This is a genomic window from Sciscionella marina DSM 45152 (assembly GCF_000379465.1).
GTDB classification, from domain to species: Bacteria; Actinomycetota; Actinomycetes; order Mycobacteriales; family Pseudonocardiaceae; genus Sciscionella; species Sciscionella marina.
In genome coordinates this window covers 1-55,781 of record NZ_KB905396.1, presented here as the reverse complement: position 1 = coordinate 55,781, position 55,781 = coordinate 1, and the positions used below count along the sequence as shown (strand labels likewise).

57 protein-coding genes (1 of these 57 running past the window's edge) are annotated in these 55,781 nt (G+C 68.5%); 29 read left to right on the top strand and 28 right to left on the bottom strand.

The window, feature by feature from the left end; all coding sequences use genetic code 11:
• Window positions 1-710: the 3' portion of a prolipoprotein diacylglyceryl transferase gene (gene lgt, locus A37U_RS0122475; protein ID WP_020498931.1), read on the top strand. 184 nt of this gene lie to the left of the window's left edge; only the last 710 of its 894 coding nucleotides appear in the window; the start codon falls outside the window, past its left edge; the stop codon is at window positions 708-710.
• Here the strand turns inward: lgt and A37U_RS0122470 are convergent.
• Entirely contained in the window at window positions 679-2,097 is a 1,419-nt protein-coding gene (locus A37U_RS0122470; RefSeq protein ID WP_020498930.1) for a GntT/GntP/DsdX family permease, read from the bottom strand. The two genes, lgt and A37U_RS0122470, sit on opposite strands and share 32 nt — an antisense overlap.
• The gene (locus tag A37U_RS0122465) at window positions 2,094-2,579 is read right to left on the bottom strand and encodes a gluconokinase (protein ID WP_020498929.1); all 486 of its coding nucleotides are present in this window, start codon (window positions 2,577-2,579) and stop codon (window positions 2,094-2,096) included. The genes A37U_RS0122470 and A37U_RS0122465 overlap by 4 nt, the downstream gene beginning before the upstream one ends.
• 92 nt (window positions 2,580-2,671) lie before the next feature.
• Between A37U_RS0122465 and A37U_RS0122460 the strand changes: the two genes are divergently transcribed.
• The 3 genes from A37U_RS0122460 to A37U_RS0122450 all read left to right on the top strand — a co-directional run bounded on the left by A37U_RS0122460 (window position 2,672) and on the right by A37U_RS0122450 (window position 4,781).
• Window positions 2,672-3,361 carry a FadR/GntR family transcriptional regulator gene (locus A37U_RS0122460; protein ID WP_020498928.1) on the top strand — a complete coding sequence of 230 codons (690 nt, stop codon included), beginning with the start codon at window positions 2,672-2,674 and terminating at the stop codon, window positions 3,359-3,361.
• Window positions 3,362-3,431: 70 nt separating this feature from the next.
• Window positions 3,432-3,671, top strand: a complete 240-nt coding sequence (locus A37U_RS0122455) for a hypothetical protein (RefSeq protein WP_020498927.1) — start codon at window positions 3,432-3,434, stop codon at window positions 3,669-3,671.
• Between the two features lie 150 nt (window positions 3,672-3,821).
• Window positions 3,822-4,781 carry a pirin family protein gene (locus tag A37U_RS0122450; protein ID WP_020498926.1) on the top strand — a complete coding sequence of 320 codons (960 nt, stop codon included), beginning with the start codon at window positions 3,822-3,824 and terminating at the stop codon, window positions 4,779-4,781.
• A gap of 14 nt (window positions 4,782-4,795) precedes the next feature.
• Here A37U_RS0122450 and A37U_RS0122445 read toward each other — a convergent pair whose 3' ends face one another.
• Window positions 4,796-5,626, bottom strand: coding sequence for a class I SAM-dependent methyltransferase (locus A37U_RS0122445; protein WP_020498925.1), 831 nt, complete (start codon window positions 5,624-5,626; stop codon window positions 4,796-4,798).
• A 65-nt stretch (window positions 5,627-5,691) separates the two neighbouring features.
• On the opposite strand from A37U_RS0122445, the gene A37U_RS0122440 reads away from it, so the two are divergent.
• Window positions 5,692-6,258 carry a helix-turn-helix domain-containing protein gene (locus A37U_RS0122440; RefSeq protein ID WP_020498924.1) on the top strand — a complete coding sequence of 189 codons (567 nt, stop codon included), beginning with the start codon at window positions 5,692-5,694 and terminating at the stop codon, window positions 6,256-6,258.
• Here the strand turns inward: A37U_RS0122440 and A37U_RS0122435 are convergent, their stop codons facing one another.
• The 5 genes from A37U_RS0122435 to A37U_RS0122415 all read right to left on the bottom strand — a co-directional run bounded on the left by A37U_RS0122435 (window position 6,259) and on the right by A37U_RS0122415 (window position 14,274).
• On the bottom strand, window positions 6,259-7,398 hold the full coding sequence (locus A37U_RS0122435; protein WP_020498923.1) for a GAF domain-containing sensor histidine kinase: 1,140 nt from the start codon (window positions 7,396-7,398) through the stop codon (window positions 6,259-6,261).
• Window positions 7,399-7,492: 94 nt separating this feature from the next.
• Window positions 7,493-10,690, bottom strand: a complete 3,198-nt coding sequence (gene cydC / locus A37U_RS44710) for a thiol reductant ABC exporter subunit CydC (RefSeq protein WP_020498922.1) — start codon at window positions 10,688-10,690, stop codon at window positions 7,493-7,495.
• A complete protein-coding gene (cydB, locus tag A37U_RS0122425; RefSeq protein ID WP_020498921.1) occupies window positions 10,687-11,697 on the bottom strand; it encodes a cytochrome d ubiquinol oxidase subunit II in 1,011 nt (336 codons plus the stop codon). The genes cydC and cydB overlap by 4 nt, the downstream gene beginning before the upstream one ends.
• A 9-nt stretch (window positions 11,698-11,706) precedes the next feature.
• Window positions 11,707-13,218, bottom strand: a complete 1,512-nt coding sequence (locus A37U_RS0122420) for a cytochrome ubiquinol oxidase subunit I (protein WP_020498920.1) — start codon at window positions 13,216-13,218, stop codon at window positions 11,707-11,709.
• A gap of 186 nt (window positions 13,219-13,404) precedes the next feature.
• Window positions 13,405-14,274, bottom strand: a complete 870-nt coding sequence (locus tag A37U_RS0122415; RefSeq protein WP_020498919.1) for a hypothetical protein — start codon at window positions 14,272-14,274, stop codon at window positions 13,405-13,407.
• A 127-nt stretch (window positions 14,275-14,401) separates the two neighbouring features.
• Between A37U_RS0122415 and A37U_RS0122410 the strand changes: the two genes are divergently transcribed.
• Entirely contained in the window at window positions 14,402-15,190 is a 789-nt protein-coding gene (locus A37U_RS0122410) for a DUF2470 domain-containing protein (protein WP_020498918.1), read from the top strand.
• A gap of 76 nt (window positions 15,191-15,266) precedes the next feature.
• Here A37U_RS0122410 and A37U_RS0122405 read toward each other — a convergent pair whose 3' ends face one another.
• Complete coding sequence (locus A37U_RS0122405; RefSeq protein WP_020498917.1) at window positions 15,267-15,845, bottom strand: TIGR03086 family metal-binding protein; 579 nt, start codon at window positions 15,843-15,845, stop codon at window positions 15,267-15,269.
• A gap of 71 nt (window positions 15,846-15,916) precedes the next feature.
• Between A37U_RS0122405 and A37U_RS0122400 the strand changes: the two genes are divergently transcribed.
• Complete coding sequence (locus tag A37U_RS0122400) at window positions 15,917-16,486, top strand: Uma2 family endonuclease (protein WP_026197498.1); 570 nt, start codon at window positions 15,917-15,919, stop codon at window positions 16,484-16,486.
• Here the strand turns inward: A37U_RS0122400 and truA are convergent.
• The 8 genes from truA to infA form a co-directional block, all read right to left on the bottom strand.
• Window positions 16,475-17,284 (bottom strand): tRNA pseudouridine(38-40) synthase TruA, encoded by an 810-nt coding sequence (truA, locus tag A37U_RS0122395; protein ID WP_083933743.1) that lies wholly within the window; start codon window positions 17,282-17,284, stop codon window positions 16,475-16,477. The two genes, A37U_RS0122400 and truA, sit on opposite strands and share 12 nt — an antisense overlap.
• Window positions 17,285-17,415: 131 nt before the next feature.
• On the bottom strand, window positions 17,416-18,012 hold the full coding sequence (gene rplQ, locus A37U_RS0122390) for a 50S ribosomal protein L17 (RefSeq protein ID WP_020498914.1): 597 nt from the start codon (window positions 18,010-18,012) through the stop codon (window positions 17,416-17,418).
• Window positions 18,013-18,105: 93 nt separating this feature from the next.
• A complete protein-coding gene (locus A37U_RS0122385) occupies window positions 18,106-19,278 on the bottom strand; it encodes a DNA-directed RNA polymerase subunit alpha (protein WP_020498913.1) in 1,173 nt (390 codons plus the stop codon).
• Between the two features lie 118 nt (window positions 19,279-19,396).
• A complete protein-coding gene (gene rpsD, locus A37U_RS0122380; protein ID WP_020498912.1) occupies window positions 19,397-20,002 on the bottom strand; it encodes a 30S ribosomal protein S4 in 606 nt (201 codons plus the stop codon).
• A gap of 24 nt (window positions 20,003-20,026) precedes the next feature.
• Window positions 20,027-20,431 (bottom strand): 30S ribosomal protein S11, encoded by a 405-nt coding sequence (gene rpsK / locus A37U_RS0122375; protein ID WP_020498911.1) that lies wholly within the window; start codon window positions 20,429-20,431, stop codon window positions 20,027-20,029.
• A complete protein-coding gene (gene rpsM / locus A37U_RS0122370) occupies window positions 20,431-20,808 on the bottom strand; it encodes a 30S ribosomal protein S13 (protein WP_020498910.1) in 378 nt (125 codons plus the stop codon). Before rpsM ends, rpsK begins: the two co-directional genes overlap by 1 nt.
• 160 nt (window positions 20,809-20,968) lie before the next feature.
• Window positions 20,969-21,082 (bottom strand): 50S ribosomal protein L36, encoded by a 114-nt coding sequence (rpmJ, locus tag A37U_RS0122365; protein WP_020498909.1) that lies wholly within the window; start codon window positions 21,080-21,082, stop codon window positions 20,969-20,971.
• A gap of 45 nt (window positions 21,083-21,127) precedes the next feature.
• On the bottom strand, window positions 21,128-21,346 hold the full coding sequence (gene infA, locus A37U_RS0122360) for a translation initiation factor IF-1 (protein WP_020498908.1): 219 nt from the start codon (window positions 21,344-21,346) through the stop codon (window positions 21,128-21,130).
• A 301-nt stretch (window positions 21,347-21,647) separates the two neighbouring features.
• Here infA and A37U_RS0122355 point away from each other — a divergent pair, with 301 nt between their 5' ends.
• Window positions 21,648-21,965, top strand: a complete 318-nt coding sequence (locus tag A37U_RS0122355) for an ArsR/SmtB family transcription factor (RefSeq protein WP_020498907.1) — start codon at window positions 21,648-21,650, stop codon at window positions 21,963-21,965.
• A 43-nt stretch (window positions 21,966-22,008) separates the two neighbouring features.
• Here A37U_RS0122355 and map read toward each other — a convergent pair whose 3' ends face one another.
• From map to secY, 3 genes are read right to left on the bottom strand one after another with little or no spacing between them, the layout of a single operon-like run.
• Complete coding sequence (gene map, locus A37U_RS0122350; RefSeq protein ID WP_020498906.1) at window positions 22,009-22,803, bottom strand: type I methionyl aminopeptidase; 795 nt, start codon at window positions 22,801-22,803, stop codon at window positions 22,009-22,011.
• Window positions 22,804-22,806: 3 nt separating this feature from the next.
• Window positions 22,807-23,355: an adenylate kinase gene (locus A37U_RS0122345; RefSeq protein ID WP_020498905.1), complete on the bottom strand. Its 549-nt coding sequence runs from the start codon at window positions 23,353-23,355 to the stop codon at window positions 22,807-22,809.
• 46 nt (window positions 23,356-23,401) lie between these two features.
• Window positions 23,402-24,706, bottom strand: coding sequence for a preprotein translocase subunit SecY (gene secY, locus A37U_RS0122340; protein WP_020498904.1), 1,305 nt, complete (start codon window positions 24,704-24,706; stop codon window positions 23,402-23,404).
• 186 nt (window positions 24,707-24,892) lie between these two features.
• Between secY and A37U_RS53810 the strand changes: the two genes are divergently transcribed.
• The 3 genes from A37U_RS53810 to A37U_RS0122325 are packed head-to-tail and all read left to right on the top strand — an operon-like array spanning window position 24,893 to window position 25,861.
• A complete protein-coding gene (locus A37U_RS53810; protein ID WP_020498903.1) occupies window positions 24,893-25,213 on the top strand; it encodes an ArsR/SmtB family transcription factor in 321 nt (106 codons plus the stop codon).
• Window positions 25,210-25,632: an SRPBCC family protein gene (locus A37U_RS53805; RefSeq protein WP_020498902.1), complete on the top strand. Its 423-nt coding sequence runs from the start codon at window positions 25,210-25,212 to the stop codon at window positions 25,630-25,632. The genes A37U_RS53810 and A37U_RS53805 overlap by 4 nt, the downstream gene beginning before the upstream one ends.
• 49 nt (window positions 25,633-25,681) lie before the next feature.
• A complete protein-coding gene (locus tag A37U_RS0122325; protein ID WP_020498901.1) occupies window positions 25,682-25,861 on the top strand; it encodes a hypothetical protein in 180 nt (59 codons plus the stop codon).
• Between the two features lie 199 nt (window positions 25,862-26,060).
• On the opposite strand, the gene A37U_RS53015 is transcribed toward A37U_RS0122325, so the two are convergent.
• The 4 genes from A37U_RS53015 to eccE all read right to left on the bottom strand — a co-directional run bounded on the left by A37U_RS53015 (window position 26,061) and on the right by eccE (window position 28,394).
• The gene (locus A37U_RS53015; protein ID WP_020498900.1) at window positions 26,061-26,198 is read right to left on the bottom strand and encodes a hypothetical protein; all 138 of its coding nucleotides are present in this window, start codon (window positions 26,196-26,198) and stop codon (window positions 26,061-26,063) included.
• A 75-nt stretch (window positions 26,199-26,273) separates the two neighbouring features.
• The gene (locus A37U_RS53010; RefSeq protein WP_020498899.1) at window positions 26,274-26,498 is read right to left on the bottom strand and encodes a hypothetical protein; all 225 of its coding nucleotides are present in this window, start codon (window positions 26,496-26,498) and stop codon (window positions 26,274-26,276) included.
• 4 nt (window positions 26,499-26,502) lie between these two features.
• A complete protein-coding gene (locus A37U_RS0122310; RefSeq protein ID WP_020498898.1) occupies window positions 26,503-27,231 on the bottom strand; it encodes a hypothetical protein in 729 nt (242 codons plus the stop codon).
• Window positions 27,228-28,394, bottom strand: coding sequence for a type VII secretion protein EccE (gene eccE, locus A37U_RS0122305; RefSeq protein WP_020498897.1), 1,167 nt, complete (start codon window positions 28,392-28,394; stop codon window positions 27,228-27,230). The genes A37U_RS0122310 and eccE overlap by 4 nt, the downstream gene beginning before the upstream one ends.
• 372 nt (window positions 28,395-28,766) lie before the next feature.
• Between eccE and eccB the strand changes: the two genes are divergently transcribed.
• From eccB to A37U_RS0122290, 3 genes are all read left to right on the top strand, one after another.
• Complete coding sequence (gene eccB / locus A37U_RS0122300) at window positions 28,767-30,413, top strand: type VII secretion protein EccB (protein ID WP_026197497.1); 1,647 nt, start codon at window positions 28,767-28,769, stop codon at window positions 30,411-30,413.
• A 76-nt stretch (window positions 30,414-30,489) separates the two neighbouring features.
• Complete coding sequence (locus A37U_RS48465; protein WP_020498895.1) at window positions 30,490-30,813, top strand: hypothetical protein; 324 nt, start codon at window positions 30,490-30,492, stop codon at window positions 30,811-30,813.
• 70 nt (window positions 30,814-30,883) lie between these two features.
• Complete coding sequence (locus A37U_RS0122290) at window positions 30,884-32,008, top strand: WXG100 family type VII secretion target (RefSeq protein WP_026197496.1); 1,125 nt, start codon at window positions 30,884-30,886, stop codon at window positions 32,006-32,008.
• Between the two features lie 193 nt (window positions 32,009-32,201).
• Here the strand turns inward: A37U_RS0122290 and mycP are convergent, their stop codons facing one another.
• Both mycP and eccD read right to left on the bottom strand, forming a co-directional pair.
• On the bottom strand, window positions 32,202-33,815 hold the full coding sequence (mycP, locus tag A37U_RS44695; RefSeq protein WP_157182976.1) for a type VII secretion-associated serine protease mycosin: 1,614 nt from the start codon (window positions 33,813-33,815) through the stop codon (window positions 32,202-32,204).
• 31 nt (window positions 33,816-33,846) lie between these two features.
• Window positions 33,847-35,244, bottom strand: coding sequence for a type VII secretion integral membrane protein EccD (gene eccD / locus A37U_RS0122280; RefSeq protein ID WP_020498893.1), 1,398 nt, complete (start codon window positions 35,242-35,244; stop codon window positions 33,847-33,849).
• A 399-nt stretch (window positions 35,245-35,643) separates the two neighbouring features.
• On the opposite strand from eccD, the gene A37U_RS0122275 reads away from it, so the two are divergent.
• The 11 genes from A37U_RS0122275 to A37U_RS0122225 all read left to right on the top strand — a co-directional run bounded on the left by A37U_RS0122275 (window position 35,644) and on the right by A37U_RS0122225 (window position 48,797).
• Window positions 35,644-39,633: a type VII secretion protein EccC gene (locus A37U_RS0122275; protein ID WP_020498892.1), complete on the top strand. Its 3,990-nt coding sequence runs from the start codon at window positions 35,644-35,646 to the stop codon at window positions 39,631-39,633.
• 4 nt (window positions 39,634-39,637) lie between these two features.
• Complete coding sequence (locus tag A37U_RS0122270) at window positions 39,638-41,482, top strand: type VII secretion-associated protein (RefSeq protein ID WP_020498891.1); 1,845 nt, start codon at window positions 39,638-39,640, stop codon at window positions 41,480-41,482.
• Window positions 41,479-41,829 (top strand): hypothetical protein, encoded by a 351-nt coding sequence (locus A37U_RS0122265; RefSeq protein ID WP_020498890.1) that lies wholly within the window; start codon window positions 41,479-41,481, stop codon window positions 41,827-41,829. The genes A37U_RS0122270 and A37U_RS0122265 overlap by 4 nt, the downstream gene beginning before the upstream one ends.
• Window positions 41,830-42,049: 220 nt before the next feature.
• Complete coding sequence (locus A37U_RS49950; RefSeq protein WP_083933738.1) at window positions 42,050-42,457, top strand: WXG100 family type VII secretion target; 408 nt, start codon at window positions 42,050-42,052, stop codon at window positions 42,455-42,457.
• Between the two features lie 57 nt (window positions 42,458-42,514).
• Window positions 42,515-42,805 (top strand): WXG100 family type VII secretion target, encoded by a 291-nt coding sequence (locus tag A37U_RS0122255; protein WP_157182975.1) that lies wholly within the window; start codon window positions 42,515-42,517, stop codon window positions 42,803-42,805.
• A gap of 228 nt (window positions 42,806-43,033) precedes the next feature.
• Window positions 43,034-43,477: a 50S ribosomal protein L13 gene (rplM, locus tag A37U_RS0122250; RefSeq protein ID WP_020498887.1), complete on the top strand. Its 444-nt coding sequence runs from the start codon at window positions 43,034-43,036 to the stop codon at window positions 43,475-43,477.
• A gap of 49 nt (window positions 43,478-43,526) precedes the next feature.
• The gene (gene rpsI / locus A37U_RS0122245) at window positions 43,527-44,024 is read left to right on the top strand and encodes a 30S ribosomal protein S9 (protein WP_020498886.1); all 498 of its coding nucleotides are present in this window, start codon (window positions 43,527-43,529) and stop codon (window positions 44,022-44,024) included.
• 11 nt (window positions 44,025-44,035) lie between these two features.
• The gene (gene glmM, locus A37U_RS0122240; protein ID WP_020498885.1) at window positions 44,036-45,370 is read left to right on the top strand and encodes a phosphoglucosamine mutase; all 1,335 of its coding nucleotides are present in this window, start codon (window positions 44,036-44,038) and stop codon (window positions 45,368-45,370) included.
• Window positions 45,371-45,478: 108 nt separating this feature from the next.
• Complete coding sequence (locus tag A37U_RS0122235; protein WP_020498884.1) at window positions 45,479-45,811, top strand: hypothetical protein; 333 nt, start codon at window positions 45,479-45,481, stop codon at window positions 45,809-45,811.
• A complete protein-coding gene (locus tag A37U_RS0122230; RefSeq protein ID WP_020498883.1) occupies window positions 45,811-48,402 on the top strand; it encodes a hypothetical protein in 2,592 nt (863 codons plus the stop codon). Before A37U_RS0122235 ends, A37U_RS0122230 begins: the two co-directional genes overlap by 1 nt.
• A gap of 5 nt (window positions 48,403-48,407) precedes the next feature.
• A complete protein-coding gene (locus A37U_RS0122225) occupies window positions 48,408-48,797 on the top strand; it encodes a hypothetical protein (protein ID WP_020498882.1) in 390 nt (129 codons plus the stop codon).
• A 267-nt stretch (window positions 48,798-49,064) separates the two neighbouring features.
• Here the strand turns inward: A37U_RS0122225 and A37U_RS0122220 are convergent, their stop codons facing one another.
• Window positions 49,065-49,850 (bottom strand): poly(ethylene terephthalate) hydrolase family protein, encoded by a 786-nt coding sequence (locus tag A37U_RS0122220; protein WP_026197492.1) that lies wholly within the window; start codon window positions 49,848-49,850, stop codon window positions 49,065-49,067.
• 79 nt (window positions 49,851-49,929) lie between these two features.
• On the opposite strand from A37U_RS0122220, the gene A37U_RS44690 reads away from it, so the two are divergent.
• The 3 genes from A37U_RS44690 to A37U_RS0122205 all read left to right on the top strand — a co-directional run bounded on the left by A37U_RS44690 (window position 49,930) and on the right by A37U_RS0122205 (window position 53,922).
• Window positions 49,930-50,784 (top strand): alpha/beta fold hydrolase, encoded by an 855-nt coding sequence (locus A37U_RS44690; RefSeq protein ID WP_020498880.1) that lies wholly within the window; start codon window positions 49,930-49,932, stop codon window positions 50,782-50,784.
• A 129-nt stretch (window positions 50,785-50,913) separates the two neighbouring features.
• Window positions 50,914-52,782 (top strand): glutamine--fructose-6-phosphate transaminase (isomerizing), encoded by a 1,869-nt coding sequence (glmS, locus tag A37U_RS0122210; protein WP_026197491.1) that lies wholly within the window; start codon window positions 50,914-50,916, stop codon window positions 52,780-52,782.
• 138 nt (window positions 52,783-52,920) lie between these two features.
• Complete coding sequence (locus A37U_RS0122205) at window positions 52,921-53,922, top strand: NAD(P)-dependent alcohol dehydrogenase (RefSeq protein WP_040588484.1); 1,002 nt, start codon at window positions 52,921-52,923, stop codon at window positions 53,920-53,922.
• Here the strand turns inward: A37U_RS0122205 and A37U_RS44685 are convergent.
• Complete coding sequence (locus A37U_RS44685; protein WP_020498877.1) at window positions 53,897-55,135, bottom strand: MFS transporter; 1,239 nt, start codon at window positions 55,133-55,135, stop codon at window positions 53,897-53,899. The genes A37U_RS0122205 and A37U_RS44685 overlap by 26 nt on opposite strands.
• A 224-nt stretch (window positions 55,136-55,359) precedes the next feature.
• On the opposite strand from A37U_RS44685, the gene A37U_RS44680 reads away from it, so the two are divergent.
• A partial coding sequence (locus tag A37U_RS44680) for a MerR family transcriptional regulator (RefSeq protein WP_020498876.1) occupies window positions 55,360-55,781 on the top strand: 422 nt, incomplete at its 3' end.

Sequence of the window (55,781 nt, the reverse complement as noted above, 5' to 3'; positions counted from 1 at the left end):
CCGGGATCATCGGTGGCCGCATCTATTTCGACATCACCACGCCCTCACAGATGCCGCCGCACTGGTGGGGTCCGTTCGCGGTGTGGGACGGCGGGCTCGGTATCTGGGGCGGGATCGCGCTCGCCGCGGTGGTCGGTGCCTGGCGGATCCGCCGTCGCGGCAAGTCGGTGTCCGCTTTCATGGACGCGGTGGCGCCGGGACTGCTCGTCGCGCAGGCCATCGGGCGGATCGGCAATTACTTCAACCAGGAACTGTTCGGCGGGCCGAGCTCGCTGCCCTGGGCGGTGCACGTGGATCCCGAGTTCCGGCCGCCGGGTTTCGAACAGTTCACCACGTTCCACCCGACCTTCCTCTACGAGATGGTCTTCGACGTGCTGCTCGCCGTCGTGCTGATCCTGCTCGGGCGGACCGGCAAGGTGCGCGCGCCGGGGTTGTTCGCGCTCTACGTGTTCGGCTACTCCGGGTTCCGGATCTTCGAGGAATCCCTGCGGGTGGACTATTCGCAGTACTTCCTCGGCCTACGGCTGAACTTCTTCGTGGCCGCGGCCCTCGCGCTCGCCGGGTTGGTGTGGTTCCTCATCGCGCAGCTGCGCAAGCGCCCGGAACCCGAACCCGAATCCGAATCCGAATCCGAATCCGAATCCGAATCCGAATCCGAGAGTGAACCCGGGAACGAGGTCAAGGAAGAAGCGCACCGAGCGGAAGAATGAGCAGCAGGGCCACCACGGAGATCACCGTCTCCATGATCGACCAGGTCTTGATCGTCTGACCGGTACTCAGCCCGAAGTACTCCTTGACCATCCAGAAACCGGGATCGTTGAGGTGCGAGAAGAACAGCGATCCGGTGCCGACGGCGAGCACGAGCAAGGCCGTGTGCGCCGGGTTCATCCCCGCGGCGAGCGGGGCCACGATCCCGGCCGCGGACACGGTCGCCACGGTCGCCGATCCGGTGGCGAGCCGGATCGCGACCGCGACGAGCCAGCCGAGCAACAGGCTCGGAATACCCGCGCCCGCCGCGAACCGGGCGATCGAATCGCTGATGCCCGCATCGACGAGGGTCTGCTTGAACCCGCCGCCGACACCGACGATGAGCAGGATCCCGGCGATCGGGCCGAGTGAGTTCCCGAGTATCACCGAGAGCCGGTCCCGGGTGAATCCGGCCGCCCGCCCGAGCGTGACCAGACCCAGCAGTACCGCGGCGAGCAGCGCGATGATCGGTTCGCCGATGAAGTCGAGCACCTGGCCGAGCGGGGTGTGATCGGAGATGAGGATGTCCCCGATCGCCTTGGCCAGCATGAGCACGACCGGGAGCAGCACCGTGGCGATCGTGGCGGCGAAGTTCGGCCTGCGCTGTGCCGTTTCGGGGGACTGTCCCGTTTCGGACGACTGTCCCGTTTCGGAGGATTGCGCGGTTTCGGAGGACTGGGCGAGTGGTGCGGGGGCCGTGGTCTCCGGGACGAGGCGCACGGCGAGCTTGGCGAACAGCGGTCCCGCGATGATCACGGTCGGAATGGCGACGAGCAGCCCGATACCGAGGACGATGCCGAGATTGGCGTGCAGTGCCCCGGCGGCGGCGAGCGGTCCGGGATGCGGCGGGATGAGCCCGTGCAGCACCGAGAGCCCGGCGAGTGCGGGAATGGCCAGCCCGACGACGGGTCGTTTGGTGCGCGCCGCGATCAACTGCACGATCGGGATCATCAGGATGAGGCCGATCTCGAAGAACATCGGCAGCCCGATGAGCGCGGCGACGAGGGCGAGTGCCCAGGGCAGCCTGCCGCCCTTGGCGCGGACCAGCATCGTGTCCACGATTTGGTTCGCCCCACCGGAATCGGCGAGCAGTTTGCCGAGCATCGCCCCGAGCGCGATCAGCACCCCGACCGAGGCCACGGTGTCCCCGACGCCGGTGGAGAAGCTTTCCACGACCTTGCCGACCGGCATTCCCGCGCCGAGGCCGAGCAGCAGCGAGCTCACGATCAGCGCGAGCACCGCGTGCAGTTTCAGCACGCTGATCAGCACCACCACCAGTGCGATGGCGGCCAGCAGCGCGATGATCAACCGGGTGTCGGTTCCGGTCCAGCCTTGGGCGAGCACGGTCATAAGAGCTCCTGCATCGCGAGGTCGACGATGTCCTCCGGAGGCCACCGGACATCGGTGACCAGGCCCTGCTCGTCCGCATCGAGCGGTTCGAGATCGGCGAGCTGGGAATCGAGCAGTTCGGGTGGCATGAAGTGACCGCTGCGGTGGCGCATCCGGTCCGCGATGATCTCCCGTGGACCGTCCAGGTGCAGGAAACGCACGGATCCGCCGGTGCGCAGCACATCCCGGTAGCGGCGTTTGAGTGCCGAGGAGGTGACCACCCCGCCGCCCGGCTCGTGTTCGGTGATCCAGTCGGCGATCGAGCGTAGCCAGGGTGCGCGGTCGGCATCGGTCAACGGCGTGCCCTCGGTCATCTTGCGGATGTTCGCCGCCGAATGGAACGAGTCCGCCTCCGCATAGGGCACCCCGAGCCGCTCGGCGAGCAGCGTCGCGACCGTCGTCTTGCCCGAACCGGACACGCCCATTACCACGAGCACCGTCATCGCAGCCGCGACCTCCTTGTCATCCGAACAGGGTAAAGGTACTACTTAATATAAAACAAGTATGATTTATGCCTTCGGTTTAGGCTGGGCCGGTGGCTGGCGACCGGTATGCGAAAGTGCTCGACGAGTTGGGGGCGGCGATCGTGCGCGGGGAGTTCGCTCCCGGATTCGTGCTCAGGGTCGAGGAACTCCAGGATCGCTATGAGGTGTCCCGGACCGTAGCACGCGAAGTGGTCCGTGCCCTCGAAGCGATGCGGCTGACCACGAGCAAGCGCCGGGTCGGGGTGACCGTGCGGAAGACCGCCGAGTGGAACCACTACGACCCGCGGGTCATCCGCTGGCAACTCGACGGGGCAGGCCGGGACGGGATCCTCGGCAACCTCATGGAACTGCGCGCCGCGATCGAACCGAGCGCCGCGCGGCTGGCCGCACTGCGCTCCGGGACCGAGGACCGCGGGGACATTCGGGCACTCGCCACCCGGTTGCAGGTCTCCGCCAAGGCCCGGGATCTGACCGCCTTCCTCGAACACGACATCGCCTTCCACAGCCGCATCCTCGCCGCCGCGCGCAATCCCATGTTCGCCCAGCTCTCCGAAGTGATCGCGGAAGTGCTCACCGGGCGCACCGAGCACGGGCTGATGCCCGAGGAACCGCATCCCGACGCGATCGCCATGCACCTCGAGGTCGCCGACGCCATCGATACGGGCGATGCCGCGTGCGCCGAGAACGCCATGCGCGGAATCGTGGTCCAGGCCCGCGACGAGGTCTCCGCGACGGACTGAGTTTCCCCGTTCAGCGCCGGTTGCGCCGGAGCAGCGTGTCCAGGCGGGGTGGGCGTGCACCTGGGCGGGAATGATGGTGCTGATCAGGGCACCGGCCATGATCACGGCGAGCACGGTGGCCGCGATCCGGGTGGTGGTCTCGGCGAAGGGGATGCCGATGGCGTGCTGCGTATCGGCGCTCGCGCAGGCGGGTGTGCCCTGCGGGCGATCTCCTGCGGGTGCACCGCGCTGCTCGGGCGGGGCCGGGCAGGTTCGGCAGGACGCCGAGGACGAGCGCGGCGAGCAGGGGGGCAGCGAGCAGGGGCAGTGAGCAGGGGGCAGCGGGCGAACGGGCATGGGGCGGGCCGGGTGGTTCGCCCCCGTGGTGTGCGTGGAACGTGCCGGGTCTCGGCGGTGGGAATGCCGGGTAAACTCCTCGTGTTAGGTAGTTGATAGCTCAACTACTTTTGAGGAGGACGCCATGCCAGCGGTAACCGCGGATACGTTGACCCTGCCGCGCATCACGGTGGACGAGACCGTGCGGCCCCGAGCGGTGCGCTCGGTGACCACGGCGCCGACCGGCTATGAGGGCGAGGGCTTTCCGGTCCGCCGCGCCTTCGCCGGGGTGTCCCAGCGCGAGCTCGATCCGTTCGTGCACATGGACCAGATGGGCGAGGTGGAGTACGCGCCCGGCGAGCCGAAGGGGACGCCGTGGCACCCGCACCGTGGTTTCGAGACGGTGACCTACATGATCGACGGGGTGTTCGAGCACGCCGATTCGAACGGCGGCGGTGGCGAGATCACCAATGGCGACACCCAGTGGATGACCGCGGGCGGCGGGATCCTGCACATCGAGAAGCCACCGGAGTGGCTGGTGACATCCGGTGGACTGTTCCACGGCATCCAGCTGTGGGTGAACCTGCCGCGGGAGCACAAGCTGGCGAGCCCGCGCTATCAGGACATCCGCGCTTCGAAAGCACGGCTGCTTTCCTCGGCCGACGGCGGGGCGCTGGTGCGGGTGATCGCCGGGGAGATCGGCGGACACGAGGGACCGGGCACCACCTACAGTCCGATCACCCTCGCGCACGCCACCGTCAGCCCGGGCGCCCAGCTCGATCTGCCGTGGCGCGCGGACTTCAACGCGCTGGTGTACGTGCTCGCGGGCAATGGCACGGTCGGCGCGGAGCAGCGGCCCATCCACAAGGGGCAGCTGGCCGTGCTCGGTGCCGGCGAAGCGGTCCGGGTGGCCGCGGGCACCGGTCAGCCGAGTGCGGAACCCGAGCTGGAGGTGTTGCTGCTCGGCGGACTGCCGATCCGGGAGCCTGTGGTGCACTACGGGCCGTTCGTGATGAACACCCGGGCCGAGGTGCTGGCCGCGCTGGAGGATTACCAGGCGGGCCGGTTCGGTGTGGTGCCCGCGGAAACCCTGCCGCACACCTGATCACCGTGCCTGATTCACGGCCGGCGCGCGAAGTGCACCGTTTTGGCGGTGAGCAGGAACAGGTCCGGACGCCGGTCGATGCCGAGCTCCTCGTCCGGATCGAGCAGCCGGTCAAGGGTGGCGCGGTCCTCGGCGGTCAGGTCCTCGTCGAGGCCGTTGCGTTCCCGTTCGAGGATGGCGCGCACCGTCCTGCGCGGGCCATCGGCGAGCGGGGCGGGGTGCTCGATGAGGAAGGTCTTGCTGCGCGCTTCGATGAGCCCGGTCGCGCGCAGCATGGCCGGCCAGTCCTCGAGGACCGCACGTGAACCGGGCAGTTCGGCGCGCATGGCGTTGAACCGCTCGGTGCGGATGACGTCCATGCGTTCCGGCAATCCCGGGGCTCCGATGCCGAAATCGCGTGGCAGCCAACGGATCGGCAGGCCACCCTCCACGATGGCGAGTGCCCCGCCCGGATTGATCAGCGCGGCGAGCCGGTGCAGCGCGTCCTGCTGGTCGCCGACGTGGTGCACGACCTGTCCGGACCACACCAGATCGGCAGGTTCGAGTTCGGCGAGCCCGTCCGGGAACTGCGCCACCGTGGTGCGCAGCGGGAAACCCTGCCGCTTCGCGCGGTTTTCGGCGCGCTCGAGCAGTTCCGGAGTGCCGTCCACGGCGGTCACCTCGGCATCGGGGAACGCGGTCGCGAGCTGGCCGGACACCACTCCCGGTCCGGAGCCGATGTCCAGAATGGTGCGCGGGGCGGGTTCGCCGAGTTCCGCGAGCGCCTGCGTGATGGCGGGTGCGTAGGCTTCGGCCTGCGATTCGAGTACGTCGGCGATGGCGGCCCAGTCGATGTCTTCTGTCATGCGGTCGACGATCCTCTTCGCGAAGCCAGCTTGACAAATTTCTTTGCCGTTTCTGCAATAGGCTGATGGAAGAAGTCCTCGCCGCCGTCGGGCCACGGCTCAAGCAGATCCGCAAACAGCACGACTGCACGCTCGCCGAACTGTCCGCGAACACCGGGATCTCGGTGAGCACCCTTTCCCGACTGGAATCCGGTCAGCGCAAACCGAGCCTGGAACTGCTGTTGCCGATCGCCAAGGCGCACCAGGTGCCGCTCGACGAGCTGGTCGACGCGCCGCTGATCGGTGATCCGCGGGTGCGGATGAAACCGATCAAACAGGGGCACCGCACGGTGATTCCGCTCAGCCAGCAACCCGGCGGGCTCCGCGCATACAAGATGATCTTCGATGCGCGGGAAAGTGTTCCCGATCCGCGGACTCATGAAGGCTACGAGTGGTTCTATGTGCTCAGCGGAATCGGGCGGCTCGTGCTCGGTGAACACGATGTCTTGTTGAAAACCGGCGAGGTTGCCGAATTCGACACCCGGGTGCCGCACTGGTTCGGCAGCGCGGGGAAGGGATCGGTGGAATTGCTCAGCCTGTTCGGCCCGCAGGGCGAGCGCATGCACGTGCGCGCGAAACCACGCGGAAAATGACTACTCGAGCGGAACCTGCCAGCGCACGATGGTTCCGGAGCGCGGCGAGGACCGGATCCCGCACCGGCCGCCCGCCACTTTCGCCCGCGCGACGAGGTTGCGCAGTCCCCGTTCGGTGACGCCCGGCGGAATACCGCAGCCGTCGTCCCGGACGATCAGGTGCAGCACCCCCTCCCGGATGAGCAGCGCGACGTGCAGCTGTCGTGCCCCGGAATGGCGGACCACATTGGACAGTGCCTCGCGCGCGGCGGCCCGGACGTGATCGGCGATGGCGACCGGAACGGTGGCCATATCGCCCTCGATCTCCAGGGACGGTTCGGTATCGAGCAGTTCCCCGGCCGCGGCGACCTCGGTGCGGATCGACTCGGCGAGGTCGGGGCCGTGTTCGCCAAGCGGTTCGGCCCCGCGCAGCGCCCGCACGGTCGCGCGGACCTCTTCGATGGCGGTGTCCAGCTGGTCGACCGCACCGGCGAGCCGCTCCGAATCGGCGGGTTCGAGTTTGCCCTCCAGGCGGCGGGTGACCAGGTCGAGCTGCATTCCGGTGCCGTAGAGTCGCTGGACGAGCACATCGTGCAGTTCCCGCGCGAGGCGATCGCGTTCCTGGTACACGGCAAGGCGTTCCCGGGCCATCGCGCCCTCGGCGAGCACCAGCACGGTGCCCGCCTGTGCGGCGAACGCGGTGAGCACATCGACCATGGCGGGCTCGAACGGGTTCGCCCCGGCGCGCCGGTAGACGGTGAGCGCGCCGAGCCTGCGCACCGCGTTGCCGAACGGGGCGGCCGCGAACGGGCCGTAGCGGCGCAATTCCGCGGGCACGAAGGGGGCGGTGCGCGGATCGGTGGTGAAATTCTCGACCACGATCGGCACCCCGCCGCGGGCCGCGCGCGCCGCGGAGGAGCGGGGGGAGAGCACGATCCCGATCGGGTCGGCCGCGCCGGGGGCCAGCTCACCCGCCGCGGCCTCCACCGTCAGCGTGCCGTCCTCGGCACTGGTCATCAGCAGCCCGAGGTCGGCGCGCACCAGATCGATCGCGTGTTCCACGATCACCGGAAGCATCTCGCCGGGGTCCTCGGCGGAGAGCGCGGCGTTCGCGATCTCGGTCGAGGCGGCGAGGGTGCGGGCGGCCAGACGAGGCTCCATACCACCAGTGTCCTCTCTGGGATTTCTTCTGGCTGGGGTGAGTGGCGGTGTGGGCTGCTGGGGTGGGGAAGCGGCTTCGCCGCTTGAGCACGGCTCAGGTCCGCGTGGAGATTCGGTCGGTGAGCAGCCGCACGGTGTTCTCGCGTACGTCGAAGACCAGATCGGCGGAGCGCACCTCGTCGGGATGGTGCGTGACGTGGATGACGGTGCGCCCGAGCAGGGCGATCTCCAGTTCGGCGAGCAGATTCCGCGCGGTCGGGCGGTCCAGGTGCGCGGTCGGCTCGTCGAGCAGCACGGCTTCGGCACGCGGCGCGGCGAGCAGGGCCCGCGCCAGGCTGATCCGGCTCGCCTCGCCACCGGAGACGGTGTCCGGGCCGATGCGGTCCTCGAGTTTCCCGGTGAACCCGGGAAGCTGGGCGGTGCCCAGTGCCGCGCGCAGCTGCTCGGGTCCGGCGTGCGGGTCACCGAGGCGCAGGTTCTCGGCGAGGGTGGTGGAGACCAGCTGCGGATCCTGTGGTGCGACGGCGACCGTCTCCGGGATGACCGCGATTCCCTTGCGCGGGGCGATGAATCCGAGCAACGCGGCGAGCAGGGTGGACTTGCCCGCCCCGGAGGGCCCGAGGATCGCGACGGTGCTGCCCTGCGGGATGCGCAGATTCACCCCACGCAGTACCGGTTCCGCGCCCGGCCAGCCGAGATCCGCGTCGATCAGTTCGATGTCCTCGCCGTGCTGGACTCCGCTGCGCTCCGGTTCCGGGGTCTCCAGGGTCTCCGCGATCCGGGCCGCGCTGGCGCGCAGTGGCCGTGCGCGGGTGAGCGCACCGCCGAGCGGTTCGACGATTTCGTTGCACGCCAAGGGAAGCAGAGCGAGCACCGCGACGAGTACCGGATCGGTTCCCGCGCCGAGCAGCACGCTGACCGTCGCCGCGGCGCCGAGCGCGATGGTCGCGATCGCCGAGGCGATGCCCGCGCCGAAGGCCTGCTGGCGCGCCTGCCGCAGCAACCGCTCATCGGTTTCGCGAATGTCCTTGTGCCACAACCGGTCCGAACCGGTGGCCAGCAGCGGGGCGGCGTGCCCGAACAGTTCCCCGACCCGGACCGCGAGGGTGCGCTTGTCCGCGGCCAGTGCCTCGGTGGCGCGCCGTTCGAACACCGAACCGAGCACCGGTCCGAGCACGCAGGCCGCGAGCAGGGCGATGGCCAGGGCGAGACCGGCCGCGGGCAGGATCGCGGACTGGGTGGCCACCGCGGCGGCGCCCACGACCGCGGCGACGATCGGCGGCTGCAGTACCCGGGGGATACCGTCCCGCACGGTGTCGATATCGGTGACCATGCGCTGGGCCTGCTCGCGGCCGCGCACCGCAGCGGGGCCGATCCTGGCCAGCGCGGACCATAACCGGGTGCGCAGCAGGGTCGCGGTGCGGAAGGCGGCATTGTGCGTGGCGAGCCGTTCGGTGTAGCGCAGTACCCCTTTGCCGAGGCCGAAGGTGCGCACCCCGACGATGGCGACGGTCAGCGTCAGGATCGGCGGCTGCCCCGCGGCGCGCGCGATCAGCCAGGCCGAGGTCGCGGTGAGCGCGATCCCGCACGCGGCGGCGAGCACCCCGACAGCGATCCCGGGAATCGAGCGGATTCCGAGCAGCCGCAAAGCATTCGGCGCCTTGACCGGGGTTCGCTCGAGCGCGGCCGGTTGGTTCACGGTCCCGGTGTCGATGGGCTCGGCGGGGGCCACGGTGCGGTGCGCGGCGAGCAGTACGGCGGCCCCGCAACGTTCTATCGCGGACATGGCGGCGTTCGCGGTGACCGCGTCCAGGTGTGCCACGGGTTCATCGGCGAGCAGCACGGTGGCCCCGGCCTCCACTCGCAGCAGCGCGGCCGCGATCGCCACCCGGGCGCGCTGACCGGCCGAGAGGGTGTCCACATCCGAATCGAGCAGTTGGTGGGCGTGCACGAGTTCGCACACCGCGAGCACCCGTTCGGCACTCGGCTGCCGTTCCTGATCGGCCGTGGCGCGGCGGAGCTCATCGGCCACGGTCGGCCCGAGGAATTCCGGGCGTTGCGGGATCCAGGCGATATTGCGGCGCCACGCGCCGTGTTCGCGCAGTTCGGTACCGTCCACGGTCACCGTGCCATCGGCGGCGTGCGCGAACCCGAGCAGCACGGCCATGGTGCTGGATTTGCCGCTCCCACTCGGGGTTTCCAGCTTCGTGACGGTGCCGGGAACCAGGGTGAGGTCGATGCCATCGGGAGTGTAGCCGGCGCGCCGCTGAACGCGCAGACCACGCACCCGAAGTTGATGCCGCAGCGGTCCGGGGAGCACCCCGTCCGGAGCCGCCGCGACACCAACGTCTTGTAGCTCGGCGATCTTGTCGACCGCCGAGAGTCCGTCCGCGCTCGCATGGAACGCGAGCCCGACCTTGCGCAGGGCCAGGTAGCACTCGGGGGCGAGGATCAGTACGAACAGGCCGGTGCCGAGATCGACTTCCCCGCCGGACAACCGTAGCCCGATTCCCACCGCGACGAGAGCGACCGAGATGGAGCTCACGACTTCCAGTGCCAGTGAGGAACAGAACGCCACCCGCAGCGTGCGCATCGCGGACCGGTGCTGTCGTTCGGAGACCCGTTGCACGGCACGGGTTTGCGCCTTCGCGTGGCCGAACGCGGTGAGTATCCCGAGCGCGCGGATGAGCTCGCCGAGGTGCGCGGCGAGCCGTTCGCTGTCCTCGCCTGCCGCGCGCACCCGCTTCTCGGTGTACCAGCCGATGAGGATCGCGAATACCGGAAGCAGCGGGATCGTGAGGACGATGATGAGCGCGGATGCCGGATCGAAGGCGAGGATCGCGATCCCGATCCCCGGGGCGAGCACCACGGAGGCGACCAGTGCCGGCAGGAACGTGGTGAAATACTCGTCGATGGCCTCGAGCGCGGTGGTGCACCGGTAGCTCAGTTCCGCGCTGCCGTGTCCGGCGATGAATTCCGGGCCGCCACGCAGGACCGCGGACACCGCCCCGGCGCGCAGTTCCCGCTTTGCCCGTGCGGCGGCCCGGGTGGCGATCACCTGGCCCGCCCAGCCGAGCAGGCCCCTGGCGAGCACGCTCAGCGCGACTATCCACAGTGGACCGTACTCCGGCCTGCCCGCGACGAGCGAGCCGAGCGTGCTGGACAGTCCCCAGGCGAAGCCGATCACCGCGAGCGCCTGCACGGCGAGCACCAGTCCGTAGCCGAGCAGCGCGGTCCGGGTCGCGGGCGAGAGCGCGGGCAGTGCGCCGAGCGCGCCCTTTCCGGTTTTCATGCCGCTGCCTTCGGCGCGTGCGCGGCCGGAATGTGCCGCACGCCGATCCGCTTCCGGAACACCCAGTAGGACCAGGCCTGATAGATCAGCACCGCCGGGGTGGCGAATGCGGCGATCCAGGTCATCACCTCGAGGGTGTACGGGCTCGAAGCCGCCTCGGCCACGCTCAGCGGGGGCACACCCTCCACAGTGGACACGAGCACGTTCGGGAAGAGGGAACCGAACAACGTCACCCCCGCGGCCGCGATGACCACCCCGAGCGCGGCGAAGGCCTGACCGTCCCGCCCGGCACTGGTGCGCCACCACGCGGTCAGCGCGCCGAGCACCGCGAGCACGAAGCCGATCCCGGTCACGATCGTGCCGAGCTGCAGCGCGAGCAGAGCCAGCAGCGGGAGCAGCAGCGCGATTCCGTAGCGCCGCAACAGCCGCCGCGCCCGCTCACGCAGTTCGCCCTCGGTCTTCAGCGCGGTGTAGGCGAGCCCGTGCGCGAGCGAGAAACCGAGCACCCCGAGCGCGCCGAGCAAGCTGTGCAGTGAGAACACGTCCAGCGCGGAACCGACCCGGTTGCCCTGCGCGTCGAGCGGGATTCCGCCGACATTGGTGCCGAGCATCGCGCCGATGCCGAGCGGCGGAATGATCGAGCCGATCGTGATCACCGCGTCCCAAGCCGCCCGCCAGCGCGGATTCTCCACCTTGCCGCGGTAGTCGAAGGCCACCCCGCGCCCGATCAGGGCGAGCAGCACCAGGATCAGTGGAACGTAGAACGCCGCGAACAGGTCCGCGTACCAAGCGGGGAAGGCGGCGAACATCGCGCCGGCCGAGACGATCAGCCAGACCTCGTTCCCGTCCCAGACCGGGCCGATCGTGTTGACCAGCACCCGCCGCTCGGTGTCCCCGCGGGCGAGCCCGCGCACCAGCATGCCGACGCCGAAGTCGAATCCCTCGAGGAAGAGATATCCGGTCCAGGTCAGGGCGATGAGGCAGAACCAGAAGATGTGCAGTCCCATGGGTGCTCCTCAGTACGCGAAGGCGAGTTCGTCGGAATCGGAGTCCTCGTCAACCTTGGGTGGCAGTACTCCGGGAATTCCGGCGCGCACATACCGCGTGATCAGGAAGACCTCGACGACGCCGAGCACCAGGTACACCGAGGCGAGCGCGATCAGCGAGAACAACATTTCGCCCGCGGTCACTCCAGGGGAGACCGCTTGCGCGGTGTACATGAACATTCCGTCCACTCCGGTGGGATTCGGCGCCACCACGAAAGGCTGGCGGCCCATCTCGGTGAAGATCCAGCCGAAGGAGTTCGCCAGGAACGGCGCCGCGATAGCGAGCAGGGCGACCGGGGGCAACCACTTGCCGAGGAATCCGCGTGGATAGCGGCCCTTTCTGGTCAGCCAGAGCGCGGCGACCGAGACGAGCACCCCGAGACCACCGAGGCCGATCATCAACCGGAAACCCCAGTAGGTGACCGGAAGATTGGGCACGTAATCGATCGGTTTGCCCGCGTACTCGCCGAGCGCCGGATCGTTCGGGTAGTGGCTCCCGTATTTCGCCTCGTACTGCCCGACCAGATCGCCGACGCCCTTGACCTCGGTGCTGAAGTCATTGTGTGCCAGGAAGGACAGCAGCGCGGGCACGGTGAAACTCTTGACGCTCTCGCAGTCCGAGCGGGCCACGTCCCCGATCGCGATGATGGAGAAGGAGGCGGGCGCTTCGGTCTTGCACAGCGCTTCGGCGGCGGCCATCTTCATCGGCTGCTGCTGGAACATCAGCTTGCCCTGCGAGTCGCCGGTGAGCAGCAGCGCGGCGAAGGCCACGAGGGACAGGATCCCGCCGAGCTTGATCGAGGCCCGCCAGGTCGGCCGGTCCTGTTCGCGCGCGGGATCATCGGCCCGTTCGCTGCGGCGTTTGCGCGCCAGCTGCCAGACTGCGATACCGACCAGGAAGGATCCCGCCACCGCGAAGGCCCCTGCGATCGCGTGCAGGAAGGCCCATACCGCGGTGTTGTTGCCGAGCACCGCGAAGATCGAGGTCAGCTGCGGCTTTCCGTCGACGAATTTCGCGCCGACCGGGTGCTGCATCCAGGAGTTCGCCGCGATGATGAAGTACGCGGATCCGACGGTGGCCAAGGAGAATGCCCAGGCACAGGCGAGGTGGACTTTCGGGGCGAGTTTGTCCCAGCCGAATATCCAGAGCCCAAGGAATGTCGATTCGATGAAGAAAGCGACGATTCCCTCCATTGCGAGCGGGGCGCCGAAAATATCACCGACAAATTTCGAATATGAACTCCAGTTGAGTCCGAACTGGAATTCCTGCACGATTCCGGTGACCACGCCCATCGCGAAGTTGATCATGAGCAATTTGCCCCAGAACTTGGTCATGGCAAGGTACTTTTCCTTGCCGGTCCGGAGCCAGGCCGTCTGCATGCCGGCGACGAGGATCGAGAGTCCGATTGTCAGCGGGACCATGAGGAAGTGGTAGACCGTCGTGGTCCCGAATTGCCAGCGGGCGATCTCCAATTTGTCCACACCAAAAGGATGCGCCGGTGTGGATCTCGGCAAAAGGTTCCAGGGTCCCGAATATGCCGGGACCAAAGTCCCGGTGACCCGGCTATCTGTGATTCACGACCCAGTGATTCAACGGCCAGGGATTCGGCTCACTGGGATAGAGAACACGAGAATAGCCCATGTTCCGCTGATCGTGTCAAATAGTCGTCACAAAAGTCCGAGTTTGGCGAGGTCGTGGGTCGGGTCGGTCAGCGTGTGCGTGCTGTACGAGGCGAAGACTCCGCGCACCGCCTGCGCCGCCGTGGGGGACAGGCTGGTGAGTTCCTCGGCGAGCGCCGCGCCGTCCTGCTCCTCGAGCGCGGAGCGCACATCGTGGCCGGAGAGCGAGCGCGCGGTGGCGACGAGCAGATTGAGCACGCCGTGGTAGGTGAACCCGGTCTCCTTCTCGACCGTGCGCACCGCGTTGTGCAGGCCCGCGGTGGCCCGGAAGGGGCTCGGGCTGTGGCTGACGATCGCCAGGAAGTCGGCCACCTCCGCCGTGGAGGGGAAGTTCTGTTCGCGCTGACCGCCGCAGCGCAGCTTGGGCTGGCAGTTGTGCGCGGCGACCAGTTCGACCCCGGTCAGCCACGGCCCGCCGCGGCGCACCTCGACGACCTTCTCCACTTCCTCGGGCACGAACTCGGCGACCCGCTCGAGCCACATCTCGTCGACATCGGAGGGAGCGGGCATTTCCACCATGACGAGATTGAGCAGCTCGGTGCGCGACTCGATGATGGAGATCGCCTTGGGCAGCCCGCCGAGCCCGGTGTCGATGACCAGGGAGAGGTCGAGCGGCTGCTTGGGCTTCGCCCGGTTCAGCTCGGTGATCAGCTCGGGCAGCTTGGACGCCGGGCACAGGAAGGCCCCGTACAGGCGGGCGTGCGCGGAGTCGCGGACCTCGAGATAGTCCCGGATCGCATCGGCCACGGCCGCCTTGGTCGGCGGAAACAGTGTCGCGTCGTCGACAAGCGTGGCCAACAGCGGCGGGACGTGGTTCGGCTGTTGCTGGGCGTTCGGCTCTGGTGCGGCACTGGACACGGGTGCCAACAGTAATGGCCACCGATCCGGGGCCGACGAGATGGGCTGTTCACCCATTGAAACCGCGCTTGGTATTCACAGTCACGGCGAACTGAGTTAGGGTTACCTAAGTTAGGAGGTGAGCCGGATGATCTCGCTGCCGGACCCGGCTGAGCGCGCCCGGACCATCGCCGCGCGTTCCCCGGAAGCCGTACTCGTGCCGTGCGCACACACCGCGCACGCTGAGAGGGATCCGAGCCGCTCGGCCGTGCGCATCGCGACACACCTGCATCATGTGCACGCCGACGCGACGATGACCGTGCTGCTCCCGGAGGCCCATCCGCTCGTGGCCGCGGTCTGGCAGTCGCCACGGGGCGCCGTGACCGTGATGGCCGAGCTGACCGATCCGGCCCCGGTGCGGCTGCGTGAGCCGGTGCGCGGGCTGCTCTGGATCACCGGGCTGCTCACCGCCCTCGAGGGGGAACAGGGGCGCGAGCGCGCGCTGCTCGTCGCCGAGGAGGTCGCCGACCCCCGGCTGCTCGATGTGGGGCACGGGATGAGCGTGCTGCGGGTCGACCCGGCCTCGCTGGTGCTCGCGGACGCCGACGGGACGAGCTCGCTGCAGCCGCTCGAGTTCCACGAGGCCGTTCCGGACCCGTTCCACGACTACGAGACCGAATGGCTGCGCCACCTCGAGATTTCGCACCGGGACGTGGTCGGCCAGCTCGCCAGGCATGTGCCCGCCGAGCTGCGTGGCGGCCAGGTGCGCCCGCTCGGCCTGGACCGCTTCGGCCTGCGCCTGCGGGTCGAAGCCGCCGATGCCGACCACGACATCCGGTTGCCGTTCTCCCGTTCGGTCTCCACCCCGGAGGAACTGGCCGTGGAACTGCGCAAGCTGGTCGGCTGCCCGTTTCTCGCGCAGGCGACGAGTACGTGAGCATCGAGGCCCGTCAGGGCTGAGGAGCGGAGCGTGCGAGGAGACCAGCTCGTCACCGCGCAGACGGGTCAGTGGTTCAGCGGCTCCAGGCCGGGTCCCTGCCGAGCAGGCCGAGCGCCCGCTCGAATGGCGGTGCGTCCTGTGGCACCGTGACCTCCTCGCCGAACGCGCCGCCCTTGCGGCCCTGTGGGGCCAGCTGCTCGGCGACCGAGAGCAGCTGGGTGCCCAGCTCCTCCGGAACCGCGCAGTCCGCTCCGCTGACGCGGGTCAGATCCCAGCTGTGCACGGTGAGATCGGTGAAAAGCATGGTGCCGAGCATGCTCGCGGGGAGCTCCGCGCCGCCGAATTTGCCCGTGCCCTCCCATGCCTGTGGCGCCGACCAGGCCGCGACGAGGGTGTCCACGGTTCCGGTCAGCTGCGCGCGCCAGTCCTCGCCCACCAGATCGGTCTCCCGCTCGCCGGGCCGGTCCGTCGGTGGATCGGCCTTGGTGGCGCCCGCTTCGAGCACCGGGGCCCAGTAGAGGACGTGGTTGAACAGGGCGCGCACGTCGTACTCGCTGCACGGAGTCTGTGCGCCGAGCTGGTCTTCGTCGATGCCGCGCACGGCCTGTTTGAACAGGTCGCCTGCGGTGGGAATGGCTGAGCTGAGTTCCATGCCCTGCACGATAGCCCGGTGCACCGACGATTCCTGTGGGATACTTCGGACAAGAGCGTGAGGAGGTCGCCGTGACTGCTGTGCCTTCGGCTTTGACACATCCACTGACGGTCACCGAGTTCAGTGAACTCGGTGAGGAGGAGCACGGTCGCTGGGAACTCCAGGAGGGTGCCCTCGTGATGTCGCCATCGCCGACATGGCCGCACAACGTCGCCGCCGGAGAGCTATTCTGGCAGTTAAGGTTGCAGCTGCCAAGGCGATACCGGGCGATACTGGATGTCGACGTCGACCTCGGGCTGAGCGGACCAGATCGACCGGGAACGGTGCGCAGGCCGGATCTGGTGATTGTCGACAAGAACGAACTGGTCGAGGGGCAGATGCTGCGGGCCGCGCAGCTGCTGGTGGTCGTGGAGATCGTGTCGCCGGGTTCGGTACGGCTGGACAACGAGTTCAAACGAGTGGAGTACGCAGCCGCCGGGATCCCGCGCTACTGGATTCTCGATATCGAACGGCCGGTGACGCTGCTGGACTGCCGACTCACCGAGGAGGGGAGCTACGAGTCGGGAAACTGGGCGGAGAGCACGTTCCGCACCGAGGAGCCGTTCCCGATCAAACTGGAGCTCGACTCGCTACGTGACTGAATCCGCATCCCGCACGGCCATGGTGCGGGCGTTGCGGGAGGCCAGCTCCGCATCGGGCGGGTAGTCCACCCCGGTCAGGCAGAGTCCGTGCGCGGGGGCCACGGTGATGGCCTGGGAGCGGCCCCGCTCGGCGAGCAGCCCGGCGGGCCAGCCGGGATCGCGGCGCCCGTCGCCGACCGCGAGCAGCGCACCGATCAGTCCCCGCACCATGGACCAGCAGAAGGCGTCCGCGGAGAGCTGTGCCACGAGGATGTGCTCGTCCAGCCGGGTCCAGGTGAACCGCTGTAGTTCGCGTACGGTGGTCGCGCCCTCGCGCGGGCGGCAGTACGCGGCGAAGTCGTGCAGCCCGGTCAGGTTCGCGCTCGCCGCACGCATGGCCTCGAGGTCGAGCGGGCGGCGGTGGTGCACGGTGTCCCGTACCCGGGCGGGCGGCACACCCCAGGCGGCGGTGCTGATCCGGTACTCGTAGTGCCTGCGCAGCGCGGAGAACCGGGCGTTGAAGGCCGCGGGAACCGCGCGCAGTGCGGTGACCCGCACATCGGGCGGCAGCAGCCGGGCGAGCCTGCGCAGCAGCTTCTCCGGGTCGCCTGCCAGTGGCCAGTCCCCGGGCAGGTCCACGTGCGCGACCTGGCCGGTGGCGTGCACCCGCGCATCGGTGCGGCCCGCCACGGTCAGCCGGGCCGGTGCGCGCAGCAGGGTGGCGATGGCGGTCTCCAGCTCGCCGCACACGGTGCGCTGTGCGGGCTGGCGGGCCCAACCGTGGAAGTCGGTGCCGTCGTAGGCGATATCCAGCCGCAGACGCAGTGACGGCGTTCCTCCGGCCGTGCTCCGCTCCTCCCTCGTGCCTCGGTCGATGCTCGCGCGGTCGCCGGAACGCAGAAACCCGCCTGCCGAGTGGCGGGCGGGTTCCTGCGGATGGATCGAATCGCTCAGGACTCGTCCTTGTTCTCAGCCTTTTCCGAGGTCTCAGATTTTTCCGAGGTCTCAGCCTCGTCCGAAGCCTCCGGGGTCTCGGTGGCTTCGGCCTCGGTGGTCTCCTCGGCCTTGGCAGAGGCAGCCTCCTCGGCTGCTGCGTCCTCAGTGGCCGGGGCCTCGTCGGTCGCCGCCGCGGGCGCTTCGTCCTTGGCGAACTTGGTGCCGCGGGCCTTTTCGGCCTCGCGGGTCGCGGTCTGCTCCTGGACGAGCTCGATGACCGCCATGGGGGCGTTGTCGCCCTTGCGCGGCATCGTCTTGATGATGCGGGTGTACCCGCCGTCCCGGCCCTCGAAGTGCGGGCCGATCTCGGCGAACAGCTTGTGCAGCACATCCTTGTTGCGGATGACCTTGAGCACCTCGCGGCGGTTGTGCAGGTCGCCGCGCTTGGCCTTGGTGATCAGCCGCTCGGCGTAGGGACGCAGCCGCTTGGCCTTCGCCTGGGTGGTGGTGATCCTGCCGTGCTCGAACAGCGACTGAGCCAGGTTGGCGAGGATCAGCCGCTGGTGTGCGGGGGAACCGCCGAGACGGGGACCCTTGGTTGGGGTGGGCATTGCATTGCTCCTCGTTGAAGATTCCAGCTAGAGCCAGGGCGCGTCTGACGATCCCGTTGCCTGCTGCGACGGCAGTGGATCATCAGACACACCCTAGAGCTGTTCGGTCTCGGCGTAGTCCTCGCCGTCGTCGTCCGAGCCGTCGAGCCCGCCGACGCTGGACAGTCCGCCGGCACCGAAGGTCGCGTTCGGGTTGCTGAACGGGTCGCTGGGGCTCGCCTGGCCGAACTCGCCGCTGAGCCCGGAGTCGAGGCCGGAGTCGAAGTTGCCCTCGCCCCAGGACTCGTCGGAGCCGTAGTCGGCGGCCGCGGCGGAGGGGTCGAACCCGGGAGGCGAGTCCTTGAGCGCCAGCCCGAGGCTGACCAGCTTCAGCTTCACCTCGTCGATGGACTTCGCGCCGAAGTTGCGGATGTCGAGCAGGTCGGCCTCACTGCGCGAGACCAGTTCACCGACGGTGTGGATGCCTTCGCGCTTGAGGCAGTTGTAGGACCGCACGGTCAGGTCGAGGTCCTCGATCGGCATGCCGAACGCCGCGATGGTGTCGGCTTCCGCCGGGGACGGCCCGATCTCGATGCCCTCCGCGTCGATGTTGAGCTCGCGGGCGAGCCCGAACAGTTCGACCAGCGTCTTGCCCGCCGAGGCGACCGCGTCGCGCGGGGTGATCGAGGGTTTGGTCTCGATGTCGAGGATCAGCTTGTCGAAGTCGGTGCGCTGCTCGACACGGGTGGCCTCGACCTTGTAGGTCACCTTGAGCACCGGGGAGTAGATCGAGTCGACCGGAATGCGGCCGATCTCCGCGCCTGCCTGCTTGTTCTGCGCGGCCGGGACATACCCGCGGCCACGCTCGACGACGAGTTCGATCTCCAGCTTGCCCTTGCCGTTGAGCGAGGCGATGTGCAGATCGGGGTTGTGCACCGTGACACCGGCCGGCGGCACGATGTCGCCCGCGGTCACGTCACCGGGGCCCTGCTTGCGCAGGTACATGGTGACCGGCTCGTCTTCCTCGCTGGAGACGACGAGCTCCTTGAGGTTCAGGATGATGTCGGTGACGTCTTCCTTGACCCCGGGAACGGTGGTGAACTCGTGCAGCACTCCGTCGATGCGGATGCTCGTCACGGCGGCACCGGGAATCGAGGAGAGCAGGGTGCGGCGAAGCGAATTGCCGAGGGTGTAGCCGAATCCCGGCTCGAGCGGCTCGAGGGTGAACCGCGACCTCGTTTCGCTAATCGCCTCGTCGGACAGTGTCGGACGCTGCGAAATCAGCATTGTTTTCTTCCTTTACCTGCATCGGCGACCGCTATTTGACGCCGAATCGGAAAGCGCGCCGGTGCCTGGCGGACCAGGCACCGGCGAGGTGTCCGCGTTCCTTCCCGCGGGCACCTGACTACTTCGAGTAGAACTCGACGATCAGCTGTTCCTGGACCGGGGTGTCGATCTGCGCGCGCTCCGGAAGCTGGTGCACCAGCACCCGCAGCGTGGACGGAACGACCTGCAGCCAGGCCGGGACCGGACGGTCGCCGAAGGCTTCCTTGGCCGCGACGAACGGCAGCATCTGCAGCGACTTCGGCCGCACGTCGATGATGTCGAACTTCTCGACCTGGTAGCTCGGGATGGTCACCTTCTTGCCGTTGACAAGGAAGTGGCCGTGCGCCACGAGCTGACGGGCCTGGCGACGGGTGCGGGCGAGCCCCGCCCGGTACACGACGTTGTCCAGCCGCGACTCGAGGATCTGCAGCAGCACCTCACCGGTCTTGCCCTTGGTGCGGGCCGCCATCTCGTAGTAACGGCGGAACTGGCGCTCGAGAACGCCGTAGGTGTAACGCGCCTTCTGCTTCTCCTGCAGCTGCGGGCGGTACTCGCTGTCCTTGAGCCGGCCGCGGCCGTGCTGCCCCGGCGGGTAGGGACGACGCTCGAACGCCCGGTCCTCACCGACGAGGTCGGTCTTGAGGCGGCGGGAGATACGGGTAACTGGTCCGGTGTAACGAGCCATGAGTGTTTCTTCCTCCTCTCCCGCTTAGACCCGGCGCCGCTTCGGCGGGCGGCAGCCGTTGTGCGGCTGCGGGGTGACGTCCTGGATGGTGCCGACCTCGAGGCCGGCGGCCTGCAGCGAACGGATCGCGGTCTCCCGGCCGGAGCCCGGGCCCTTGACGAACACGTCGACCTTCTTCATGCCGTGTTCGGCGGCCTTGCGCGCGGCGTTCTCCGCGGCCATCTGGGCGGCGAACGGGGTGGACTTCTTCGAGCCCTTGAACCCGACGTGACCGGCGGAGGCCCACGAGATCACCGCACCGGAGGGGTCGGTGATCGAGACGATCGTGTTGTTGAACGTCGACTTGATGTGGGCCTGCCCGGCCGAGATGTTCTTCTTTTCCTTGCGGCGCACCTTCTTGACGCCCGCGGTACGAGACTTGGGTGGCATCAGCGCCCTGCCTTCTTCTTGCCTGCGACGGTCTTCTTCGGGCCCTTACGGGTCCGCGCGTTGGTCTTGGTCCGCTGACCATGAACCGGGAGGTTGCGGCGGTGCCGCAGCCCCTCGTAGCAGCCGATCTCCATCTTGCGACGGATGTCGGCCTGCACCTCGCGGCGAAGATCGCCTTCCACCCGGAAGTTCTCTTCGATGTGGTCGCGCAGCTTGATGACATCGTCGTCGGCGAGGTCCTTGCTGCGCAGATCGGGGCTGACGCCGGTGGCGGCGAGCAGCTCCTTCGCTCGGGTACGGCCGATGCCGTAGATGTAGGTCAGCGCGATCTCCATCCGCTTTTCACGGGGGAGGTCGACGCCCATGAGTCGAGCCATCGTTCTCCTTATGCATGCTCCAGGTGTGCCCTCCCCGCCCGCCCGGAATTGGCTCGTTCCGGCCCCGGCCTGGAGTTCCGGGGGTGACCACGTGCTCGTCTGCGCGTGGAGGTGCGAGGAGTTCTCTGTGTTGTTCGCGTACTGCGATCTGTGCTCTGCTTCAGCCCTGGCGCTGCTTGTGCCTCGGGTTGCTGCAGATCACCAGTACCCGCCCGTGCCGGCGGATGACCTGGCAGCTGTCACAGATCTTCTTGACGCTTGGCTGAACCTTCACGTCTTGATCCTTTTGTCAGTGACGATCTTGCTCGGTCGGTGCACGTCACTTGTAGCGGTAGACGATGCGGCCACGGGTGAGGTCGTATGGCGAGAGCTCTACGACGACCCGGTCCTCGGGCAGGATGCGGATGTAGTGCTGGCGCATCTTGCCGCTGATGTGCGCGAGAACCTTGTGCCCGTTCTCCAACTCGACACGGAACATCGCGTTGGGGAGTGGCTCGACCACATGGCCCTCTACCTCGAGCGCATCCTTTTTACCCATGTCCTCCGCGTTTCGTGACGTGCTTCATGGTTACCCCCGGTGAACGGAGGTGGGCACGCCTCGCTTCAGGTGCCGAATTCCACGCATGAGCGATGTGCCGTGGTAGGGATTGGTATGGGTGTTTCAACCCTTATCGCCCTCGCCACGGACACGACGAACCCGGCGCGACTTGTGCGCCAATCGTCAAGTGTACGCGGTCGCGCGAACAGCCTGCGCAACGGCCCTGACCTGGCCACCAAGGCGCAACGGACACGTCACTCTATGTACGTCAAATTCACACGAATGGGGTAGGCTGTTGCGCATGCAGGAGCAGGAAGAGGTGGTCGCAGCCGCGGGGGTGTTCAAAGCGCTGGGAAGCCCGATCCGGTTGGCGATCATGCGCAGACTCTCCGCGGAGGAAGAGGTGCGCGCCTGTGACTTCCACGAGGTGTTCGAGCTGGCCCAGCCGACCGTCTCGCAGCATCTCAAGGTGCTCCGCGAGGCGGGACTGGTGCACACCAGGCGGGCGGGTAACACCATCAGCTATTCGCTGAGCACCGAAGGCCTGCGCAGGGCGGAGGCCGAACTCGGGGTGCTGTATCCGGTGCGGACCTCGGCGCCGCCGGCCAGCGTGCTCTGAGCTTGCCTTATCGGGTTACCGCAATGGGGGTGTTTTTCGGCGGCTAATCGCCGGCCGGAGCGGTCAGCACCCAGGGTCCGTCCTCGGTGATGGCTACGGTGTGTTCCCAGTGTGCGGCCCGGGACCCGTCGGCGGTGACCACCGTCCAGCCGTCCTCGAGTTCCACCGTTTCCTCGGTGCCCCCGGTGAGCATCGGCTCGATGGCGATCGCCATACCCGTGCGCAGCTTGGGCCCGTGTCCCGGCTTTCCGTAGTTGGGCAGGAACGGCTCCATGTGCATCGCGGTGCCGATCCCGTGCCCGCCGTACTCCCGCACGATGCCGTACTCGGTCCCGTCCGCGGAGCTGCTGCGCAGTATCGACTGCTCGATGGCGTGCGAGATGTCGGTCAGCCGCGCACCGGCGGCAGCGGCCTCGATCCCGGCCAGCATCGAGGCCCTGGTCGCCGCGGACAGCGCCTCGTCGGCCGCGGACACGGCGCCCACGGCGATGGTCACCGCCGAGTCGCCGTGCCAGCCTTCGAGGATCGCCCCGCAGTCCACCGAGAGCAGGTCCCCTTCGGCGAGCACCTGGGTCTTGGCCGGGATGCCGTGCACGATCTGCTCGTTGACCGAGGCACAGATCGAACCGGTGAACCCGTGGTAGCCGAGGAAGCTCGGCACCGCGCCGGCGTCCCTGATGGTCTGCTCGGCGAGTTCGTCGAGTTCCAGGGTGGAGACGCCGGGGCGGGCCGCTTCGGTCACCGCGGCGAGGGTCTTGGCGACCAGCGCACCCGAGGCGCGCATCGCTTCGATCTCACCTGGTGACTTCAGCTCGATGGAGGTCCGGTTCCGGAACAAGGTTCAGCGCCCGCGCAACGCGTCGAGCGCGCGCTTGGTGATCTCCTCGACGTCCCCGACCGCGTCGATGGTCACGAGGATGTCGGAGTAGTACTCCAGCAGCGGCGCGGTCTCCGAACGGTAGATGGCCTGCCGCTCCCGGATGACCGCCTCGGTGTCGTCGGTGCGGCCGCGCTCGAGCAGCCGGGCGATCAGCTCCTCGTCGGGAACCTCGAACTGCAGCACAAACTCGACCTTGGCGTCCTGCTTCGCCAGGATCCCGGCGAGCACATCGGCCTGGCCGGTGTTGCGCGGGAACCCGTCGAGGATGAACCCCTTCGCGGCGTCCGGCTCGGCAAGGCGCTCGCGCACCATCTCGTTGGTGACGTCGTCCGGTACGAGCTTGCCCTCGTCGAGGATGCTCGAGACCTGTTTGCCGAGTTCCGTCCCGCCCTTGATGTGTGCGCGGAACAGATCACCGGACGAGATGTGCGGCACACCGAGCTGTTCGGCCAGCACGGATGCCTGAGTGCCTTTGCCCGCACCAGGCGGGCCGACGAGAACGAGTCGCACGAAGGTGCCTCCTCGAATCCCCTTCGCGAAGAACGCCGGGGCGGTCCTAGCGAAGGAATCCTTCGTAGTTGCGCTGCATGAGCTGGCTTTCGATCTGTTTGACCGTGTCCAGCCCGACACCGACCATGATCAGCACCGACGTCCCACCGAATGGGAAGTTCTGGCTGTTCTGCTCCCCGGTGAGACCGAGGAAAAAGTTCGGCAGAACAGCGATAATACCGAGGTAGAGCGAGCCGGGCAGCGTGATTCGGCTCAACACATGGTTCAGGTACTCCGAGGTCGGCCGTCCCGGGCGGATACCGGGAATGAACCCACCGAACTTCTTCATCTCCTCGGCACGCTCGTTCACGTTGAACGTGATCTGGATGTAGAAGTACGTGAAGAAGATGATCAGCAGGAAGTAGATGATGATGTGGACCGGGTTGGACTGGTCCACGAGGTAGGTCTGGATCGCCCGTTGCCACCAGGAGTTGCCGTTGCCGACCAGTTGCTGCAGCAGCTGGGGAAGGTAGAGCAGCGAGGAAGCGAAGATCACCGGGATGACACCGGCCTGGTTGACCTTCAGCGGTAGATAGGTCGAGGTTCCGCCGTACATTCGGCGCCCGACCACACGTTTGGCGTACTGCACCGGTATCCGGCGCTGGCCCTGCTCGATGAACACCACCGAGGCGATGATCAGCAGGCCGACCACGATCACCACGAAGAAGGTGAGCCCGCCCGCGTTCTGCAGCATCTGCTCACCGACGTTGGGCAGCCGCGCCGCGATGTTGATGAACATCAGGATCGACATACCGTTGCCGATGCCGCGTTCGGTGATCAGCTCACCGAACCACATGATGATCGCGGTACCGGCGGTCATGGTGAGGACCATGACCGCGAGAGTGAAGATGTTGTCCTTGCCAGGGATGACCTCTTGCTGGCAGTTCCCGAACAGCTGACCGCGCACCGCGAGCGCGACGATCCCGGTGGACTGCAGGACCGCCAGCGCGATCGTCAGATAGCGGGTGTACTGGGTGAGCTTGCCCTGGCCGGACTGGCCTTCCTTCTTCAGCTGCTCGAACCGCGGGATGACCACGGTGAGCAGCTGGATGATGATGCTCGCGGTGATGTAGGGCAGGATCCCGAGCGCGAACAGGGAAAGCTTGAGCAGCGCGCCACCGGAGAACAGGTTGATCAGGCCGTAGATGCCGCCCTGACCCATCTGCGCGGCACATGACTGGACGTTCTTGAAGGAAACGCCTGGCGCGGGCAACGTCGAGCCGATCCGGTACACAACGATGATCCCGATCGTGAACAGGATCTTCTTGCGCAGGTCCGGCGTCGCGAAAGCCGAGCGGAAAGCGCCTAGCACGCGAGGACCTCCTACTTGACGTCAGGCGAGTGCATGGTCTCCCCCGGAGAGTGCCTGCCTCGGGCACACGGGAACGCCCCGGTACACGAAGCGCGGCGTCGACTCTAACAGCAGTCCGGGTACCCCCTTGCGGTGCGCCGCTGTTGCCGATTGACAGGTAACCAAATGGTTCCCTATTCTTGCTTCGTGTCCGGGGACGAAGCGGTGTTCAAGGCGCTCGCGGATGGCACCCGCCGCGCGCTGCTCGATCTGCTGCACGCCTCGGATGGGCGCACGCTCGGACAGTTGTGCGCCGGGATCGAGATGTCGCGGCAGGCGGTCGCCAAGCATCTGCGGGTGCTCGAACGGGCGGGGCTGGTGACCGCGCGGCGGGTGGGCCGGACCAAGGAACACCACCTCAACGCGGCCCCGATCCAGGCGATCTACGAACGCTGGATAGCCAAATACGAGCGTGCCCCCGCGGCCGCGCTGCACCGGCTCGAACAGGCACTCGAGGAGCGGACATGAGCACCTTCAACTACGTCACCTACATCCGGGCGGACCAGCGGCAGGTGTGGTCCGCGCTGACCGAGCCGGAGTTCACCAGGCAGTACTGGAACGGCCGGAAGATCACCTCGACCTGGGAACCGGGCGCCGCGGTGATCAACGAGCACGACTACGACGACGGTGCCGAGGACATGGGCACCGTGCTGGTCTGTGAACCGCCCCGGCGGCTGAGCTACGGGACTCGAGCGTCCAGCGTTACCTTCGAACTCACCCCGATGGGCGAGGTGGTGCGGCTGAGCGTGGCGCACACCGGGCTCGGCGACCAGATGTGGCAGCAGGTGACCGGCGGCTGGCAGGCGATCCTGGCGAACCTGAAGACATTGCTGGAGACCGGCTCACCGCTGCCGATGCCGGAGAAGGTGCTCGCCGCTTACCGCTGAGCGCGTTTCCCGACGAGCCGGTCGGAACCGTCCAGGCCCGCGTGGCGTCGTGCAGCGCGCCGAACGCGATCGGGCCGAGCGCGGCTGCGTGCCGTGCGGGGAGAGCAGCACGCCGAGCAGGGCGAACGGGTTCCCCACGAGGAAAATCACCGCGACCATCCCGCCCACGGTGGCCTTGTCCATGCCCGCGTCCGCGAACAGTGTCGGCAGCCACGCCGAGATCGTGTAGAACAGCAGCGGACCCGGACACGCTCGCCGAGCTCATCACCGGGGTGCTCGCAAGGGCGCGCACCACCCCGCGACTGCGCCACCACGACGGCTTCGACTGGCACATCGACCACCTCGCGCCCGGCTGCGAACCGGTTGCTCGTGAACCTGTCCCGCAATCGTTCGCGCCGCTACTGCGGGAACCGGCTGCACGTCGCCGCCTACCGGGAGCGCAACCGGGTGTCCTGAGCGAGGGGGCAGCTCAGGTCCTTCGCGAAGTGGTGCCCGGCGATGGCGTAGCCGTGGTCGAGATAGCGCCGATGTGCGGCATGCCGCCGCGCCCCGGAATCGAGGTGCACCTGATCGCAGCCGAGCTCGCGTGCCCGGCCCGGCGCGCGTCCGGCACGGTGATCAGGTCGTCGATGTACAGGTACTCACCCCAGAGCAGGGCTGCTGCCGTGCCGGAACCCGAGGGCACCGGCCACCGAACCGTCCGCGCGCAGGGAGACCGCGATCCGGTACCCCTGCGCGTACTGCCTGCGGACCCGCGCCAGGAACGCCTGCTCCGAGTCGAGGTGCGGGCGCAGCTCACGCATGGGCGGCCAGGCGAGGCCGAGCCGGTCCTCGGTGAGTTCGGTGATCCGGTGCTGCTCGATCACCCGGTCAATCGCCGCGGCGGACCGGGCCGAGGATCTGGCGCTCCTTGGCGTTGGTGACCAGCTTGAGCGGGGTCCACAGATTCCGGCCGAACGCGATGACCTGATCGTCCGGGATCTGGGTGAGCTGCTGGGTGAGATTGGGCGGCAGCCGCCAGATCTGCCCGGCGACCTGTGCCTGCGCCGCGGCGAGCCGCTGGATGAGCACCAGATCGGCCTGGCCCGCGGTGGACGCGGCCTGCGGATGCAGATAGGGCAGCACGTACATGGTGGTCTGCCACGGGGACCGCGCGGGGAACAGTTCCTGTGGGGTGGATCCGCCGTCGTGCACCACGAGCAGCGGACCGTCCTCGGTCGGGCGGGGCAGTTCCACGGGCACCAGCCTGCGGATCTTCACCAGCGGAACGGGTTTGCCGTCCGCCCCGGTGCCCGCGGCCCGTTCGAGCCCGCGCCATGCCGAATCGCGCGCCGTCGCCACGATCACCCAGGCCCCGGTCGCGATGGCGCGCAGTGCGGTGAGCCGGGCCAGGTACAGACCGCCGACCACGGCGATCCTGGTCGGGGCCGGGCGCAGGATGGAGACCGAGAGCGGTTCGCCCTTGAGCCCCTTGCCGAGCACCATGCCACCGCGATCACCCGAGGGCGCCACCGAATCGAGCATCGTCGGCGGTACCGAGAACTCCGGGGCGACCGCGCGCGGGCTCATCGCATCGTGGATCCGGGTCGGAGACGTCATGCCGTACCTCCAAGGGGCAGCGTCGCGATCAGTCCGGACAGCTGCATGCCGCGCAACGAGGTCAGGTCCATGTCCAGCTCGTCGGCGATCGAACCCAGCTGCTCCTCGGCCTCGTTCAGTTCGCCGGGGGTGCGGGCGCTGACCCGGACCACGCCGCGCAGCCCGACCTCTTCGCCCTCGCCGGGGGAGATCGAGAGCACCACGGTGGAGGAGAGGGCGCGGACACTGGTCAGCGAGTTGAGGCTGCTCTTGCCCGGCCAGCCGGTCACCGCGTAAGAGGAATGCCCGACACCGGCGGCGGTCACCCCGTCCCAGCGCTCGTTGAGGCTGACCGTTTCCTGCGAACCCGCGACCGCGGAGAGCTCACTCGACTTGATGCCCGCGGCGAGCAGTTCGTCCGGGGAGAGCGGACGGGCGCGTACCCCTTTGCTCTCCAGCGCGTTGCGCACCCGGGAAAGGGCGCCGAGCACCGCGCGGTGGGCGCCTTCGACCCCGCCGCCGCGTTCGCTGACCGCCTGGGCGCAGCGCTGCGGGTCGAGCCGGACGGCCACCCAGGTGGTGCGCCGCGCGGCGGCCGGGAGCGGGCCCAGCACCTCGAGGTAGGAGGCCAGTGCGGGCGACTGCGCGGGAAGGGCCGCGCTGCCCGGGTAGCAGTGCCAGATCACCTGGATCGCGTCCAGCAGCACGCCGCGGTCCTCGAGACAGGGCGCGAGCGCGGAAAGCGGCAGGTTCGGTGCGCTGCCGACCTGGTTGACGAGCGCGGGCATCGGGTCGACGAGCAGCACCGCGGTCCAGCCGCCGTCGTTGTAGGCCAGCCCGACCGGCTCGCGCTCGTGATCGGTGCCGTGCGCGATGAGCAGATCCGGGACGGCGAGGCGCAGCAGGGCGATCCGGGCGTCCTCCGGGCCGGTCATCGTGGCGTCTTCGCTGTCCTGCTCCGGTTCCTCGGTGGCCACCGGGTTCGCCGACTTGCTGTGCCCGCGCAGCGCGTACCCGGTGGTGAGCCCGATCCACTGGGTCAGCCAGCGGCCGCGCCAACGGATCAGCGCGAAGATGAGGCCGAGCACCGCGACCGCGGCCCCGACATACATGAGTTTGGTGTCGATGGCGAGCAGCACGAGCCCGATCGCGATGCCGATCTCGAGCACGACAAGGTTCGCCACGGGGAACGGGCCGAAGCTGACACCTTCCCTGCGACGTCTCGCGGCATCCACCGATGCGTGCGTGTTCGCCTGCTGTGCCGGCGTACTCGCAGGTCGCGGCGGCGGTGGCGGGCCGGAGCCTTGCCGGGGCGTTGTCACCGACATGTACTTGCCTCCCCCGAAACGGGCGTGTCGGGCTTTATGCTGTGCAAACCTATCCTGTCATCCGATCCGATCGGATACCCCCGACTTGGCCACATTCGTGTCGAGTCGGACTATCGTGTGCGACCGTACCGCGAAGGTGACGAGATGAGCGCGGACATGAGCGAGGAGGCCCGGAGCAAGTGAGCACCCGAGCCATGACTGCTGTTTCGGGGAGGACGAAGGCCGGTCATGCCATCGACACCCACTAGTAAGGCACAGGTCCAGGCGTACCGGTTCGTCATACGCCGGATGCAGTCGGCACTGATCCGCCGCGATCCGGTGATGATGCACGATCCGCAGCGCACGCACAGCAGAGCGCTGATCGTGGGCGCGTGCCTCGCGGCCGTGGCGCTGGCCGGGTTCGCCGTGTACGGGCTGCTCAAACCCGCTCCCCAGTTGCCGGGCAACGACGGAATCGTGATGAGCAAGCAGTCCGGGCAGCTGTTCGTGCTCACCAAGGAGAAGGACGGCAAGCGGCTGCTCACCCCGACCTTCAACCTCGCCTCCGCGCGCCTGCTCCTGCTCGCCCGCCAGCAGCAGAACCAGAACGGCGGCGGTGGTGGCGGCGGTGGTAGTTCCCAGGGCGGCCAGCAGGTGCAGGAAGTGGACGACAGCCAGTTCTCCGGTCAGGGGATCACGGTCGGGCGTCTCACCGGGATCCCGGACGCGCCGAGCACCCTGCCGGACGGCTCGAACCAGGCCGCGGTCGGCAAATGGGCCGTGTGCGACGACTATGCGCGCGATCCCGATCTGCCGAACCAGACCCAGGAGAACAAGGTCTCCACCACGGTGCTGTCCGGAGTGGACAATCTCGGCACCGAACTCAAGGCGGACCAGGGCTTCCTGGTTCAGGAGCGCCAGTCACACAAGACCTTCCTGATCTACCGCACCCCGGCGACGGCGAACCACCCCGAATCCGATGTAGTGCGCGCCGAGGTCGACCTGTCCCAGAAGGAGATCGCCAACACCTTCAACGGTGGCTCGCAGAACGTGACCCGCGTGGTCAGCCCCGGCCTGATCAACGCGATCCCTGCGGTGAAGGGGCTCGTCGCGCCGAGCATCCCGAAGGCTGGCAGTCCGTCACCGATTCAGTCGTTCCCGGCGGGCCAGGCGTTCAAGGTGCAGGAGGCCTCCGGGCAGACCCGGTTCTTCATCGCCATGGATGACGGCTACCAGGAGGTCACCGAGACCTCCTCGGTCGCGGATGTGCTGCGGTACAAGAACACCCAGACGACCACCCAGATCCCGACGATCGCGCCGAGCCAGATGAACGCGGCCCAGCCGACCAAGCACCCGGTGGACGTGAGCCAGTTCCCGAAACAGACTCCGCAGCTGCTCCAGGAGCAAAGCAACCCGACCATGTGCCTTGGCTGGAACCCGAACACCTCGGATCCGGACAACCCGAAGGAGCACACCGTGCTCAGCGTCGGCACCCGACTGCCGATTCCGCAGGATTCCAAGCCGGTCAAGGTCGGCAACCCGAACGCGGACGGGGAACGCATCGACAGCTTCTACATGCCCGCGGGCAAGGCGGCGTTCATTCGCAGCGCGCAGAACGCGGCACAGTTCAACTCGGGCCCGCAGTACCTGATCTCGGATCGGGGCATCCGGTACGCGATCCCGAGCCAGCAGATCGCGGACGCACTCGGACTCAAGGATCCGGTGCCCGCCCCGGAATCGATCGTCCGGCTGCTTTCCCCCGGCGCCGATCTGAACACCCAGGCGGTGCAACGGACCTTCGACTCGCTGAACCTGCCCGCGAACATGGGCAGCTATCCGAGCGAGTCGGCGGATTCCTCGAACGCACCGGAATCCGCGAGCAACGGAGGCGGTTGACGGGAACCGCCGGGTCCCCGCGCCGCGTCCCAGCGGTGGGGGGTTCGGCGGAACAAGGACAGTGGGTGATCGAAGCATGGCCGGGATCCAGCTCGACAACGAGTGGGTATCGGGTTATGTGAAAACCATCGAGCGGGCCGGTTCCACGCTCGGTGAGCAGCGCACGAAGCTGACCGCGGGGCAGCTGAGCGCGGCCGCGTTCGGTGAGCTCGGCCGCCAGCTCGGCGTGGCGAACGCCTATGCGAAGGCCTCGAGCGTGCTGCTCGATCAGCTCGCCAAGGGCGGTGCCGCGCTCGGTTCGGTCGCCGGGGAGCTCGGCAAGGTGGCGGGCAAGCACAATGCGGCCGAGGAAGACAACGCGGCCCGGATCACCCGTCTGGCCCGGGAAAACCGCTCATGAGCGAGCTTGCGAGCGAATCAAAGACACAGCACCGGCGGGAAGCGCCGAGCTCCCGTAGGGAGCGAAGGCGGTGACCGGCCTGGACGGGCACGAGATCCAGCAGCGGTCCGCGGACCGGCTCGACTATCTTTCCCATGCCTGCGCGAAACTCGGCGTCCAGGACCCGGTGGAGCGGTACTTCACGCCGGTACTCGGCCGGTGGAGCGCCATGCACGAGGAGGCCGATCGCTGGCGCACCGCGGCGAAGCAGGCGAGCGCGGTCACCGATGAGGTGAAGAAGCCGCTCGGCACCCTGGACGCCACCTGGCAGGGCCGTGATGCCGAGGCGTTCATGACCTATATGGGCACGGTCGGCGCGGCCGGGGTGGATGTCGCGGACGCGATGAGCGCAATGGCCGAGGCCCTGGACAAGCTCGCCGATGGGGTGCGCTCCATGGTGGACAAGCTCGCGGAGGTGCTCACGGCCTGCGCGGAGGACGTGTCCAAGGCCTTGTCCATGCCGGTGCCCGCCAAACAGCAGGCGTGCGAGCATCTCGAGGAGATCGACCGGCCGTGCGCGGAACTGTTCGAGTCGATCCGCCAGGCACTGCGCGCCTTCGTGCGGATGTGCGAGCAGCTGGACGGCGCGGGCGGGGACGGGGAAAAGCTGAGGCACACCATGCCGGGGCGGTTCGCCTTCCCCGGAGAAGCCACGCCATCGCCCGGCTCGCAGGACCACGGAGCAGCGGAGCAGCACCGGGAACTCGCCGCCGTGGCGCCGAATCCGGTTTCCGGCACGGAATCCGGACCGGCGGCGGGTGACTCGGCTACGACCGCCCCCGCGGCCGCGGACGGTCCGGCCGCGTCGAACGATCCGAACCGAGGCCTCGCGCCGGTTTCCGGCACTCTCCCGATCGGCGAGGGCCACGGCGACGGTCAGCCCGGCCAGGGACCGATGAGCGCGGCGGCGCAGGAACCCGGCCCGCACCCGGAACGCGGCGGCGCGCCCGCACCGGCGGCGAGCGCGGGCGGCCAGGGCGGCTTCGGCGGCATGCCGATGATGGGTGGCGGCATGGGCGGTGGCGCCGGTGGTGATCAGGAGTATCAGCGCAAGCGCGGGCTCACCTCGGATGCCGCGGACCTCTTCGGTAACCCGGAAGCGACCGCACCCCCGGTGATCGGCGCGGAGTACGATCCACCGCCCCGATCAGAGTAGCCGCCCAGGGTGTGTCCGGTGATCCACTGCCGTCGCGAGCGGGAGTCAGTGTGGAGGTGTCCCGCGGGTCACCCCGCGTCCGAGATCGGCAAGGCGGAGGATTGAGCCATAGCGGCAGCTGTGGTGATTGCGCTCCTTCGCGGCGTGCCGCCGACGTCGCGGCGCGGCAGGCTAGGGGATTGTCAGACGCGCCCTACGGTCCGCGCCGTTCCCGCGAGCGCTTCACCGTGTGCATCACGAACGCGGTGAGCACGAGCAGCAGCAGGGCACCGAAACCACCGGCGAGCGCCACCGTCATCGGGGTGTTGCTCCCGTCGTAGGGCGGTGGCAGCTCGGCGGGGATGGACACGGCCTTGTCCGGAACCCCGCCGTTCTCCGCCGGGATGTTTGCGGTGAGCGCGGCGATCGGGTTGATCAGCCCATAGCCGACCTGGCTGTTGCGGCCATCGGGGCCACCGGGGTGCTGCGCGGTCATCTCGATGCGCCGGATGATGTCCTGCGCCGAGAACTGGCCCTTCGGGAACTTCTCCCGCAACAGCGAGACGAGCCCGGAGACGTACGGCGCGGCGAAGCTGGTGCCCTGGATCGGGGTCGGTTGCTGGCTGCCACCGCTGGAGCTCTCGCCCGCGTTCACCTCGATGGTGCGGTTCACCAGCTTGTCCGGGGAACCCGGGTCGAGGGAGATCAGGTTCTCCCCGGGAGCGGCCACGCCGACCCATGGCCCGGCGATGGAGAACCCGGAGGGTGCACCGCTCTGCCCGATCGAACCGACCGAGAGCACATCCTTGCCCAGCCACGGCGGGATGGGGATCGACTTGAGCTTGCTCGGGTCCGGGTCGTCGTTGTTCTGCGTACAGCCCTTGCCCTGTTCGCCCGCCTTGTTCCCGGCCGCGGCGACCACGACGACGCCCTGTTTGGTGGCGGCCTTCACCGCCGCGAGCAGGTCCTTGTAGTGCTGATCGAGCGCGCCGGGGTTGGCGATGCAGGAGGTCAGCGAGATGTTGATGGCGACGAGATTGGTGTTGAGGTCGTGGGACTTCTTCAACGACCACATGATCGCGCTGGCCAGCGATTCGATGGTGCCCGGCGGCTGCTTCTGGCCGTCCGCGGTCTCCCCCTTCGATTCGTACAGGCTGGAGTTCGTGCGGATGGACAGGATGTTCGAGTCCGGGGCCATTCCGTTGAAGCCAACGGTCTCGTGCGAGTTCGCCGCGATGATCCCGGCGACCTCGGTGCCGTGTCCATCACAGTCCTCGCGCCCGTCGCCGCCCGGCTCGATGTAGTCCCCGCCGCCGAGCAGCCGCTGCCCGAGGTAGTCGTGCTGGGAGACGCCGGTGTCGATCACCGCGACAGTGTTGCCCGCACCGGTGGCGAACTTGTGCGCCTTGTTGATCGCGAGCTGGTCCTGCGGCCACGGCTTCCTGGTGAGCGGGAGCGAGACGCCCGAACGGATGCACTCGGACTTCTTGTCGTACCCGCCGTCCTGGGGCGAGGGCGGGGTCGCAGCGGGAGGTGGAACCGGTGCCGAGGGCGGCGGTTTCGGTCCCCACTCCTGGGTGATCGTGGGAACGCTCGGCAGGGTGGGGGCACCCTGCTGGCCACCACCCGGAGGTTGTTGCCCGCCCGGGGGCTGCTGCCCATCGGATGGCGGCTGGTCCCCGGAGGGCGGCGGTGGCGCGGCGGCCGCGGGCATGCCGAGCGGTACCGCGAGGCCGAGCACGATGGCGCAGGCGGTCACCATCCGCGCGGGGCGGTTCGTGCGAAGCGTTGCGCGCATCCGCTTTCCGTTGTTCGCGCGGCTACTCACGTACTGCCTCCCCTTTTCGCGTCCTCGAGCTTCAGCCACCGATACGGAGGTGACGCACCGTGTCGTAGAGCTCCATGACGGCGAGCGCGAGCGGCAGCACCGCCGCGATGAGCACGCCCTCGATGATGTCCACGGTGCGGCGCATGACCGGGGAGAACTTCTGCTCGGGGAAGATCACGCCGATCACCAGCGAGGCGGCCGCCACGATGACGAGCACCCCGAAGATGTAGAGGATCCTGGTCAGCGGGGAGGACTCGGTGAGCCAGCCGATGGCCACCCCGGCCGCGGCGACCATCCCGGTCGCGAGCAGGGCGATCGCCTGCGCGCCGTTCGCGTAGCTGCGGCCGCGCAGCATGAGCACCAAAGAGATCACGATCGCCAGTAGGAAACCCCAGATCGTGCCATGGCCCGCGGTGACGATCGCGGAGACGGCCGCGACCGCCCCGCAGCCGACGATCAGGCCGGTCAGGTACTCGTGCGCCATCCCGGAGCGCTTCTCGATCTGCGCGAAATCCGGGAACGGGCCGGTTTCCTTGAGGTCCTCGGCATTGGTCGGGACGTTCGGCAGCGGCAGCCGGGCCAGCTGGATGGTCACCCTCGGCAGCAGCGAGATGCCCACGAGCGCGACCGCGGCCGCACCGGAGGCGATGGCCGCCGGGGTGGCGTCCACGAAGGTGCCGATCAGGAACGCGACGAAGCCGAGTACCCCGGCCGCGCCGAACGCGATGAACACCGTGACCCCGCGGCCGATCAGCCAGATCGAGGCCGCCGCGAACACCACGATGAGCACCGAGCCGAGCAGCAGGTTCGGTGCCTTCGGTCCCTCGGGCACCGCGTAGAGCCCGGCGATGAAGGCCATCGGGATCGCCCCGGCCGCGGAGATGAGCACCGCGGTCCCCGGCGCGTCGTACACCCTGGCCAGCGAACCGGCGATGCCGATGAGCACGAGTGCCGCGACCCCGCCGGCGACAGCCGGTCCGATGCTGGGGCCACCGCCGAAGGGGCCGGCGTAGAACAGCGCGAGCGCGGCGGCGACCAGTGCGGCACCCGCTCCGATGTGCGCGATCCGCCGCGCGGTGGTCTTGGTCCACGGGCGGAAGCTGCCCGGAGTGGCCGCGGCGATCGCGTCCACCACGTCGTCGTAGAGCGGCGGCGGCGGATTGTCCGAGCGCTTGCGCAGCTGCAGCAGGTCGCCGTCGACGATGCCGAGCGAGGCCAGGGTGTGCCCGGGATCGAGCTGTTCGCCGCCCAGTTTGGCCAGGGCCCAGCCACCGTGCCGGGCACCGCCGTCGGGGCTGTTCTCTCTGGCCATGTCCAGGATCATCGGCATCAGATCCGCGATCGAGACGTCCGCGGGTAGTGCGACATCGATACGCGTACTCGGGGCGACAACGGTCACCCGGGAAAACACGGTCGTGCTGGTTGCCACCTCTGGCCCCCTACTTCGCCTCTGCTGCGATGTCCGAATGGTTCTACTGCGTCCGCCCGATACTCTGGCAGGCACCCTAGTATGTGCACGCCGGTGTGCGGACGGGTAGCCGGTCGACCGTCATCCGTCCGAGTGCCCGGGGCGCGGGCGAACATCGGTGACTTTGCCAGATCTTTCCCATCCGTAGGGGCGATCTGGTAGGGAAAGCAGGGAAAAGTCGGGGACCAGACGCTCGAGGAGAAATCGTGAGTGAGCTTGCGAGCGAACCAGGGGACACAGCAGCCTCGCGAGCGATGGTGACGAGCGTTAGCGAGGAGCAATCGTGAGTGAGCTTGCGAGCGAACCAGAGGACACAGCAGCCTCGCGAGCGATGGTGACGAGCGTTAGCGAGGAGCAATCGTGAGCACGGTGCAGTTCAGGCGCTCCGCTCGGTTGGCGGCACCCAAACCGCCTGGTGGCGAGGTGCACCTCGAGCCGCCGCCCGAGGTGCCGCGGGTCATCCCGGGCAACATCGTCATGAAGCTGCTTCCCGCGGTCATGATCGTGGCCTCGGTCGGGATGATGGCCTTCATGTTCACCAGCTCGAAGGGGAACCCCACTTCGCTGCTGTTCGGTGGCATGTTCATGATCTCGACCATCGGGATGATGGCCGGCCGGGGCGGTCAGGGCGGCAACAAGAAAGCCGAGATGAACGAGGACCGCAAGGACTACCTGCGGTACCTCGGCCAGATGCGGGAGCGCGCCCGCGAGGCGACCGAGGAGCAGCGCCGCGAGCGGGACTGGAACCTGCCCGATCCGGCGACGCTGTGGTCGCTGGTCTCGACCCGCAGGATGTGGGAGCGGCGCCCCTCGGACTCCGACTTCTGCCACGTGCGCGTCGGCCGTGGCTCGCAGCGGCTGGCGAGCAGGCTCGTCCCGCCGCAGACCGGTCCGGTCGACGAACTCGAGCCGATCTCCACGCTCGCGCTGCGCCGGTTCGTGCGCGCGCACTCGATCGTCACCGACCTGCCCATCGCCTCGAGCGTGCGCGGGTTCGCGGCCATCGGTATCGGCGGGGAACGCGCCAAGGCACGGGCGTTCACCAGGGCCCTGCTCGGACAGCTGGCCACCTTCCACACGCCCGAGGACGTGATGATCGCGGTGGTCTCCGCGGGCCGCACCAAGGCCGAGTGGGAATGGGCCAAGTGGCTGCCGCACACCCAGCACCCCACCGAGACCGACGGCATCGGGCCGGTGCGGATGATCGCCCCCTCGCTCGGCGGGATCGAGCAGATGCTGCACGAGGTGATCGGGGACCGTCAGCGGTTCACCCGCAACACCCCGCCCGCCAACGATCAGGCGCAGGTCATCATCGTCATCGACGACGGCGAGATCCACGGTGAGGAACAGCTGATCCTCGAAGAGGGCCTCGTCGGGGTCACCATGATCGACCTGAGCAACTCGCTCGGCTCGCTCACCGCGCGGCGCGGGCTGCGGCTCGTGGTCGAGGGGGATCAGCTCGGCGCGCGCAACGCGGGCGGCGTGGAATGGTTCGGCACTCCCGACCAGCTCTCCGTGGTCGAGGCCGAGGCGCTGGCCCGCAAGCTCGCTCCGTACCGGGTCGGGGTGGCCGCCGAGGGCCCCGGTGACGAGGAGCCGCTGCTGTCCAATCCGGGCATGCTCGAACTGCTCGGCATCCCCGGCGACCCGATGACCTTCGACGTGCAGCAGGCCTGGCGGCCGCGGCCGAAACGGGACCGCTACCGGGTCACCTTCGGGGTCGGGGAAAGCGGTCAGCCGGTCGAACTGGACATCAAGGAGGCCGCCGAGGAAGGCATGGGCCCGCACGGGCTCTGTGTCGGCGCCACCGGTTCCGGTAAGTCGGAGTTCCTGCGCACCCTGGTGCTCGGCATGCTGGCCACGCACTCATCCACGGCGCTGAACATGATCCTGGTCGACTTCAAGGGTGGTGCGACCTTCAACGGGTTCGACGAGGCCCCGCATGTCGCGGCGACCATCACGAACCTCGAGGGCGACCTGACCCTGGTGGACCGTATGCGGGACGCGATCGCCGGTGAGTGCGCCCGCCGCCAGGAGCAGCTGGCCAAGGCGAACGCGAAGAACGTGTGGGACTACGAGAAGATGCGCGAGAACGGCGCCGATCTCGATCCGCTTCCCGCGCTGTTCATCGTGATCGACGAGTTCTCCGAGATGCTGACCGCGAAGCCGGACTTCATCGACCTGTTCCTGCAGATCGGCCGGGTCGGCCGTTCACTGCAGATGCACATGCTGCTCGCCTCGCAGCGCCTCGAGGAGGGCAAGCTGCGCGGCCTGGACACCTACCTGTCCTACCGCATCGGTCTCAAGACGTTCTCCGCGGCGGAATCCCGGTCCGCGATCGGGGTCCCGGACGCGTACGAGCTCCCGCCCATCCCGGGTTCCGGGTACCTGGCCATCCAGGGTGAGCCGATGGTGCGGTTCAAGGCGGCCTACGTCTCCGGTCCGTGGCGCCCTTCGGGGATGCAGCCGGTGGTGCGCAGTTCCCCGGTCTCGCTGAGCCGCAAACCGCAGATGTTCGTCCCGGACTTCATCGAGAAACCGCCCGAACCGGAGCAGCCGCAGGCCGTCGAGGAGCCGGAGAAGAAGGAAGACGAGTCGAACGAGCCGACTCAGCTGGACCTGATCATCGGCAGGCTCATCGGCCAGGGCCCGCCCGCGCACGAGGTGTGGCTGCCGCCGCTGGACGAGCCGCCCTCGCTGGACCAGTTGCTCCCGCCGATCGGTCCGTCCGAGGACCGCGGGCTCACCCCGGCGGGTTTCTACGGCAATGGCCGGCTCCAGGTGCCGTTCGGGCTGGTGGACAAGCCCTATGAACAGCGCCGCGACCTGTTGTGGGCGGATTTCTCCGGTGCCGCGGGGCACGGGCTGGTCGTCGGCGGGCCGCAGTCCGGTAAGTCGATGCTGCTGCGCACGATGATGGTCTCGCTCGCGCTCACCCACACCCCGGAGGAAGTGCAGTTCTACGCGCTCGATCTCGGTGGTGGAACGCTCGGCGGTCTGCAGTCGCTGCCGCACACCGGTGGCGTGGCCAGCAGGCTCGATCCCGATCTGGCGCGCCGGATGATCGCCGAGATGGTGCAGCTGATCGCGGACCGGGAGCGCCGGTTCCGCGAGCTCGGCGTGGACTCGATGACCGATTTCCGCAACCGGCGCCGCCGCGGGGAACTCAAGGAGGACCCGTTCGGCGACGTGTTCCTGTTCATCGACGGCTGGGCGAATTTCCGCAACGAATTCGAGTCGCTGGAGGACTCCGCACAGCGGGTCATCGCCCAGGGGCTTTCCTACGGTGTGCACGTGGTGATCACCGCGAACCGCTGGGCGGAGATGCGGCCCGCGGTCAAGGACCTCATCGGGACCCGGTTCGAGCTGCGCCTCGGTGACCCCTCCGAATCGGAGACCGACCGCAAGCTCGCGCAGAACGTGCCCGAGGGCAGGCCCGGTCGCGGTCTCTCCAGGGACAAACTGCACTTCCTCGTCGGCCTGCCGCGCATCGACGCCTCTCCGGACGACGAGACCGTTGCCGACGGGGTGCAGGACGCCGCGCGCAAGATCTCCGATGCCTGGACCGGACGCAATGCGCCGCCGGTCCGGCTGCTGCCCGAGATGATCGGGTACGACGAGGTCGCCCGGCTCCTCCCGGAGGACACCGGAGGGCGCAGGCTCATCCCGATCGGGGTGGACGAGGACGCGCTCGCCCCGGTCTGCCTGGACTTCGACGCGGACTCGCACCTGGTGGCGTTCACCGACGGCGAGGCGGGCAAGACGAACCTGCTGCGCACCATCTGCCGCGGGATCACCGAGAAGTACACGTCCAAGGAAGCGGTCATCGTGCTCGTCGACTACCGGCGCACGATGCTCGGATTCATCGAGTCCGATCACCTGCTCGGGTACGCGGTCTCGGCGGCCCAGCTCAACGAGTTCGTCGGGGACATCAAGGGCTCGATGCAGGGTAGGATCCCCGGACCGGATGTCACCCAGGACCAGTTGAAGAACCGCTCCTGGTGGAAGGGTCCCGAGCTGTTCGTGATCGTGGACGACTACGACCTGGTCGCGACGCAGAGCGGGAACCCGCTGCAGCCGCTCGGTGAGTTCCTTCCACAGGCCAAGGACGTCGGGCTGCACATGATCGTGACCCGGCGCAGCGGTGGTGCCTCGCGGACCAGCTTCGACCCGGTGGTCGGCAAGCTCAAGGAGATCTCCGCGCCAGGGTTCGTCGGTTCGGGTTCCCGCGATGAGGGTGACCTGTGGGGCGGGGTGCGCCCGTCCCAGATGCCGCCCGGCAGGGGCACGCTCATCACCCGCAAGGCGGGCAAGCAGCTGATGCAGATCTCGTGGATCCCGCCAGAGTGATCGGATGGCGGTAAACGTCGCCGTCGACTTCGGCACCTCGAGCACCTGTGTCGCCGTGTCCGTCGATGGCAGGGAGCCACAGGTCGCCAATGTCGACGGACAGCCGCTGATCTCCTCGGCGGTGTTCGCGGCGGCGGACGGCACCCTGTTCGTCGGGCAGGAGGCCGAGCGCCAGGCCGCGATCGATCCCGCGCGCTACGAACCGCATCCCAAGCGGCGCATCGACGAGGGCGAGCTGCTACTCGGGGACGCGGTGCTCGCGGTGCAGGACGTGGTGCGCGCGGTGCTGCGCCGCGCGGTCGGTGAGGCGCGCCGGATCGCCGGGAACCGGGGCGTGGACCTGCTGGTGCTGACCCATCCCGCGGACTGGGGCGTGATCCGCACCCGCACGCTGCGCCAGGCGGGCGCCGGGCTCGGGCACCGGGTGGTGCTGGTCCCGGAACCGGTCGCGGCCGCGGTCTTCCACGCCGCGAACCACACCATGCCGGACGGTAAGGCGCTCGCGGTGCTCGATCTCGGTGGCGGCACCGTGGACGTGAGCGTGGTGCGCAAGAGCCGCGGAGCGCCCGGTTCGGTCGGCGGCTTCGAAGTGCTCGCCACCAAGGGCGATCCGAACTTCGGCGGTTCGGATATCGACCAGTTGCTGCTCGAACACGTCGGTTCGCTGCTCGATTCGCGGTACGCCGAGGATTGGCAGCGGCTGATGACCGGCCGCGAGCTCGCCGACCGTCGTCGCAGGCGGGTGCTGCGCGCCGATGTGCGCAGTTCCAAGGAAACCCTGTCCCGGCACCCGTACACGGATGTCCCGCTGCCGGACCCGTTCAACGACGCCCATGTCACCCGCGCCGACCTGGAGCGGCTGATCGGGGAGCCGCTGCGGCGCACGGTGGAACTCGCCGCGGCCGCGCTCACCGATTCGCAGGTGCCGCGCGAACAGCTCGGCGGGGTGTTCCTGGTCGGCGGTTCGAGCCGGATCCCGCACGTGGCCCGGCTGGTGCACGAACGGCTCGGGGTCATCCCGGTGACCCTGGATCAGCCGGAGACCGTGGTCGCCCGCGGCGCGCTGCGCGCGGTGCTCGTGGATCCGGAACACACCGATGGATACAGCACCGGGCCCGCGCGCGGGCCACAGTCCGCACCGCAGTCCCAGCCGGTGCCCCCGCCGTACGCCGCCGGACCGCGGCCGGTCGTGCCCCAGCCGGTGCCCGCCCCGCAACCGGCGCCGCCCCGTGCTGCATCGCCACCACCACCGTTCCAGCAGGTACCGGCCGAGGCGCCGGCCAAGCGCAAGCGGGCGCTGTGGATCGCCGGGGCCGTGGTGGTCCTGGCCGCCGCCGTGGTGCTCGGCCTGGTGTTCGGGTTCGGCGGTTCGACGCCCGAGCCACCGAAGGCCGACAACGGGACACCACTCGCCGCCTACGACTACGCGTTCACTCTGCCCGCCGGGTGGCAGCAGAGCGGCGGCAATCCGCCCAGGCGCGGGATCACCGTTTCCCCCGGCGGCGACGCCTCCCCGGAAGCGCGGGTCTACGTGGAGGAGACCCGGTTGCGCAAACCGGTGAACAACGCCCAGGCGCGCCAGGGATTCCTCGCGGATCTCGAACCCAAGGTGCGCGCGGCCGGATTCACCGGTTTCCGGCCGAGCATCAAGTACGCGGACCGGGATGTCGCCTACTATCGGGGACAGTCCGCCGAAGGGTCCGTGCGGGCGAACGTGGACTGGTACGTGCTCGTGGACGGCGAGGTGCAGCTGTCCATCGGTTGCCAGTACAGCGAAGCGCAGGCGCAGAACATGCGCCCGTCCTGCGAGCGGATCGTGCGGAGCATGCGGATCAGGAATCAGGGATGAGCGGATTCACCGAGGCCGTTCGCGCGTTCACCGACGAGGTGGACGCCGCGCTGAACCGTGCCCGCAAGGCTTCGAGCGACGCGGCCGAACGCAGCGAGGCCTTCCGCGCCGGGCAACTGGCCCGCGAGGAAGCCGCCGTGCAGGACGGGAAACGGGCGGACGGGGACGCCGCGCTGTGCGAACAGGCGCGGGATTTCCGCATCGGGGCCGGGTTGCCGGTGCCCGAAAACGGCGGGGAAACCGAGCCCGGCGAGGACGAGAATCGTGCACAGGGCGCAACCGGGCGAACGCGGGAACCGCTCGGTTATGACGACGAGGATTTCTCCCAGGGCCGCTTGATGTCCTGAAGTGAACGGATTCCGAATTCCGTGCATGGGTATTTCACCGGGCATTCGCGGGTGGTGGTTATCCACCGTGTTCACCTGAGCGCGTGAAGATCAACCTATCGCGCCGATACCAGCAGTAGCGCTCTGACCTGGGGGTTCGGCATTCCGGAGAATCGGTTCCCGGTTGCGTGATTCGCAATTGCAACTACTTCGGGGAAAGCTGGGACAAGGTGGAACCGGCATGGCAAAGTCGTCGTCGCAGGAGCGTACGAACCGAATACCGTACGATCGGGACGGAAAACCCACGACACAAGAAGGGGGTAGCACCCTCATGGCCGGACATATGAAGACAGGTGCTCCGCAGCTGCGCCAGGCGTCGAAAGACATGGAGAACACCAACAAGGAGCTGCAGACGACCATCTCCTCCGTTGGTCGCACCATCGAGAGCATCGTGGAGAGCTGGAAGGGTGTCGCCTCCGGCGCGTTCCAGGAACTGATGAATCGGTACCTGCAGGACGCCAAGACCCTCAACGACTCGCTCAACGAGATCGCCACGCAGGTCAGTGGCTCCGCGGCCGCGTACGAGCAGCAGGAAGAAGAGTCGAAGCAGCAGCTGTCGAAGCTGTCGCAGGCTCTCAACAACGGGTGACCAGTCGAGCACCTTTCGACGAGCTAAGAGAACTCTAGGGAGCGGTTAGTTATGGGTATGGACAACATTCAAGTCAATTTCGAGGAACTGGGGTCGACCGGCCAGAACCTCAAGTCCCAGTCCGGCCAGATCGCCGACCACATCGGCCAGCTGCGCAAGAAGATCGAAGAGTTGGAGACGCTCTGGGAGGGTGGCGCCGGAGGCGACTTCCAGAACGCCAAGAACAAGTGGATGACCGCCGCGAACGACCTCGAGCGCACGCTCGAGCAGATCGCCAAGACGGTCGACGCCGTGCACGAGAACTACGTGGCGACCGAGGGTGCGAACCAGAAGCGTTTCGCCCAGTGACGTTGCACCGCTGAAGGCCCCGTGGCTGCTTGCCCGGGGCCTTCCGTGTGTCTCTCGGGCGCGCTCGGCGTCCTTAACCGACCCCCGTGTCAACCCTCCCGAGACCGACACGGTATCTTCTAATGCTGTTGCCCGGTACCTGACACGCCGGGCGGCCATCGCATGTGGCCCGCGGGGCGGGACTGCGATACCCAAAGACTCACCGCAAATCGATGACGAGGTAGTTCCGTGCGCACGTACAGCCCGAAGCCTGGCGACATCACCCGCGCCTGGCACGTGATCGACGCCGAGGACGTCGTGCTCGGCAGGCTGGCCACTCAGGCGGCCACGCTGTTGCGCGGCAAGCACAAGCCGACCTACGCGCCGCACATGGACACCGGTGATTTCGTCATCGTCGTGAACGCCGAGAAGATCGCGCTGTCCGGCAACAAGCGCCAGGACGCGTTCGTCTACCGGCACTCCGGCTACCCAGGTGGTCTGAGCAAGCGCTCCTTCGGTGAGATGATCGACAAGTTCCCGGAGCGGCTCGTCGAGAAGACCATCAAGGGCATGCTGCCGAAAAACAAGCTCGGCCGCGCGATGGCCGGCAAGCTGAAGGTGTACGCGGGTCCGGAGCACCCGCACAGCGCGCAGCAGCCGCAGCCGTTCGAGGTGCGAAAGGCGGCCAAGTAGCACCATGACCAACCCTGAGGAATCAGTAGTGACGACGCCCGAGACTGACGTGACCGGCGAAGTGGTCGAAGAAGAATACGTGGCGGACGAGTTCGTCGCCGAGGAGCTCTCCGCTCCGATCGGTGCCGAGGACGTCGCCGTGCCGGCCCCCGGGCCGGTGAACCCGACCCCGCAGACCGTGGGCCGCCGCAAGCGCGCCATCGCCCGGGTGCGCATGGTGCCCGGCAGCGGCAAGTTCACGCTCAATGGCAAGCCGCTCGAGTCCTACTTCCCGAACAAGCTGCACCAGCAGCTCATCCGGGAGCCGCTGGTCACCACCGACCGGCGCGAGCAGTTCGACGTTTTCGCGACCCTCTCCGGCGGCGGCCCCTCCGGCCAGGCCGGTGCGCTGCGCCTCGCGATCTCGCGCGCGCTCACCGAGGCCGACCCGGACGACCGTCCCTCGCTGAAGAAGGCCGGCTTCCTCACTCGCGACCCGCGGGTGAAGGAGCGCAAGAAGTACGGTCTCAAGAAGTCCCGTAAGGCGCCGCAGTACTCCAAGCGCTGACGAGGGACCCCATGGGTCGACTGTTCGGTACGGACGGCGTGCGCGGTCTCGCGGGCGACGATCTCACTCCAGAACTGGCACTCGGCCTCGCAGCAACGGCTACGCGGGTGCTCGCCGAGAAGTTGGACGGTGGGCACCCGCGCGCTGTTGTCGGGCGGGACCCGCGCGCGAGCGGCGAGATGCTGCAGGCCGCGGTCGTCGCGGGCCTCACGAGTGCGGGCGCCGACGTGCTGTGCCTCGGTGTCCTTCCCACGCCCGCCGTGGCTTACCTGGTCGGTGAGCTCGGCGCGGATCTCGGCGTGATGATCTCCGCCTCGCACAATCCGATGCCGGACAACGGGATCAAGATCTTCGCCGCCGGTGGGCACAAGCTCCCCGACGAGGTCGAGGACGAGATCGAGCGCCGCATCGGCGAACCGGGTGCGCGCCCGACCGGCCGGGAGATCGGCAGGGTCACCGAAGCCGGGGACGCGGCCACCCGCTACATCGATCACCTGCTCGCCGCCACCCCGGTCCGGCTCGACGGGCTGCGCGTCGTCGTGGACTGCGCCAACGGGGCAGCGGCCACCGTGGCTCCCGAGGCCTACCGCCGCGCGGGTGCCGAGGTCATCGCGGTGCACGCGGAGCCGGACGGCATCAACATCAACGAGGACTGCGGGTCGACGCACCTCGGATCGCTGCGCGAACACGTGCTCGCCAACCAGGCCGATCTGGGGATCGCGCACGACGGGGACGCGGACCGCTGCCTGGCCATCGACGCCGGTGGTGCCGAGATCGACGGCGACCAGATCATGGCCGTACTCGCCCTGGCCATGCACGAGAGCGGCGAACTCACCGAGGACACCCTCGTCGCCACCGTGATGAGCAACCTCGGCCTGTTCCTCGCCATGGAGAACGCCGGAATCCAGGTCACCCGCACCAAGGTCGGTGACCGCTACGTGCTCACCGCGCTCCGCGAGGCCGGTCTGGCCCTCGGCGGCGAACAGTCCGGTCACATCGTGCTGCCCGAGTACGCCACCACCGGGGACGGGCTGCTGACCGCGCTGCGCCTGATGGCGCGGGTCGCGCAGACCGGGCGGCCGCTCGCCGAGCTGGCCGGGGTCATGCGCAGGCTGCCCCAGGTGCTGCTGAACGTGCGGGTCGGGGACAAGGCGGCGGTGGCCACCCACGCCGGGGTGCTCGCCGAGGTCAAGGCCGTCGAAACCGAGCTCGGGGAGACCGGCCGGGTACTGCTGCGGCCATCCGGGACCGAGCAGCTCGTCCGGGTCATGGTCGAGGCGCCCTCCGAGGAGCTCGCCGAGGCCAACGCCCGCCGCCTCGCCGAGGTCGTCGGCTCGGCCAGCTGAACCGCGGCCGAACTGGCCCACGACGCCCATCCGGTGTGACATCATCACGCTGGAACTGGCTTGATACCGGATGCGTCGGATCGCGGTGGACGATCGCGAGGAGGGGCGATGACCTTCGACAAGAAGCTGCAGTTCGACAAGGCCGTCGTCGATGCGGCCGGCAAGCGCATGTCCGACCTCGGGAACGCCATGTCCACGGTGAAGTCGTACTTCGGTGACGCGACCGGCGAGTTGCAGGCCAAGCACTTCGGCCTGACCGACGAGGGATCGGGTACCGGTCGGAAGCTGCTCGAGAAGGTCAACGGATTCGCCGGCGGAGCGGACACCGCGAAGCAGTATCTGCAGCAGATGGAACAGGCGCTGATCGACACCTCGAACGCCCAGTCGCTGAACGAGGAAAGCGGGCACTGGAAGTTCAGCAAGCTGCAGAGGGATCAGTGATGAGCGGTGACGAGAGCTACGGCGAACCAGTCCGGGAGCCGTTGACCGCTCCGGCGACCGAGGAATATCTCTCCGACAAGTATCTGGACGAGGTGTACGAACTCGCCCGCATGCTCGCGCCCGATCGCCTCGGATTCCTCTACAACAGATGGTCCGGCGCCGACAATACGGGTTCCTCGCGGGTGCACGAATGCGCCGATCCGGGGTCGCGTGGCACCTGGAAAAGCTTCGGCATGTTCGACGAGACCAAAAAGAAAGAGATCGACAAACTCAAGGGCCTGGATATCGGGGCCATGAGCAAAATGGTCGATCGGCTGAAAAAGATCGGCCAGGGAACCGGGCAGGTCGACGGCCTGATGAAGAAAGCGGCGGGGGATCTGGATCATGGATGGAATGGCGCGGCCTCTCGCGCGGCGCTGAAGAAATACGACGAATTCGCGAACATCTCCCGGGACTACGCGGGTTCGGTGCAGCACGTCGGTACCGCGCTCGGGGCGGCCGCGGACAGCCTGAAGAAAGCGATCGACAAGGTGGCCGCGTTCGCCAGGGACGGCGGAATCGGCGGCAAGTTCATGCGCAAGTTCGACCACCTCGGCGGCGAGGGGGAGGACCAGGGGACCAAGCGCGGTGACTGGAGTTCCGCGCTGGATCAGCTCGATCAGGCGCTGCGCAATGGGGTCGAGGTGGACGGGGCCTTCATCGGCGCGAAAGGCTGGCAGCGCGCCGAATCGCCGTTGACCGCGGGTGGCGATGTGGTGGACGGCTCCTCGTTCCAGGAGGTCGCGGTACTGACCGGCTCGGTCGCGCAGTACAGCGGCAAATCCGGGATCGCTCCCGGAGCCGGGCTGACCAGGGCACTGCGCGAGGTGGCCGGGTTCTGCGATCTCGGTGACGGTGGCGCCGACACGACCTGGTCGGATGCGCGAAGCAGGGAGATGGACGAGCTCGCCGCGTCCTACTATGCCGCCGCGAGCGGGCTGAAGACCGTGGTGGAGAACGCGAACAAGGCGGTGCGGGAAGTCTTCAGCACCCTGGAAACCGAATTGGGGCGGGCCAAGGACAATCCGTACGCCGCCCTGGAACCGCCGAAGGAACAGCCCGCCGAGCACAAGGGCCAGGAGGACGGCGGCGGCCCGAAGAACACCGGCGGGCCCAGCGAGAAACCACCGCAGACCGGTGGCGGCGATTCCGGCACGACCACGACCGCGAGCGGTGGCGGCCGGGACGGTAGTCCGAGTCAACCGCCCCGGCAGCCGCCGGCGCCCCAGGCCGCTGCGTCCACTCCCGCGACGCCCGCGATGCCCAAACCGGAGGACTTCCAGGCGGGGCAGACGAGCCCGTCCGCGGACCCCGGGCAGGGGGATCAGACGCCGGACCCGGGCGCCGAGGCGGACAAGCCGGAGACCGTCAAGATCAAAGATCCCGGCGGGCGCGATCTGGAGCTGACCACCCCGGACGGCAAGGGGCACATGAAGCTGAGCGTGGACGACGGTTCCGGGCAGCCGAAGAGCTACGACGTGGACTTCGGCAAGGGCTCGGCGCCGGGCGGTGATCCGGCGGCGGGCGGCGATCCGGGGACAGGCGGTGATCCGGGGACAGGCGGTGATCCGGGGACAGGTGGAGCCGACGGAGCCGGTGGTGCCCAGCCGGTGCACGCCGATCAGTCCGGGCATGCCGAGATCCACGACGGCAAGACCACCATCTCGCTCGACAAATCGCCGGATTCCGACCAGGTCAAGGTGACCGTGGACGACGGATCCGGCAAGCCGACCAGCTACACCATCGAATCGACCGATGGCACGGGAACGGATCCCACGGGGCAGCACGGAGACTCGACCGGCAGCGGAGGCTCGCCCGATGGCGCGAGTCCGGGCGGTGGTGCTGGCCCGGCCGGGGGACCGCCGCCGAACGCCGAGTCCGCCACCGCGCCCGGATCCTCCGGTGAACCGGCGATGCCCGCGGCGAACGGCCCCGGCGCGGATGCTTCCCCGGCTGCCGAGCACGCACCCGCTGCCGAACATGCACCCGCTGCCGAACCGGCCGCCGCCTCCGCCGGTGCCGCGCCGGGGATTCAGCACGCATCCGGTGATCTCGGCGGCGCCGCGCCCGACGGTGGGGCCGAGCAGCCGGCCGCGGCGAGCCACGAACCGATTCCCGGCCAGACCACGACCGCGAACGCCATGGACGGCGGTTTCGGTGCTGGGGTTCCGGGCATGGGCGGTGGTGCCGAACAGCCGCTGCAGCCGGGCGGGATGTCCGGCGCCGATCCGAACATGGCCGGGGACGGGAACCAGGACGGTGGCTATGGCGCCGGTGTCGGGGACGCGCATGCGCAGCAGGCCGGTGGACCCGGTGGTCCCGGTGTGGGCGGTCCGGGCGGCCATCCGGCCGGGCCGCCGCCCGGACAGTCCGGCGATCAAGGCGGTGCCATGGGAGGTATGCCGATGATGGGCGGCATGGGCGGCGGTGGTGGCGGTGATCAGGAACGCGGGGCGAGCTCCTGGAGCACCGAGGGCAACCTGTTCGATGAAGTCGGGGAATCGGTGGCCGATCTGACCAACGGTCTGTTCGGCCCGTCCGACAGGCGGTGATTCCAGTGTTCGAAGAAGGCAGTCCGGAATGGCACCGGGTCACCGCGCCGTTCCAGGACATCATCGGCGAGCTGCGGGAGCGCACGGATCAGCGCGTGGGCGAGCTCGAGCAGGAACTGAGCGAGTACGAGCAGCGCATCGCCGAGCGGGAGGCAGTGGCGCGCGAACAGCTCGCGGAGCAGGAGAAAGCGCGCGCCGAACTGGAGGCCGCGAACCCACCCGATCCGTGGAAACGCAAGACGGCCGACACCGTGCTGTCCTTCGGACCGGACGAGGACGAAGCGGGTGGTTCCGCGTTCACCCCCGGGTCACCGCAGCCGCCGAGGCGGGCGCGCCGGGCCGTTCCCGAGGACGACGACGAGGACTTCTCGAACCGGTCCTGGCTACAGCACTGATCCCGGCAACCCCCAGGCAGCCTGTGGATAACTCTGTGGAAAAGCCTGTCGACAGTAGAGATGCTGTGGATAAACCCGTGGATGACAACGCTTATGGCTGTTCATGGTTGCGCGGAGTAAAGAGCACCTCTGACGACGACAGCGCAGTGGCGCCGCGACGTTGAAAGCCCGGCGGGAGGAGGACAACGCCGCGAGGCGCCGACAGGGCACGCGAAGGTACTTCGCCGACATTGCCGCGCAGCAGGACACGGAGTCGTCAGACGCACTCTAGGCGAGGTCCGCGCCCTTGAGCTCGGCATCGAGCAGCGCGTCGTAGCCGCTCGCCCCGGTCAGGTGCTTCAGGAAGAACGCGGTGAGCAGTGCCTTCGCGGTCCGCATCGATTTATGGTTCGCCTTGCCGTGCAGCAGTAGCTCGGTCCAGTGCCGCCCTTCGGTGAACGCGAGGTGGCTCGCTTTCGGGGCGGTGCGCAGCTGCGCCGGTCCCGCCCAGGCCTTCGCGATGGGGGTCGCGTGCGCGGTGGTCGGCGCGATGAGGTCCTCCCCGGCGGCGATGTGCAGCGAGGGCATCGTGCAGCGCGCGGCGAAATCCGCGGCGGAGGGCAGGGACTCCGCGATGGCGAGCGTGGCGACCGCGCGTACCCGCGGATCCTCGGCGGCGAGCAGCACCGCGGCCGCGGCACCCATGGAATGCCCGGCGAGGCCGAGCTTTTTCGGGTCGACGGAGATCTCGCCTTCGCCGAGCCGCACATCCGTGCAGATGTCGAGGGTCACCCGCAGATCGGCGGCGTACATCCGGTGCGAGGGCAGCGGCGAACGCTGGGTCGCCGGGCAGGCGGCCACGATTCCCCAGGAGGCGAGGTGGCGCAGCAGTCCCGCGTACCTCGCGGGCGGCTGGAGCAGGCCGTGCCCGAAGGCCACCGCGGGCAGCCCGGTGCCCTCGACCGGGGTGAACACATAGCCGGGAATACCGACCAGGGCGAGGTTCCCCCGCGCGACCGAGTGCGGTCCGGGCTGGCCGAGCTGGGTGAACTGCCGCTTCGGCGAAGACATGATCTGCACGGTAACCGAATCCACGGGCCGGTGTGCCCGGTGGATACGGAAATTGTCGGCGGCCTGCGGTAGAACTGTCACCATGGTCGAACATACGATCGAATGCCGAGTCGGTGGGGAGTCCGTCCAGGTGCGGGTGGCGGGGGAGCCGCGCTCGCCACCCGTGGTGTTCCTGCACGGCTGGCCGGAATCCGCGCGCAGCTGGGCCAGGATCCTCCCGCTCGCCGCGGCCGAGTATTACGCCGTCGCCATCGATCTGCCGGGCGTCGGGGGCTCGGCAGGTGTGCTGACCGACGGTTCGAAGGCTAGTGGTTCGAAAGATCGGCTCGCCGATTTCGTGCACGCGGTCATCGGGGAGCTCGGCCTGCGCTCGGTCACGCTCGTCGGGCACGACATCGGCGGCATGGTCGTCTACTCGTATCTGCGCAGGCACCCGCTGCGGGCGGCGGTGATCCTGAACGTCGCGGTGCCGGGCGTGGAGCCGTGGAGTGAGGTCCTGCGCAATCCGGCGATCTGGCACTTCGCTTTCCACGAGGTGCCCGAGCTGCCGGAGCGGCTGGTGCGCGGCCGCGAGCGGGCGTACCTCGACTACTTCTTCGACGTGCTCAGCGCTCCCGGTTCGGGCGCGATCGGGGAAGCCGAGCGGGACGCCTATGCCGAGACCTATGCCACGCCCTCGGCATTGTCCGCCGGGTTCGGCTGGTATCGGGCGTTCGAGCTGGACGCGCGGCGCAATGCCGAGCGGACCGATCCGGTGGACACCCCGCTGTTGTACCTGCGCGGCGAACACGAGCGCGGCCGGCTGCCCCGGTTCGCCGAGGGGTTTCGCGCGGCGGGGATCCGAGACCTGGACCACGGGCTCGTGCCTGGCGCGGGCCATTTCGCACCTGAGGAGGCGCCATACGAAACCTGGCAGCGCATAACCAAATACCTGTGAGGCAGCAGCCGGCCGGGCTCCGCCTTGATCCGTGCCGCTGTGCCTGGTGCGGGTGTCCAGGAGTGAAGGTGTTCAGCGGCACGTCGAGCCCCGGCACCGCCGCGCCGACCGGTCAGTACCCTTGGCGGGGTGTGCGGAATCGTGGGATATGTCGGGCACCGGCCCGCGCTCGACGTGGTGTTGAACGGCCTGCGCAGGCTCGAGTACCGGGGTTATGACTCCTCCGGGGTCGCGATCCTGCACGGACGCGAGCGTGCCGGTGACAAGGCGAGCGAACTGGCCATCGAGCGCAAGGCCGGCAGGCTGGCCAACCTCGAGGAGGCGCTGGACGCGCAGGGCAGGGAACGGTTCTCCGGAACGGCTGGCATGGGACACACGCGGTGGGCGACGCACGGCGCGCCCAACGACCGCAACGCGCACCCGCACCGTTCGCTGGCCGGCGATGTCGCCGTGGTGCACAACGGCATCATCGAGAACTTCGCCGAGCTGCGCGCCGAACTCGAACAGGCCGGGGTGGAACTCGCCAGCGAGACCGACAGCGAGACCGTCGCCCACCTGATCGCGGCCGGATACACCGGCGATCTCACCGAGACAGTGCGGCAGGTGTGCCGCAGGCTCGAGGGCGCGTTCACCCTCGTGGTCACCCATCTCGCGCACCCGGACGAGATCATCGCCGCCCGGCGGTCCTCGCCGCTGGTGGTGGGCGCCGGCGCGGGGGAGCACTTCGTGGCCTCCGATGTCGCCGCGTTCATCGAGTACACCCGTTCCGCGGTCGAGCTCGGGCAGGACCAGCTCGTCCGGATCACCGATGAGGGCTACACGGTGTACGACTTCGACGGCGAACCGGTCGAGGCGAAGGCCTTCACGGTCAACTGGGATCTCTCGGCCGCGGAGAAGGGCGGGCATGAGTACTTCATGCTCAAGGAGATCGAGGAGCAGCCGGCCGCGCTCGCGAACACCCTGCGCGGACACTTCGACGGCCAGCGGATCACGCTCGACGAGCAGCGCCTCGGCGACCAGGACCTGCGCGATATCGACAAGGTGTTCGTCGTGGCCTGCGGCACCGCGTACCACTCCGGGCTGGTCGCGAAGTACGCGATCGAGCACTGGTGCCGGCTGCCCGTCGAGGTCGAGCTCGCCTCCGAGTTCCGCTACCGGGACCCGGTGCTCGACCGGGACACGCTCGTGGTCGCCGTTTCCCAGTCCGGGGAGACCGCGGACACCCTCGAGGCGGTCCGGCACGCCCGGGAACAGCGGGCGCGGGTGCTCGCCGTGTCCAACACCAACGGCGCGCAGATCCCGCGCGAATCCGACGCGGTGCTCTACACCCACGCCGGGCCGGAGATCGGGGTCGCCTCGACCAAGTGCTTCCTCGCCCAGCTCGCCGCGAACTACCTCGTCGGGCTCGCGCTCGCGCAGGCGCGCGGCACCAAGTACCCGGACGAGGTGGCCCGCGAGTTCGCCGAGCTCGAGGCGATGCCCGAGGCGGTGTCCCGGGTGCTCGAGACGGTGGGGCAGGTGCGCGAGCTCGGCCGCGGGCTGGCCGACTCGAAGGCGGTGTTGTTCCTCGGCAGGCACGTCGGCTACCCGGTCGCGCTGGAGGGTGCGCTCAAGCTCAAGGAGCTCGCCTACATGCACGCGGAGGGATTCGCGGCGGGCGAGCTCAAGCACGGCCCGATCGCGCTCATCGAAGAAGGCCTGCCCGTCGTGGTGGTGATGCCCTCGCCGAAGGGGCGCGCGGTGCTGCACTCGAAGCTGGTCTCGAACATCTCCGAGATCCAGGCCCGCGGCGCGCGCACGATCGTGATCGCCGAGGAGGGCGATGAGACGGTACGCGCCTACGCGGATCACCTCATCGAGACCCCCGCGGTCCCGACGCTGCTCCAGCCGCTGGTCTCCACGGTGCCGCTGCAGGTGCTCGCCGCCGAGATCGCCCGCTCCCGGGGCTACGACGTGGACAAGCCACGCAACCTCGCGAAGTCGGTGACGGTCGAGTAGGAGCACGTCTGAGAACCCCATGCCCTGCTGCGCCGCGAGGTCGGCGAAGTACCTTCGCGTGCCGATCCGCGTCCCGCTCACGACGGGCGAGGGTTCCAGGACGCACTCTAGACTGAGCGGGTGACCGTTCCCGACCAGATGACCGTGAGCGTCCTGCGCGGCGTGCACGAGGTCGAAACCGAACAGCGCGCCGTACCGGTCCCGGCCGAGGGCGAGGTCTTGATCAGGGTGGCGGCCATCGGCACCTGCGGTTCGGATGTGCACTACTACGAGCAGGGCCGGATCGGGGATGCGGTGGTCCGCGAGCCGCTCGTGCTCGGTCACGAGGCCAGCGGTGTCGTCGTGGCCTGTGGACCGGGTGCGCGCCAACACGTTCCCGGGACCAGGGTCGCGATCGAGCCGGGGGTGCCGTGCGGCAGATGCACGGAATGCCGGCTCGGGCGCTACAACCTGTGCCCGGACATGGTGTTCTTCGGTACCCCTCCGGTCGACGGTGCCTTCGCCGAATACGTGACGCTGCGCGAGGAGTTCGCCTATCCGCTGCCCGACTCGCTCAGCGATGAGGCCGGTGCGCTGCTCGAACCGCTCTCGGTCGGGGTCTGGGGCGCCCGCAAGGCGCGGATCGGGCCGGGCGCCCGGGTGCTGGTCACCGGGGCCGGGCCGATCGGGCTGATTGCCGCGCAGACCGCGCGGGCCTTTGGGGCGAGCGAGGTCCTGGTCACCGATGTGAACGAGCACCGGCTCGCGGTCGCCGGGGAGCTCGGTGCGCGCACCATCGATGTCGGCCGCGAGGCACTGACCGGGGTCGCGGCCGATGTGCTGCTCGAGTGCTCGGGCAATCCGCGGGCGACGCTGCAGGGCATCGCGGCGCTGGGACGCGCGGGCCGGGCGGTGCTGATCGGAATGGGCGCCGATGAGCTCGCGCTGCCGGTGGCCCGGGTGCAGCAGTTCGAGCTCGAGGTCACCGGCACCTTCCGCTACGCGAACACCTGGCCGACCGCGATCGAGCTCGCGGCGAGCGGGGCGGTGCGGCTGGACCGGCTGGTCACCCACCGCTTCCCGCTCACCGAGGTGCGCGGCGCGCTGACCATCGCCGCGCGCGATCCCGCGACGATCAAGCCCGTTGTGGTTCCGATGTGATCTCGGTGTCCGGCACCGGTGCCTCCGTGGTGGTGGCGGATTCGATCGCCGCGGGCGTCCGCACCGGCTTGCGGCGCTTGTCGAGCAGCCCGGACGTGATGGCCAGGCCGAGACCGATCGAGGCGAGCACCGCGCCCAGCAGGTTCGGCGCCGTGTAGCCGAGACCGGCGTCGATCACCGCGCCACCGAGGAACGCGCCCGCGGCGTTGGCGATGTTGAACCCGGACTGCACCGCGGCCGCGGCCATGGTCGGTGCCTCTTCCGCGGAGCGCATGATCTTGGTCTGCACCGCGGGAATGGCAATGAAGGCGATCATCCCGATGAAGAACACCGTGATCATGGCGCTGACCTGGTTGTGCACGGTGAGCGCGAACAGTGCCAGGGTCACCGCGAGGCCGCCGAGCGCGATGTACATGGACGGCATGAGCGCCCGGTCGGCGAGCCGTCCGCCGATCAGGTTCCCGACGGTGAGGCCGAGCCCGAATAGGGCGAGCGTGATGGTCAGCCCGTCCGGACCGATCCCGGCGAGCTTGTTCAGCATCGGGGCGATGTAGGAGTAGGTGGCGAACACGCCGCCGAACCCGAAGGTCGCGATCCCGAGCGCGAGCCAGACCTGGGGTTTGGTGAACGCCCGCAGTTCGGTGCTGATGCGCACCTGGCCGTGCTCCTGCATCCGCGGCACGAGCAGGGCGACACCGATGACCGCGATCGCGCCGATCCCCGCGATGGAGGCGAAGGTCATCCGCCATCCCGCGGCGTGGCCGAGCGCGGTCGAGGCGGGAACCCCGAGCACGTTCGCGATGGTCAGGCCGAGGAACATCATCGAGATCGCCCGTGCCCGCTGGCTGGAGTGCACGAGCTTGGCGGCGACCACCGAACCGACCCCGAAGAAGGCGCCGTGCGGCAGCGCGGTGAGAATCCGCGCGGCCATCAGGGTCTCGAAGTTCGGGGCCATGGCCGCGGCGAGGTTGCCGATGGTGAACACCGCCATCATGGCCAGCAGCATGTGTTTGCGGGAGAGCCGGTTGGCCAGGGCGGTGAGCAGCGGGGCACCGACCACGACACCGATCGCGTACCCGGTGACCAGGTAACCCGCCTGCGGAATGGACACATGCAGGTTGTGCGCGATGTCCGGCAGCACACCCATGACGGCGAACTCCGTCGAACCGATGCCGAAGGCACCGATGGCGAGCGCGAGCAGGGCGATGGGCACAGCAATCTCCTGTTGCGATTGTGAGGTTTCGAAGACTAAGGGGCGCGGCAGTGCGCGAAATATGTGGACCGGGACCCGGACGGTCACCAACTGAATCGATCCGCCACTCATAACGATTCCACGGAACCAGGGCTTCCGAAAGCGGTCGTGAACCGCCTCACTCCATCCTCCTGCGGCGGACGGCCTTGCGTTTGAGTGCGCTCACACCCCTACGGTCGGTCGGTATGGGAGAGGATGAGGCGCTGCGCCGGGCCCTGCGTCTGGCGGTGGATCCGCCCGGCGGGGTTTCGGTCGAGGCGCTGCGTGCGCTTGCGCGTGATGACGATGCGACCGAGTGGGACATCGCCACGACGGCGAAGTATCTCGGGGTGAGTCCGCACACGCTGCGGTATTACGAGCGCATCGGTCTGGTTCAGGTTGCCCGTGATGCGGCTGGTCACCGCCGCTACGGCGCGCCTGCGGTGCGCCGGTTGGTGTTCCTGACCCGGATGCGTACCTCGGGTATGCCGATCAGCGATCTGCGTCACTACATCGACCTCGTCGATTCCGGTCAGGACACCGTGTCCGAGCGTATGGACCTGTTGCTGGAGCACCGGGACATCTTGCGGTCCCGGATCGCCGGACTGCAGCTCGCCCTTGCCGCTAC

Bases quoted from the DNA above. Each gene is read 5' to 3' on its own strand.
- A37U_RS0122470 (WP_020498930.1), bottom strand. From the start codon at position 2,097: ATGACCGTGCTCGCCCAAGGCTGGACCGGAACCGACACCCGGTTGATC.
- A37U_RS0122465 (WP_020498929.1), bottom strand. From the start codon at position 2,579: ATGACGGTGCTCGTGGTAATGGGCGTGTCCGGTTCGGGCAAGACGACG.
- A37U_RS0122455 (WP_020498927.1), top strand. From the start codon at position 3,432: ATGATGGTGCTGATCAGGGCACCGGCCATGATCACGGCGAGCACGGTG.
- A37U_RS0122450 (WP_020498926.1), top strand. From the start codon at position 3,822: ATGCCAGCGGTAACCGCGGATACGTTGACCCTGCCGCGCATCACGGTG.
- A37U_RS0122445 (WP_020498925.1), bottom strand. From the start codon at position 5,626: ATGACAGAAGACATCGACTGGGCCGCCATCGCCGACGTACTCGAATCG.
- A37U_RS0122440 (WP_020498924.1), top strand. From the start codon at position 5,692: ATGGAAGAAGTCCTCGCCGCCGTCGGGCCACGGCTCAAGCAGATCCGC.
- A37U_RS0122435 (WP_020498923.1), bottom strand. From the start codon at position 7,398: ATGGAGCCTCGTCTGGCCGCCCGCACCCTCGCCGCCTCGACCGAGATC.
- cydC (WP_020498922.1), bottom strand. From the start codon at position 10,690: ATGAAAACCGGAAAGGGCGCGCTCGGCGCACTGCCCGCGCTCTCGCCC.
- cydB (WP_020498921.1), bottom strand. From the start codon at position 11,697: ATGGGACTGCACATCTTCTGGTTCTGCCTCATCGCCCTGACCTGGACC.
- A37U_RS0122410 (WP_020498918.1), top strand. From the start codon at position 14,402: ATGATCTCGCTGCCGGACCCGGCTGAGCGCGCCCGGACCATCGCCGCG.
- A37U_RS0122405 (WP_020498917.1), bottom strand. From the start codon at position 15,845: ATGGAACTCAGCTCAGCCATTCCCACCGCAGGCGACCTGTTCAAACAG.
- rplQ (WP_020498914.1), bottom strand. From the start codon at position 18,012: ATGCCCACCCCAACCAAGGGTCCCCGTCTCGGCGGTTCCCCCGCACAC.
- A37U_RS0122385 (WP_020498913.1), bottom strand. From the start codon at position 19,278: ATGCTGATTTCGCAGCGTCCGACACTGTCCGACGAGGCGATTAGCGAA.
- rpsD (WP_020498912.1), bottom strand. From the start codon at position 20,002: ATGGCTCGTTACACCGGACCAGTTACCCGTATCTCCCGCCGCCTCAAG.
- rpsK (WP_020498911.1), bottom strand. From the start codon at position 20,431: ATGCCACCCAAGTCTCGTACCGCGGGCGTCAAGAAGGTGCGCCGCAAG.
- rpsM (WP_020498910.1), bottom strand. From the start codon at position 20,808: ATGGCTCGACTCATGGGCGTCGACCTCCCCCGTGAAAAGCGGATGGAG.
- infA (WP_020498908.1), bottom strand. From the start codon at position 21,346: ATGGGTAAAAAGGATGCGCTCGAGGTAGAGGGCCATGTGGTCGAGCCA.
- A37U_RS0122355 (WP_020498907.1), top strand. From the start codon at position 21,648: ATGCAGGAGCAGGAAGAGGTGGTCGCAGCCGCGGGGGTGTTCAAAGCG.
- A37U_RS53805 (WP_020498902.1), top strand. From the start codon at position 25,210: ATGAGCACCTTCAACTACGTCACCTACATCCGGGCGGACCAGCGGCAG.
- A37U_RS0122310 (WP_020498898.1), bottom strand. From the start codon at position 27,231: ATGACGTCTCCGACCCGGATCCACGATGCGATGAGCCCGCGCGCGGTC.
- eccB (WP_026197497.1), top strand. From the start codon at position 28,767: ATGCCATCGACACCCACTAGTAAGGCACAGGTCCAGGCGTACCGGTTC.
- A37U_RS48465 (WP_020498895.1), top strand. From the start codon at position 30,490: ATGGCCGGGATCCAGCTCGACAACGAGTGGGTATCGGGTTATGTGAAA.
- A37U_RS0122270 (WP_020498891.1), top strand. From the start codon at position 39,638: ATGGCGGTAAACGTCGCCGTCGACTTCGGCACCTCGAGCACCTGTGTC.
- A37U_RS0122265 (WP_020498890.1), top strand. From the start codon at position 41,479: ATGAGCGGATTCACCGAGGCCGTTCGCGCGTTCACCGACGAGGTGGAC.
- A37U_RS49950 (WP_083933738.1), top strand. From the start codon at position 42,050: ATGGCAAAGTCGTCGTCGCAGGAGCGTACGAACCGAATACCGTACGAT.
- A37U_RS0122255 (WP_157182975.1), top strand. From the start codon at position 42,515: ATGGACAACATTCAAGTCAATTTCGAGGAACTGGGGTCGACCGGCCAG.
- glmM (WP_020498885.1), top strand. From the start codon at position 44,036: ATGGGTCGACTGTTCGGTACGGACGGCGTGCGCGGTCTCGCGGGCGAC.
- A37U_RS0122235 (WP_020498884.1), top strand. From the start codon at position 45,479: ATGACCTTCGACAAGAAGCTGCAGTTCGACAAGGCCGTCGTCGATGCG.
- A37U_RS0122230 (WP_020498883.1), top strand. From the start codon at position 45,811: ATGAGCGGTGACGAGAGCTACGGCGAACCAGTCCGGGAGCCGTTGACC.
- A37U_RS44690 (WP_020498880.1), top strand. From the start codon at position 49,930: ATGGTCGAACATACGATCGAATGCCGAGTCGGTGGGGAGTCCGTCCAG.
- A37U_RS0122205 (WP_040588484.1), top strand. From the start codon at position 52,921: ATGACCGTGAGCGTCCTGCGCGGCGTGCACGAGGTCGAAACCGAACAG.